Source organism: Pseudomonas sp. B14(2017), from assembly GCF_002113255.1.
GTDB classification, from domain to species: Bacteria; Pseudomonadota; Gammaproteobacteria; order Pseudomonadales; family Pseudomonadaceae; genus Aquipseudomonas; species Aquipseudomonas putida_Z.
Genome location: NZ_NEJY01000005.1, coordinates 224,038 through 279,355, shown reverse-complemented (window position 1 = coordinate 279,355; position 55,318 = coordinate 224,038). Strand labels below are relative to the sequence as shown.

Genomic DNA, 55,318 nt, shown 5'->3' with positions numbered 1-55,318 from the left:
CGCAGCAGCCCAAGGCGGCAACTGCCCACTGACTGTCGCCGACCAGGTGGTACAGGAGAACGGGGTGATCATCGTCGGCCCGACCAACCTGCCGGCCCAGGTGGGCGCCGATGCCTCGGCACTGTATGCACGCAACCTGCTGGACTTTATGAAGCTGCTGTTCGACAAGGACGGCGCGCTGGTCATCAACCTCGAAGACGACATCGTCGCGGCCTGCCTGATGTGCCGTGATGGTCAGGTCGTCCGCAAGAACGGCTAAGGAGCACGACAATGGAAGACATGCTGATTTCCCATGGCATCTACAACCTGATCATCTTCGTGCTGGCCATCTATGTGGGCTACCACGTGGTGTGGAACGTCACCCCGGCACTGCACACGCCGCTGATGGCCGTGACCAACGCCATCTCCGCGATCGTCATCGTCGGCGCCATGCTGGCCGCCGCCCTGACGGTGACCCCGGCCGGCAAGCTGATGGGCACCCTGGCGGTGGCCCTGGCCGCGGTCAACGTGTTCGGTGGCTTCCTGGTCACCCGTCGCATGCTTGAGATGTTCAAGAAGAAAACCAAGAACGAGGCGCAGAAGTAAGCATGAGCATGAATCTGGTAACGCTCCTCTACCTCGTCGCCTCGGTGTGCTTCATCCAGGCGCTCAAGGGCCTGTCGCACCCGACTACCTCGCGGCGCGGCAACCTGTTCGGCATGATCGGCATGGGTATCGCCATCGTCACTACGGTCGGCCTCATTTATAAGCTCGGGGCCGAGCTTGCTACCGCCGGCATCGGCTACGTCCTCGTTGGCCTGCTGGTCGGCGGCACCGCCGGTTCGATCATGGCCAAGCGCGTCGAGATGACCAAGATGCCGGAACTGGTCGCCTTCATGCACAGCATGATCGGCCTGGCTGCGGTGTTCATCGCCATCGCCGCGGTGCTGGAACCGCAATCGATGGGCATCGTTGCCGCCATGAGCGACCCGATCCCCACCGGCAACCGCCTGGAACTGTTCCTAGGCGCAGCCATCGGTGCCATTACCTTCTCCGGCTCGGTGATCGCCTTCGGCAAGCTGTCGGGCAAGTACAAGTTCCGCCTGTTCCAGGGCGCACCGGTACAGTTCGCCGGCCAGCACAAGCTGAACCTGATCCTCGGCCTGACCACCATTGCCCTGGGCCTGCTGTTCACCTTCACTGGCCACTACAGTGCCTTCACCCTGATGCTGGTCTTGGCCTTCATCATGGGCGTGCTGATCATTATTCCGATCGGGGGCGCCGACATGCCGGTGGTGGTGTCGATGCTCAACAGCTATTCGGGCTGGGCAGCGGCAGGTATCGGCTTCTCGCTGAACAACTCGATGCTGATCATCGCAGGCTCCCTGGTCGGCTCGTCCGGTGCCATCCTCTCGTACATCATGTGCAAGGCGATGAACCGTTCGTTCTTCAACGTCATCCTCGGTGGCTTCGGTGGTGATACCGATGCCGGCGCGGCGCAAGGCTCCAAAGAGCAGCGCCCGGTAAAGTCCGGCTCTGCCGACGATGCTACCTTCCTGCTCAGCAACGCCGACAGCGTGATCATCGTCCCAGGTTACGGCCTGGCTGTGGCTCGCGCCCAGCACGCGCTGAAGGAGCTGACCGAGAAGCTGAGCCACAACGGCGTGACCGTGAAGTACGCGATCCACCCGGTGGCAGGCCGTATGCCCGGGCACATGAACGTGCTGTTGGCCGAGGCCGAAGTGCCATACGACCAGGTGTTCGAGATGGAAGACATCAACGCCGAGTTCGGCCAGGCCGATGTGGTGCTGGTGCTGGGCGCCAACGACGTGGTCAACCCGGCGGCGAAGAACGATCCCAAGTCGCCGATCGCCGGCATGCCGATCCTCGAAGCCTTCAAGGCCAAGACCATCATCGTCAACAAGCGCTCCATGGCCAGCGGCTATGCCGGCCTGGACAACGAACTGTTCTATCTCGACAAGACCATGATGGTGTTCGGCGACGCCAAGAAGGTCATCGAAGACATGGTCAAGGCGGTGGAGTGACAACGGCCGCTGCAAACCAGCTGATATAAAGGAAGCCCCGGTCAGAATCTGCCGGGGCTTTTCTTTTATTGATCCGGATCAACGGCTCTATTCCAAGGCTTCTCATACGACCATGGTCGTGGGACGGCAAGGGGCGAAGTCTCTAGACTGCGCTGCAGTAGTTTCAGTAGCCCGAGATAACAATCCATGTACCGTGATCGTATCCGCTTGTCCTCCCTGCACAGCAAGGTAATGAGTGCGGCTGATGCCGCTGGTCTGATCGAGGACGGCATGACCGTCGGAATGAGCGGTTTCACCCGCGCCGGCGAAGCCAAGGCCGTACCACATGCACTGGCCGAACGTGCCAAGCAGTCGCCACTGAAAATCAGCCTGATGACCGGCGCCAGCCTGGGCAACGACCTGGACAAGCAACTGACCGAGGCCGGCGTGCTGGCTCGCCGCATGCCGTTCCAGGTCGACAGCACCCTGCGCAAGGCCATCAACGACGGCCAGGTGATGTTCATCGACCAGCACCTGTCGGAAACCGTCGAGCAGCTGCGCAACCAGCAGCTGAAGCTGCCGGACATCGCGGTCATCGAAGCCGTGGCCATCACCGAGCAGGGCCACATCGTGCCAACCACCTCGGTGGGCAACTCGGCCAGCTTCGCGATCTTCGCCAAGCAGGTAATTGTCGAGATCAACCTCTCGCACAACACCAACCTCGAAGGCCTGCACGACATCTATATCCCGACCTACCGCCCGACCCGCACGCCAATCCCGCTGGTCAAGGTCGACGACCGTATCGGCAGCACCGCCATCCCGATCGACCCGGCCAAGATCGTCGGCATCGTCATCAGCGACCAGCCGGACTCGCCGTCCACCGTATTGCCGCCGGATGACGAAACCCAGGGCATCGCCGACCACCTGATCAACTTCCTCAAGAAAGAAGTCGAAGCTGGCCGCATGACCAACAAGCTTGGCCCGCTGCAGGCCGGTATCGGCAGCATCGCCAACGCAGTGATGTGCGGCCTGATCGAGTCGCCGTTCGAAGACCTGACCATGTACTCCGAAGTACTGCAGGATTCGACCTTCGACCTGATCGACGCCGGCAAGCTGAGCTTCGCCTCGGGAAGCTCGATCACCTTGTCGACCCGCCGCAACGCCGACGTGTTCGGCAACCTGGAGCGTTACAAGGACAAGCTGGTTCTGCGCCCGCAAGAAATTTCCAACCACCCGGAAGTGGTCCGTCGCCTGGGCATCATCGGTATCAATACCGCGCTGGAGTTCGACATCTACGGCAACGTCAACTCCACCCATGTCTGCGGCACCAAGATGATGAACGGCATCGGCGGCTCGGGTGACTTCGCCCGTAACGCCCACCTGGCAGTGTTCGTCACCAAGTCGATTGCCAAGGGTGGCGCGATTTCCAGCGTGGTGCCGATGGTCAGCCATGTCGACCATACCGAGCACGACGTTGACATTCTGGTCACCGAGCAAGGCCTGGCCGACCTGCGTGGCCTGGCGCCACGTGAGCGCGCCCGGGCGATCATCGACAACTGTGTGCACCCGGACTACCGCGCAGCGCTGAACGACTACTTCGATCGCGCCTGCCAGCGTGGCGGTCACACCCCGCACATCCTGCGTGAAGCCCTGAGCTGGCATGAGAACCTGGAAGAAACCGGGCGCATGCTGGCTAGCTGATACAGATGTGGTACGGAACGGCGGCCCTGCTTCCGCTGTTCCGGCCTCTTCGCGGGCTTGCCCGCTCCCACAGGTCATGTGCAACCCTCAAGGGCAGCACTTTACCTTGTAGGAGCGGGCAAGCCCGCGAAGGGGCCATAACAGTCAAACCCTTTCATCGATACACTCCCGCCGCAATCTGCAACAGAATCTGTACTACTGTACTGGTGTTTTTGCGCTTTCCCGGCTGAAAAATCCTCTTCATCAAATCAAAGTGCACCAAATGAGGGCGGACCAGTACAGTTACGCCAGTTTCGAGTGCAACAGTAGGGTTACACAGTTAACTGGACCATCGTCTTTCAACCGAACTGTATCTACTGTTATGGACGACAGAGGAGGATCATTGGCATCAGTTAAATCACTACCTAATCCCGCCATAAGCGGAAGGATGAAACATCATGGAACGTACCCTCAGTTCCGGTCTGGTTTTTGAAAGCAACGCCCAACAATCCAACGCTTCGCTGCCGCTGCGCGCTCTGTCCACCTTGCTGCTGTGGCAGCGCCGCATGGCCAGCCGCCGTCAACTGGCTCGCCTGGACGCCCGCCTGCTGGCCGACGCCGGTATCAGCGAGTCGCAGCGTTACGAAGAGCTGAGCAAGCCTTTCTGGCGCTAAGCTCCGGCTTGCCGGCTTCGGCCGGCACCGCGAATTCCCGAAACCCGTTGCAGGTGACTGCGACGGGTTTTTTGTTTGCAGGCGGCATGGTAGAGCCTTTTGCAAGCGAACCTGTACAGTTTGAAAAAACCAAAAACAAACCATAACAGTTTATTGGCGCACCGTTCATTAACATCCAGAAACACCGGCGCGTGATACGCTTGGCGTAACAGTCTGGTAGAACGCACTGTTGAAAAAGTACCGCGACGAGCTGTGCGAGCGTCCGATAAAGCAGAACCACCCGACCCTAGTCCAGGAGTCCACGATCATGTCCCGTAAATACCTGATTGGCGCCGCCCTGATGCTGAGCCTGGCCGGCACCGCAAACGCCACCAGCTTCGTTGTCACCACCGACGCCGTCGTTGGCGCAGTGGCCGCGTCCACCGATGCCACTTCCGATATTTCCTCCTCGTTCCGTGACGACAAGATCGTCCAGGCCGCCCGTGACGACGCCGCCAGCTTCGTTGGCAGCCAGGGCGACATCCGCGGCGCCAAGCTGGAAAGCGCTTTCCTGCACATCCGCTCGCAGATGCCAGCCCTGCAGGCCAGCGACGCGCAACTGGCCCAGGCCATCCTGGCGCTCTGACCCCGGCTGAGCCGTTCAGCTGTGCTGGTCACCACCAGCACAGCCGTACTCACCATTGCCGCCCACGTTTCCAGCTGTTGTAGAGCCCATGCGTTATCTGTTGCCGTTGCTGTTCTCCGTTGTTGGCATGGCCAGCGCCCATGCCATGGATACCACTACGCAAAGCCTGGTCATCACCGGCTATGTCACCAGCCAGGTCACCACCGCACCGTTCGACCGCAAACTGGTCCGCCAGGCCCAGGACGATGCTGCGGCCTTCGTCGCCAGCGACGGCCAGATCCGCGGTGCGCGGCTGGAGGCAGCACTGGAATCACTACGCCACAATTGCGCACGGCATACCGTCGGCGATCTGGAACTGGCGCAGGCAATTCTCGTCCAATAATTACATCTGACTCCCTGTATTTTTCGGAGATGCTCCATGCGTAAACCGCTGATTGCCGCTACCCTCGGCATGCTGCTGCTGGCCGACCTGGCCCAGGCACAGACCCTGGTGGCCACCAGCAATATCATCGTGCGGGCCTTTGGCCGTTCGATCGATTTCACCTCTGACACCACCACCTCGATCCGCGATTCCAAAGTGGTGCGCGAAGCCCATGACGACGCCGCCAGCTTTGTAGCCAGCAACGGTGACATCCGCGGCGCCCAGCTCGAGGCCGCCTTCAACACCCTGCGCGAGCGCGTGCCGCAAGCGCGCGACGCCAGCGACCAGGTACTGGCTGAAGCCATCCTCGCGCTGTGAACCGCGTGCGCGCCTGGCTGCTCGGCTGCGCCCTGACGCTGCTCGGCACGCCCGCCCTGGCCGACCTGCAGCTCGAGCTGCAGGCGTCCGGCCTTGACTCGCAGCAGGCCCAAGCCACTCAGGCTCTGCTCGACGAAGCCATGGGCAAGCTGCCCCCTCGCTTCAAGCAACAGCTGAACCGCCGGGTGCGGGTCAGCTGGAGCGACAACATGCAGGCCGACGCCTATGGCCAGGCATCGCTGGTATCTACCCTCGAACTCAATCGCCGCCTGCTGCCCAGCCTCACCGATGGCAGTGCTGCCACCGAGCGCACCAACCGCCCGCATGGCACGGTGCGAGAAGAACTGCTGGCCACCGTGCTGCACGAACTCACCCATATCTACGACCGCGCCCGGCTGTGGCCCAGCGCCGAGAACGCGCTGATCGCCCGTTGCAAGCGCCAGCAAGGTACGTTGGGCAAGGTCGGCCTGCCCGAAGCATGCCGTGGCCAGGCCGAGCGCCGCTTCACCCTCAGCGACGACCCGCGCCTGCTCGACCTGGCCGGCTGGCAGCAGTACGTGGGCCGACGCGGCGAGCGCGAGCAGCACAACGGCCAGTTCGTGCGCAGCCCAGACAGCTATGAACTGAGCAGCCCCAAGGAGTACATCGCGGTCAACATGGAGTACTTCCTCCTCGACCCGAGCTACGGCTGCCGCCGTCCGGCGCTGAACCAGTACCTGCGCGAACACTTCGGCTGGGCACCGCAGCAGGACAGCTGCGCCAAGGGCCTGCCGTTCATCAATGCCGGCAGCGACTTCGCCCGCCAACCGCTGGGCGAAATCGACCCCGAGCGGGTCTATGAGGTGGACTACCTGCTGGCCGAAGCCAACCAGAACCTGGTCAGCCGCTGGGGCCACAGCATGCTGCGCCTGGTGATCTGCAAGCCGGGCCGCCCACGCGGGCCGGACTGCCGCCTGGACCTCGACCAGAGCCTGGTGCTGTCGTACCGCGCCTTCGTCAACGATGTGCAGCTTTCCAGCTGGGACGGCCTGGTCGGTGCCTACCCCTCGCGCCTGTTCGTGCTGCCGCTGGGCCAGGTGATCGACGAGTACACCAAGACCGAACTGCGCAGCCTGGCCTCGGTGCCCTTGCGGCTCGACCGCGACGAGATCGAGAACCTGGTGCGTCAGGCCGCCGAAATGCACTGGAGCTACGATGGCAACTACTGGTTCCTGTCCAACAACTGCGCAGTAGAGTCGTTGAAGCTGCTGCGCAGCGGCACCGCCAACCCACGCCTGAACGACCTCGACAGCATCATGCCCAATGGCTTGCTGGCTGTGCTCAAGGGCAGGGGGCTGGCCGACACCAGCGTGCTCGACGACCCCCGCGAGGCGCTGCGCCTGGGTTATCGCTTCGACTCCTACCGCGACCGTTACCAGGCCATGTTCGAGGTGTTGAAGAAGCAGTTGCCAATCAAGCAGGACAAGGTCGAGGACTGGCTGGCCCTTGACGCCGAGCAACGGCGGGGCTGGTTCGCCCAGGCCGACCTGCGCACCAGCGCCGCCTTGCTGCTGCTTGAACAGGCCAGCTTGCGCCGGCAACTGCTGCTGGCCCAGGACGAAGTCAAGCAGCGCTACCTGAACGCCGCCGCGCTGAACGATGGTAGCGTCAGCAAGGCCGATGCGACCCTCAGACAGATGCTTGCCAACAGTGGCTTCCTCAGCCGCCCGGCAGAATTGCTCGATAGCAAGGGCTACGGGCTGCCGCAGCCGCAGGAGCGCAAGCACCTGGAGCAAGTCAGCAGCGAGCGGCAAGCGCAATTGCTGCGCTTGAGCACGAGCCTGGACAAAGAGGTGAGGGCGCTGCTGGAGCCGTCGCGGGCCAGGGAGATTGCGGCGGTGGAAGCCAATGTGAAGCAGGTGGGCGAACATCTGCGGGCATTGCACAAGGCTGCAGGAGGCCTGCAGTTGTAAGTATGGCTGTACCGGCCCTATCGCCGGCAAGCCAGCTCCCACAAGACCACCATAGGTCTGAAGGTGGTGGGGTACCTGTGGGAGCTGGCTTGCCGGCGATAGGGCCAGCAGCACCAACACAATCTCTTACAGGTTCTCCTCCGCCTCCGAAGGCAAATCCTCATCCAGATGCAACCAAGGCAACCGGCTACCCACCCAGATATGCCGGTTGGCCCTGACGCGTTCCGGGTGGTCCAGCGTCGCCACCGTCACATCCACCGTCTCCGGGCTATGTGTAGTCACCAATGCCACATGCGCCCCGCAATGCCCACAGAAGTACCGGCTGCAACTGGCCGGTGCCACATAGCAGTTCGGCTCGCCCGCCAGCCACTGGAACCCCGAGCGGGGCACGGTGAGCCAGGTCACCACCAGCCCGCCGCTGACCCGCCGGCAGATAGAACAATGGCAATGGGCAATGTCCGTCAGGTCGCCCTCCAACCGATAACGCAAGGCGCCACAATGGCAGCCACCCTCGGTCACATCCTGCATCACCTACCTCTCGTCGCCTTTGCTTCGGCGAAAGCTGGCTGAAAGCTTGCCCTCATAGGATAGCCCCCACTACCGGCACAAGACCGGTCAGCCAGGGCACCCGGTAACCACCGCGCCCGGCCCAATCAACAACAACAATGGTGATTCTGATGTATTCCTGTGCCCGACTTTCCGTAGCCCCCCTCCGCATGCTCCCCGCACAGCGCCAAGCGCGCTGATCCGCCCGAATCGACGTTCCTTTCGCCGCGCCACGCCTGGAGTATTGCCATGCTGACCTTCCTCGGCTTTGCCATGGTCATCACCTTCATGTACCTGATCATGACCAAGCGCCTGTCGGCCTTGATCGCGCTGATCCTGGTACCGATCCTGTTCGCCCTGTTCGGCGGTTTTTCCGCCAAGATCGGCCCGATGATGCTTGAGGGCATCAGCAAGCTCGCACCTACCGGCGTGATGCTGATGTTCGCCATCCTCTATTTTGCCCTGATGATCGACTCCGGCCTGTTCGACCCGGCCGTGCGCAAGATCCTCAAGCTGGTCAAGGGTGACCCGCTGAAAGTCTCCGTCGGCACCGCAGTACTGGCCCTGGTGGTCTCGCTCGACGGTGACGGCGCCACCACCTACATGATCTGCTGCGCCGCCATGCTGCCGATGTACAGCCGGCTGGGCATGAGCCCGCGAATCATGGCCGGCCTGATCATTCTCGCCGGCGGGGTGATGAACATGACCCCCTGGGGTGGCCCGACCGCCCGCGCCGCCAGCGCCCTGCACGTGGACCCGTCGGACATCTTCGTGCCGATGATCCCGGCCATGCTGTTCGGCGTGCTGGCAATCCTGGCCATCGCCTACATGTACGGCAAGCGTGAACGTGCCCGCCTGGGCGAGTTGCACCTGCCCACCGACGACATCGACCACAGCGAAATCACCGTTTCGCAGTACCCGGACGCGCGTCGGCCAAAACTGCTGTACTTCAACGGCGCCCTGACCGCTGCCCTGATGGTCGCGCTGATTGCCGGCGTGCTGCCGCTGCCGGTGCTGTTCATGATCGCCTTCAGTATCGCCATGATCGTCAACTACCCGTGCCTGCAGCAGCAAAAAGACCGCATCGCCGCCCACGCTGGCAGCGTGCTGGCGGTCACCGGGCTGATCTTCGCCGCCGGCATCTTCACCGGCATCCTGTCGGGCACCGGCATGGTCGACGCCATGTCCAAGAGCCTGCTGTCGGTCATCCCCGAGGCGCTGGGCCCATACCTGGCGGTGATCACCGCGATCGTGAGCATGCCGTTCACCTTCTTCATGTCCAACGACGCGTTCTACTACGGCGTGCTCCCGGTGCTGGCCGAAGCTGCCAGCCACTACGGGATCAGCCCGGTGGAAATGGCCCGTGCGTCGATCGTCGGGCAACCGGTACACCTGCTCAGCCCCTTGGTACCCTCCACCTACCTGCTGGTGGCCCTGGCCGGCATCGAGTTCGGCGATCATCAGCGCTTCACCTTGAAGTGGGCAGTGCTGGTGTGCCTGTGCATAATGCTCGCCGCGCTGCTGATGGGCATTTTCCCGCTGTTCAGTAGTCTTTAATAAACGCGTATTTCCCTAACGCGACGCGCCCTGATCCTGGCGCGTCGCCTTTACCGTTCGAAGGAAAACACATGGAATGGCTGACCAGCCCGGAAATCTGGGTTGCCTTTTTCACCCTTACCGCGCTTGAGATCGTCCTCGGTATCGACAACATCATCATGATCTCGATTCTGGTCAGCCGCATGCCCAAGCACATGCAGCCGCGCACCCGGATCTTCGGCCTGGCCCTGGCCATGGTCACCCGTATCATGCTGCTGCTGTCGATCACCTGGGTCATGCGCCTTACCGCCGACCTGTTCGTGGTCCTGGGCCAGGGCATCTCCGGGCGTGACCTGATCCTGTTCTTTGGTGGCCTGTTCCTGCTGTGGAAAAGCTCGCAAGAGATCTATCACGGCCTGGAAGGCGAGGACGAGAACCCGGAAGAGCCGAAAGGCGCGGGTGGCAAGTTCTTCTACACCATCATCCAGATCGCCATCATCGACATCGTGTTCTCGCTGGACTCGGTGATCACTGCGGTGGGCATGGTGTCCCACGTACCGGTGATGATCGCCGCGATCATCGTCGCCGTGCTGGTGATGATGCTGTGCGCCGGCACCATCAGCGATTTCATCGACAAACACCCGTCGCTGAAGATGCTCGCACTGTCGTTCCTGATCGTGGTCGGTACCGTGCTGATCGCCGAAGCTTTCGACGTGCATGTACCAAAGGGCTACGTCTACTTCGCCATGGCGTTCTCGCTGGCGGTAGAAGCCATCAACATCCGCATGCGCACTGCCTTGGCCCGCAAGAACGGCAAAGAGCATGAGCCGGTGAAACTGCGCAAGGACATTCCGGGTCAATAAGATCAGGAAGTGCAGGACATAAAGGGCCCTTCGCTGGGCCCTTTTTCATGCCCGGATTACTGAATTCTGCCATTTGCTGTACTGGCCTCTTCGCGGGCACGCCCGCTCCCACAGGGATATCACTGGCCCTGAGGGTGGTGTGGTATCTGTGGGAGCGGGCGTGCCCGCGAAGAGGCCGGCACAGGCAATCATTCATTTCCGGTATGTTTCAAATAAACGGCAGCCATGCGAAGCTGGCGACAGCTACGCAAAACAACTAAAGCTTTGAGTGAGCACTGAAAATTCTTCAAACGCTCACGCTTCGTCTCTTGGCCCTCTGGGCCAATGCAACAGGGGGCCGTCGCCATGCTGACCCTGCTCAACCTGCTCTCGGCCGTTACGCTTCTGGTCTGGGGCACCCACATCGTGCGTACCGGCATCCTTCGGGTATTCGGCTCGAGCCTGCGGCGCATCATCAGCCAGAACATGAGCAAACGCCCGCTGGCGTTCGTTGCCGGCATTCTGGTCACAGCCATGGTGCAAAGCAGCAACGCCACCGCCATGCTCGTCACCTCGTTCGTCGGCCAGGGCCTGATGGCCATGACCCCGGCCTTGGCAATCATGCTCGGCGCCGACGTGGGTACCGCGCTGATGGCGCGGGTGCTGACCCTGGACCTGTCCTGGCTGTCGCCGCTGCTGATCTTCCTGGGTGTTATCTTCTTCCTCTCACGCAAACAGACGAGGGCCGGCCAGCTGGGCAGGGTAGGCATCGGGCTTGGCCTGATCATCCTGGCATTGGAGCTGATTGTGCAGGCAGCTACGCCGATTACCCACGCCCAAGGCGTGAAGGTGCTGTTCGCCTCGCTGACCGGTGACATCATGCTCGATGCCTTGGTCGGCGCTCTGTTCGCCATGATTTCCTATTCCAGCCTGGCGGCCGTGCTGCTCACCGCAACGCTGGCCGGTGCCGAAGTGATCAGCCTGCCGGTGGCCATCGGCCTGGTGGTGGGCGCCAACATCGGTAGCGGGCTGCTGGCCTTCCTCAGCACCAGCATGCAAAACGCCGCCGGGCGCCGAGTGGCTCTGGGCAGCCTGCTGTACAAGCTGATCGGCCTGCTGCTGATCATTCCTGTGCTGCACCCGCTGGTGAGCTGGATGGACTCACTGAGCTTCAGCCCACAGGAGCTGGCCATCGGCTTCCACCTGCTCTACAACACGCTGCGTTGCCTGATCATGCTGCCCACGGTCAAACCCATGGGCCGGCTGTGCAACACCCTGCTGCCCGAACGGGAAAACGGCAACGGCCAGATTCGCCCGCGCCATCTCGACACCTCGGCGCTGGAAACACCCAGCCTGGCCCTGGCCAACGCCTCCCGCGAAACCCTGCGCCTGGGCGATATCGTCGACAGCCTGCTCGAAGCCATGCTCGGTGCCCTGCGCGGTACCCAGGCCGCCTTGCCGCAGCAGGTCCGCGCCCTCGGCGAGGACGCCGAAGCCTTGTACAGCGCGATCAAGCTGTACCTGGCGCAGATGTCGCGTGAAGACCTCAGCGAACAGGACAACCGCCGCTGGGCGGAAATCATCGAACTGGCGATCAACCTCAAGCTGGCCTGCGACCTGATCGAGCGCATGCTGCGCAAGGTCCAACAGCAGAAAACCAGCCAGCGCCGGGAGTTTTCCCAGGTGGGCCTGGAAGAGCTGACCGGCTTGCAGGAACAGCTGCTGGCCAACCTGCGCCTGGGCTTGTCGGTGTTCCTCAGTGCCGACCCGGAAAGCGCCCGCTTGCTGCTGCGGGAAAAACGCCGTTTTCGCGCCCAGGAACGGCGCCTTGCCCACGCCCATGTCAGCCGCTTGCAGCGCAAGGTAGTGCAAAGTATCGAGACCAGTTCGCTACACTTGGAGCTGATCGCCGACATGAAACGGTTGAACTCTTTGTTCTGTAGCAGTGCCTATGTGGTACTGGGCGGCTCGGACACGGGCGGGCTGATGCTCGACAGCGTGCCGGACGAAGCCCGTCTGCCGTGATTTCGCCTACCTGAGGACCCAAGCTCGCCCATGCGTTGCCTGATGTTCGTTTGCCTGCTGATCTGCAGCCTGCCCTCATTCGCCCTCGACCGCTCGCGGGTTGAAGGTTACCTGTTGCCCAACGGCCTGCAGGTCATCCTGAAAAACGGTTATGAACGTGACCATGTGGCGATTCGCCTGGTGGTCGGCGTCGGCCTGGATGACTTCAGTTGTGAGCAGAAAGAGCTGCCGCACCTGCTCGAACACCTGCTGTTCAGCGGCATCGACGAAACTGGCGAGGGCGGCCTGGAAGAGCGCCTGCAATCGCTGGGAGGCGAGTGGAACGCCTACACCAGCAGCGCCGACACCACCTTCGTCATCGAAGCCCCGGCGCGCAACCAGCGCAAAATCCTCGACCTGCTGCTGGCGGTGATCCACGACACCCGCATCGATGCCAAGGCCCTGGCCACCGCCAAGCGCATCATCGAGCGCGAGGATGGCGGCCACTATGGCCACCTGCAGCGCTGGCTCGACCGCCAGGACATCGGCCACCCCGCCAGTGACCAGCTGGCCACCGAGCTGGGCCTGAAATGCCCGGAGCGCTCCAACCTCGACGACATGACCCTGGAGCAGGTGAACACCTTGCGTGACCGCTGGTACGCGGCCAACAACATGACCCTGATCGTGGTCGGCGGCCTCGACCGCCTGCTGCCGGCCTACCTGGAGCGCACCTTTGGCGAACTGCCCGCCACCGAGCCGGAGGAACGCCGCACCCTGGAAAGCATCGGCCAGCAAGCTGCACAGCGCCGCGACCTGACCCGCGGCTGGCTGGGCGACAGCGTCAAGCTGCACTGGCTGTTCGTCGAGCCGGTGCTGGACAACGACCACCAGGCCACCCTCGACCTGCTGTCGCACTACCTGGACTGGGCGCTGTACGACCAGCTGCGCCTGCGCAACGGGTTGTCCTACGGCCCTTCGGCAAAACGCGAAAGCTTTGGCGACACCGGCCTGCTAAGCCTCAATGCCGACCTGGAGCGCGAGGATATCGACGAGGCGGTCGAGGTGATGCAGAAATTGTTCGACCACCTGCGTAAGGAAGGCCTCGACCCGGACACCTTCGAGCGCATCAAGTACGCCAGCGTCGCCAAGGAAAGCTGGAGCACCCAGGGCAACAGTGCCTTGGCCGACTACTACTGGGGCGCGCTGAACGACTATAGCGACGGGCGCTTCGTCAACCCGGTTCGCAAGCTGCGCCAGGTCAGCCTGGCGCAGGCCAACGAGGCGCTGAAGGAACTGCTCAAGGAAGATGGCTATGTGCGTATCGAGAAACCATTGCTTGGCTATGATGAGCTCTACGGGCTGGTTGCCTTGCTGTTGGGGCTGATCCTGGCTGCGGGGCTGTTGCGCTGGCGTCGGCATGGTCCGGAAAAACCGAGCGGTGCTACACGCGAGCAGTGAAACGACGGTATCCTTTTGCCAGTACCGGTCTCTTCGCGGGCACGCCCGCTCCCACAAAGGTCAGTGACAACCCGGACCCTGTGGGAGCGGGCGCGCCCGCGAAGAGGCCAGCACAGTCACCTCACCCATTCTGTTGTAACCCCCAATGCCCCAAATCCCCCACATCGTCCAGCGCATCATCGAACTGCTCAAACGCTACCCCGGCATCATCGCGCTCGGTGGTTTCCTCTCCGGCATCGGCAGTTTCATCCTGGTCGACCGTCAGGCTGGCCTGGCCAGCTGGGTAGCTGTGCTCATGCTGGTCAGCTGGCTCTGGCTGATGCTGGAAAACACCCTCACCGGCCTGTTCGCGCGCACCTTCAACCGCGAAATACCGCAGCCATTGCTGCGCTACGCGACGCAGATGATCCACCAGGAATCACTGTTCTTCGTACTGCCGTTCTTCTTCATTACCACCACCTGGAACAGCGGCCAACTGGTGTTCACCGGCCTGCTCGGTGCCGCCGGGCTGATTTCGATCATCGACCCGCTGTACTACAAGTGGCTGGCACCGCGGCGCTGGCTGTTCCTGGCGCTGCATACCCTGACCCTGTTCGCCGCCCTGCTGACCGCGCTGCCGATCATCCTGCACCTGACCACAGCGCAAAGCTTCAAGCTGGCCCTGATTGCAGCCATGGCCCTGTCGTTCCCCAGCCTGGCCAGCAGCTTCCCGATCAACAACTGGCGCCGCGCCGTGGCCCTGGTGCTGGTCACCCTGTCGGTCGGCGGCGGGGGCTGGCTGCTGCGTTCCTGGGTGCCGCCAGCGACCCTGTGGATGACCGAAGTGGCAGTAAGCACCGAAGTGCTGAACCGCCAGCCGGGCGATTCGCTGGACGAAATTGCTGCCAGCCGCATCCGTAGCAGCGGCCTGTACGCCTATACCGCGATCAACGCGCCACGCGGCCTGAACGAGCGGATCTACCATGTGTGGCAAAAGGACGGCCAGGAAGTCGACCGTATTGCCTTGGACATCCACGGCGGGCGCAAGGAGGGTTACCGGGCCTGGACGCACAAGCAGAACTTCCCGCCGAACCCGGTGGGCAAGTGGCAGGTGAGGGTACTGACCGAAGATGGGCAGGTCATTGGCGTGCTGCGCTTCAAGGTGGTCGACGAAGCGCCCGCGGGGTGAGTGAAAGGGGCCGCTTTGCGGCCCATCGCCGGCCAGCCAGCTCCCACAGGGCCAGCGACAACCCGCTCCATGTGGGAGCTGGCTGGCCGGCGATGGGCTGCAAAGCAGCCCCCAAGGTCCGTGAAGACAGCACATAATCACCAAACAGCCCATGCCCGCTGCGCTATGATCAGGCCCTAAGCCTTAGCGCCGAGTCAGTAGCATGGAGCCGATGACCACCCCCAGCGCCACCCTGGACACCAGTAGCCAACCGGCCTGCCTGCGCATTACCGGTGACTGGACCCTGGCGCACTACGCCAGCCTCAAGCGTGAGAGCGAGCGCCTGCGCGCGCAATACGCTGCCGATACCGTCGCCGACCTCAGCCAACTGGGCCGCCTGGATACCGCCGGTGCCTCGCTGCTGGCCGAACTGCTCGGCTCCGAGCGCCTGTCGCGCTGCACCCACGGCCTGCCCGAAGCCAGCCGCGCTCTGCTCAAGAACGTCTACTGCTCGGTGCAGGACTACTGCATCCCGGTCAAGGAGCCCGAGCGTAACGTGCTGCTGTTGCTGCTGGAACGCATCGGCTGCGCCGTCGGTACCTTGTGGCAAGACACCATGCAAGTGCTCGGCTTCGTTGGCCTGATCCTCGAAACCCTGCTGCGCCGCGCCCTGCAACCTCATCGCTGGCGCTTCACCCCGGTCGTGGCGCACATCGAACAGACCGGCCTGGACGCCGCGCCCATCGTCGCTCTGCTGACCTTCCTGGTGGGCGCGGTGGTGGCCTTCCTCGGCGCCACGGTGCTGGCCGATTTCGGTGCGACCATCTCCACCGTCGACCTGGTGGCATTCTCGTTCCTGCGCGAGTTCGCCGTGCTGCTGACCGCTATCCTCATGGCCGGCCGCACCGCCAGCGCGTTCACCGCGCAGATCGGCTCGATGAAGGCCAACGAGGAAATCGATGCCATCCGCACCCTTGGCCTGAACCCCATGGAGATTCTGGTGGTACCGCGCGTACTGGCGCTGTTGATTTCGCTGCCCTTGCTGACCTTCATCGCGATGATTTGCGGCATCGTCGGCGGTGCGGTGGTGTGCGCGCTGTCACTGGACATCTCGCCAGCCATGTTCCTGTCGCTGCTGCAAAGCGACATCGGCGTGCAGCACTTCCTGGTCGGCCTGGCCAAGGCACCGTTCTTCGCCTTCCTGATCGCCGCCATCGGCTGCCTGGAAGGCTTCAAGGTCAGCGGTAGCGCCGAATCGGTGGGCGCACACACTACCTCGGCGGTGGTGCAGTCGATATTCGTGGTCATCGTGCTGGATGCGGTGGCCGCACTGTTCTTCATGGAGATGGGCTGGTGAGTGGCCAGGAACGCGTGATCGAGGCCCGCGGCATCTGCAACCGCTTCGGCCGCCAGAGCGTGCACGAAAACCTCGACCTCGACCTGTATCGCGGCGAGATCCTCGCCGTGGTCGGCGGCTCGGGCAGCGGCAAGTCGGTGCTGCTGCGCAGCATCGTCGGCCTGCGGAGGCCCGACGAAGGGCAGATCAAGGTGTTCGGCCAGGACCTGGCCGGACTGCGCGAAGAGCAGCGTTCACTGGTCGAGCGGCGCTTCGGCGTGCTGTTCCAGAAGGGCGCGCTGTTCTCTTCGCTGACCGTCACCGAAAACGTGGCGTTGCCGCTGATCGAGCACGCCGGGCTGTCCCGTGCCGATGCCGAGCACCTGGCCGGAGTGAAGCTGGCCCTGGCCGGGCTGCCGATCTCGGCCGCTGACAAGTACCCGGCCTCGCTGTCGGGGGGCATGATCAAGCGCGCCGCGCTGGCCCGTGCCCTGGCACTTGACCCGGACATCCTGTTCCTCGACGAACCCACCGCTGGCCTGGACCCGATCGGCGCCGCCGCCTTCGACCAGTTGATCCTGACCCTGCGTGACGCCCTGGGCCTGTCGGTGTTCCTCATCACCCACGACCTCGACACCCTGTACACCATTACCGACCGCATCGCCGTGCTGTCGCAGAAGAAGGTCCTGGTGGCCGGCCCGCTGGCCGAGGTCGAGCAGACCAACGACGCCTGGATTCAAGAATACTTTCATGGCCCACGCGGGCGCGCGGCCGAGCAGGCCGCCACCCGTGCCGGGCAGGAGCGCTGAGCAATGGAAACCCGAGCCCATCACGTTCTTATCGGCCTGGTCACCGTCCTGGTGGTGGCCGGCGCCATGCTGTTCGGCCTGTGGCTGGCCAAGTCCAGTGTCGACGACGCCTTCAAGGACTATGAAGTGGTGTTCAACGAAGCCGTCTCCGGCCTGTCCCGCGGCAGCCCAGTGCAGTACAACGGCATCAAGGTAGGCGACGTGTCCACCCTGCGCCTGGACCCGAAAGACCCGCGCCGGGTACTGGCACGGGTGCGCCTGAGCGCCGACACCCCGGTGAAGGAAGACACCCAGGCCAAGCTGACCCTGGCCGGCGTGACCGGCAACTCGTTCATCCAGCTCAGCGGGGGCACCCCACAAAGCCCCGAGCTGAAAGGCAAGGACGGCAAGCTGCCGGTGATCATCGCATCGCCCTCGCCAATCTCGCGCCTGCTCAATGACAGCAGCGACCTGGTGACCAACATCAACCTGCTGCTGCACAATGCCAACCAGATGTTTTCCGAGGACAACATCGGCCACCTCAGCAACACCCTGTCCAACCTCGACAAGACCACCGGCGCCTTCGCTGGCCAGCACGGCAGCATCACCCAGGCCATCGAGCAACTGGTGCAGGTGGGCAAGCAGGCCAGCGCCACCCTGGCCGAAACCCAGGCACTGATGCGCAATGCCAACGGCCTGCTGGGCAGCGAAGGCAAGCAGGCAATCGGCAGCGCCGAGCAGGCCATGCAGTCACTGGCCGAGAGCACCGCCACCATCAACCGCCTGCTCGAGGACAACCGCGAAGCCATCGGCGACGGTGCCCAGGGCCTGAACCAGCTGACCCCGGCGATTCGCGAGCTGCGCGAAACCCTCAACGCACTCAAAGGCATTTCCCGGCAACTGGAGGCCGACCCTAGCGGCTACCTGCTCGGCCGCGACAACAACAAGGAGTTCCAACCATGAAACCGTCGCTGCGCCTGCTGGCCCTGGCGGCCGCACTGAGCCTGGCCAGTGCCTGCTCGATCCTGCCGCAGAGCGAGCCCGTCGACCTGTACCGTCTGCCGGTGAACCAGCCCGGCCGGACGGCGCCGGCGCTGGACTGGTCATTGCGCCTGAACAAGCCGCTGGCCAGCGAAGTGCTGGCCGGGCCACGGATTGCCGTGATTCCCCAGGGCGATGTGATCAGCAGCTACAAGGGCGCGCGCTGGAGCGACGCAGTGCCGGTGCTGCTGCGCAACCGCCTGCTCGACGGTTTCCAGCGTGACGGCCAGGTACAGCGCCTTAGCGCCGACGACAGCAACCTGCAGGCCGACTACGAGCTGGCTGGCGAGCTGCAGGCGTTCCAGACCGAATACCGCGCGGGTGGGGCGGTGGAGGTGGTGATCCGCTATGACGCACGTCTGGTCCAGGGCCGCAGCCAACGCATTCTGGCCAGCAAACGCTTCGAAATCCGCCAGCCGCTGGCCGACAAGCAGGTGTCAGCGGTGGTTGCCGGCTTCGGGAAGGCCTGCGACCAGCTGACCGGGCAGGTGGTCAGTTGGACCATTGCGCAGGCGGGTAGTACACAACCACCATCAGTCCGTTGAGTCAGGCCCGGTTCTATCTCCTGTCAGGGCCTCATCGCCGGCAAGCCAGTTCCCACAGGTACTTCGCATGCCTTGAAGTCTGTGAGGTCAAGGTGGGAGCTGGCTTGCCGGCGATGGGCCGCAAAGCGGCCCCCAAAAAGGTCAGGCGAAGAACCAGTAGCAGACGAAGATCGCTGCGATCACACCGGACAACTCCGCCAGCAATGCGCAACCGACGGCATGGCGCACGCGCTGGATACCCACCGCACCAAAGTACACCGCCAGCACGTAGAAGGTGGTTTCGGTACTCCCCTGAATCGTCGCCGCCACCAGCGCCGGGAAGCTGTCCACACCGTGGGTCTGCATGGTCTCGATCAGCATCGCCCGCGCCGCACTGCCGGAGAACGGCTTGACCAGTGCCGTGGGCAGGCCTTCGACGAAGCGGGTGTCCAGGCCCAGCCAGGTCACCGCATGGCGAATACCGTCCAAGGCCAGCTCCAGGGCGCCTGAGGCCCGCAATACACCCACCGCCACCAGCATCGCCACCAAGTAAGGCAACAGGCCCTTGGCTACATCGAAACCTTCCTTGGCGCCTTCGACAAAGGCTTCATACACCTTCACCCGCCTCAAGGCGCCGATCACCAGGAACAGGATGATCACGCCAAACAACGTGAGGTTGCCCAGGATCGACGACAGGCTGGCCAGCGCGGCCGCCGAGAGGGTGCCGAGGAAGGCCATGAACCCGCCCAGCAGCAAGGCACCGGGAATCAGGTAGGTGAGCACCACCGGGTCCCACAGGCGCAGGCGCTGCATCACCGCCACCGACAGCAGGCCGACCAGGGTCGAGACGCTGGTGGCCAGCAGGATGGGCAGGAACACCATGGTCGGGTCCGCAGCGCCTTGCTGGGCCCGGTACATGAAGATGGTCACCGGCAGCAGGGTCAGCGACGAGGCGTTGAGCACCAGGAACAGGATCTGCGCGTTGCTCGCCGTGGTGCTGCTGGGGTTCAGTTCCTGCAGTGCGCGCATGGCCTTCAGGCCGATCGGCGTGGCGGCGTTGTCCAGGCCCAGGCCGTTGGCGGCGAAGTTCATGGTGATCAGGCCCAAGGCCGGGTGGCCGGGCGGGACTTCCGGCATCAGCCGGGCAAACAGCGGGCCGAGCACCTTGGCCAGCCACTCGACGATGCCAGCCTTCTCGGCGATCTTGAGAAAGCCCAGCCACAGGGTCAGCGTGCCGAACAGCAGCACCATCACCTCGACCGACAGCTTGGCCATGGCAAAGATGCTCTCGACCATCGCCGCGAAGATGCCGGCGTTGCCGCCTACCAGCCATTGGGCCAGGGCGGACACTGCCGCCACCAGGAAAAAGCCAAGCCAAAGGCCGTTGAGCATCCGTGTGTTCCCCCTGAAAAATGCCCGAATGATAGCGTATCGGGGCCTATGACTGGCGATCGCGATCCTTTGTAGGAGCGGCCTTGTGTCGCGAAAGGGGTGCGCAGCGCCCCCAAGATTCCAGCTCCGCTGCACAAATTGCCGGGGCCGCTCTGCGGCCCTTTCGCGACACAAGGCCGCTCCTACAAGTGTTCGCAATTGGCTCCCAAGATCCCGCAGGCAACAAAAAGCCCCGACAGGTCGGGGCTTCTTGTTCAGCTCATCAGGCTCAGCGCTTGGCAGCTTCGCCAACCATGGCCGCTTCCTGCTTACCGGCCATCAGCGAGGCGTAGTACTTCTCGCCCTTGGCGGCGTCGTACATACCCTCCCAGCGAGCGATGACCAGGGCTGCCAGGGCGTTACCCACAACGTTCAAGGCGGTACGGGCCATGTCCATGATGCGGTCGACACCGGCGATGAAGGCCAGGCCTTCCAGCGGGATACCCACGCTGCCCAGGGTGGCCAGCAGCACCACGAAGGAAACACCCGGTACGCCAGCGATACCCTTGGAAGTGACCATCAGGGTCAGCACCAGCAGCAGCTGCTGGCTCCAGGACAGGTCGATACCGTACAGCTGGGCAATGAAGATGGCCGCGATGCTCTGGTACAGGGTCGAGCCGTCGAGGTTGAACGAGTAGCCGGTCGGTACCACGAACGAGCAGATCGACTTCGGTGCACCGTACTTCTCCATCTTCTCGATCACGCGCGGCAGCACGGTCTCCGAGCTGGAGGTGGAGTAGGCGAGGATCAGTTCATCTTTCATGATGCGCATGATCTTGATCACCGAGAAACCGAACAGGCGGGCAACCAGGCCCAGCACCATGAAGGCGAAGAAGGCGATGGCGAAGTACACCAGCAGCACCAGCTTGGCCAGCGGTAGCAGCGAGCTGAAACCGAAGTTGGCGACGGTCACGGCGATCAGGGCGAACACGCCGATAGGGGCGTAGTTCATGATCATGTGGGTGACCTTGAACATGGTCTCGGAAACCGCCTGGAAGGTACGCACCAGCGGGTCGCGCAGCTCTGCCTGCAGGCTCGACAGGCCCAGGCCGAACATCACCGAGAAGAAGATGATCGGCAGCATTTCGCCACGCATCAGCGCTGCGAAGATGTTCGACGGGATCAGGTTCAGCAGGGTTTCGATGAACGCGTGCTCATGCTGCACTTCGGCCGCGGTAGCCTGGTACTTGGAGATGTCCACGGTACCCAGGGTGCTCATGTCGATGCCGGCGCCCGGGTGGAACAGGTTGGCCAACACCAGGCCCACGACGATGGCGATGGTGGTCACCACTTCGAAGTAGATGATGGTCTTCAGGCCGATGCTGCCCAGTTTCTTCGCGTCGCCAACCCCGGCGATACCCACGATCAGCGACGAAATCACGATCGGGACGACGATCATCTTGATCAGGCGAATGAAGATGTCACCAGCGGGCTGGAGGACGTTGCTGATCCACCATGCCTTTTCTGCACTGAAATGATTCAGTAGCGCGCCGATTGCAACACCCAGGACCAGACCGATGACGATCTGCCAGGCGAGGCTCAGTTTTGCCTTCTTCATGTCTTTACCCTTTGTTCTAGTGGTCATGGGCACCCAACGGAAACGCGCGTAACAGAGCCGTTGGCAAGGTCACGAGCAGCAGATGCTTCCGTCCGGCGACTTCATGTAAGGACACCGCAGGCGAGCGACAGGGCGCTCGGGCCGGCGAAAAAGGCGGCAACTATTGCGATGGCAAAGGGGGAAATCTAATGCCGGAAGCGCATACCCCATGCCGTTTGTGCATAACATTTCTGACCAAAACGGGAGGTTCGCAAGTGCTTGATTTACAACGTTCGGAATCCCGAACAAGACCAAACCGCCATATTTAGGCAGATTTGGCAGGGTAAAAAGGACAGGGGCGATGGCTTGTTCGACAATCCGAATGGCCGAAATGCCACTTGAATAAGCGCCAGGCTGATCGAAAAAAAATTGATGTACGGTCGAGACAAAATGTGTCTCGAAGAGAAAATCGCGCAGGGAAGAGACGTTTACTACATGGCTCCTCGGAAGTCAGGTCTGGTCAGATGCCCCTATGGCACCGCCGACCTGAAACTTCCGATTCCGCCTTTCCTGACCCGGCCCATTGCTGGAGGCACTCCCTGTACCCCTAGGCCACTCCGATCCTGCAACAATCAGAACAGCCCGGCCCCTTGGTCATGTGCAGCCCCTCCTCGGGGCGGCGCATCATAGAAGGCTGAAAATATAGAAAGGTTCAGCTTCTATTTCGTGACAGTGCATGACCTTTCCTCCGTACCGGGTGCAAATGCTCAGTACCAGTTCGGGTCACGCTTGAGCTGCTCCTGCAGCATCGCCTTCATGCCGTCGTCCGGCTTACCCAGCCAGCGGTACTGCGCGTGACGGGTGGGCGACTTGTCGCTCGGCAAACCTTCGGGTACCTCCACGAGCATCCCGTAGGCATCGTCCTTGTCCCAGCTGAACGCCACGATCAGGCGCTTGTAGGTGCAGTTGTCCTGGCGTTCGCACAATGGGCCGACCAGGTACTTGTCGCCGTCTTCGGTAACGGCAGACATCTGCTGCTGGGCACTGCCGGTCAGATTGACCACCCAATCAGGCAGACGTTCCTCGCCTTCAATCGTGTCCTGCCAGGTTTCCCGGTACTCCGGGTCCGAGCCGAGCAGCTGGTCGACCCGGACCTGGCCGTCATTGGCCGCCATCGCCGCCGCACTGCCGCCCAGTAACAGGGCGGCAGCCAGGGATGTCCAACGCTTCCTGCCCATCTTCAACCTCGTCCACGTCCAAAGAAGAAGGAGGCTACGAACAGCACCAGGAAGACAATGAACAGAATCTTCGCGATACCGGTGGCAGCGCCCGCGATACCACCGAAGCCCAGTACGGCGGCGACAATGGCGATGATGAGGAAAGTGATAGCCCAACTCAGCATGGTGGTTCTCCTTTCTTTTTTGAAATCGTTAAGGCCAGCGGTCAGAACACCCAGCGGTCCTGGGGTACGACCCTTTCCAGGGTGGCCGGTGACGCGGTGGCCTGGCCAGTTGGAAGCGGGTCGGCGGCCTTGACCAAGGTATTGGCACGGGTTGCCTGAATCTGCGTCAACAGGGCGGTCTGCGCCGCCACTTGCTCGGTCAGGCGCGCGGTCTGCCAGCTGTAATAGAAGAGGCCAGCGGCCAAGGTCAGCAACAGCGCCAGGCCGAGTGAAAGCACCTGGCTCAGGGGCAGTGCAGCGCTCTGCAAGCGGTTGACGGATTGGCGGGTCATGCCGGCTCCTCCTGCTGTAATTCTTGTTCAAACCTGAACAGGTAATTGCAGCCTGCATGCCAGCCTTACGAATCAAATAAAATTCTTTTAAATCATATAGTTATGTGAATCCTGCAAAACCGGCAAGGACGTATCCTGCACGATGCCGCCCGGGCCGTCGTGCGAATTGCACGATCAGCCCTCGACCTTGGTCGCCACCTTGAGCAGGTCGGCATCCACCCCGCGCACGCCGATGATCTGCCGGGCGATTTCCACGGCAATGGTTTTCTGCTCGCTGCTGACCACCTCGCCCGAAAGCCGCACCAAACCCTCCTCGCTGGCCACTTTCAGGTTCAGGCCATCGAGGTTACGGCTGAAGCGGTAGCTGTTCTGGATCTTGTCGATGATCCAGCTGTCGCTCGGTTGCGGCCCAGTCGGCGTCCCCACCGGGGTTTCCCGGGCCTTGGCCATGGCGGCGCTATCGAGGCTGACCAGGTTGTTGACCAGGTGCACACCCTCGGTGGTACGCGCCACCACGCCGGCCAGCTCCTTGGCCTCGGCACTGTCGACCTTGCCACGCAGGGTCACCACACCTTCGCTGCTCTGTACATCTATAGGCGCCTTCTCGGTGGTGCGGCTCCATAACAGCCGCGCACGGATCACCGCGGCCAGGGTGGCATCCTCCAGGCGCTGGGCATAGGCACGCAGCGCCAGCGGGCGCTCCACCAGCTGGGCATTGACCCGCAGCTGGTTGTCGACTTGCTCGATGCCACGGGTAGCCAGCGCCACATGCTCGGCCAGCTGGCGTTCGACGTCATTCTCCACCTCACCGGAAAGTCGCGCCTGCTTGCCGTCCACCTCGACCTGGATACGGAACGGGTCGAGCATGCGGTTCAGCGACAGGGCAGTTTGCAGGGCCCCCTCCAGGCGGGCGTCCTGCACCGGGCCGGCGAATGCCGGGGTGAACATCGGCAGCAGGGTGGTTGCCAACACGGCGGTGCGAATGGAAAAGGACATGGCAGTGCCTCCTTTTGTAGAGCAAAAGCTAAAAATCCTCGCAACCAATGTGCCACCGCGGACCTCTAAGGAAATCATTGGGATATCGAGGCCTTCCAGGCGTTGATTGGCCATTGGCTAGCATGCAAAGGACAGGTTCCTTCACAATGGACCATGCAACTTGCCCGATTTTTCCCACACTAAATGAAGATCTTTCCTAAAGGAGCGCAGCACATGGAGTCAGCCCAGGACAACCAAGGCCGCATTCTGCTGGTGGATGACGAGTCCGCGATCCTGCGCACCTTCCGCTACTGCCTGGAGGACGAGGGCTATAGCGTGGCGACGGCCAACAGCGCTGCTCAGGCCGAAGCCCTGCTGCAGCGCCAGGTATTCGACCTGTGCTTCCTCGATTTGCGCCTGGGCGAGGACAACGGCCTCGATGTGCTGGCGCAGATGCGTATCCAGGCCCCATGGATGCGGGTGGTGATCGTCACCGCACACTCGGCGATCGATACGGCGGTAGACGCGATCCAGGCAGGCGCCGCCGATTACCTGGTCAAACCGTGCAGCCCCGACCAGCTGCGCCTGGCCACCTCCAAGCAGTTGGAAGTGCGCCAGCTTTCCGCGCGCCTGGAGGCCCTGGAAGGTGAAGTGCGTAAACCCAAGGACGGCCTCGACTCGCACAGCCCGGCCATGATGGCGGTACTGGAAACCGCCCGCCAGGTCGCTACCACCGACGCCAACATCCTCATCCTTGGCGAGTCGGGCACAGGTAAAGGTGAGCTGGCCCGGGCCATCCACGGCTGGAGCAAGCGCGCGCGCAAATCCTGCGTGACCATCAACTGCCCGTCACTGAACGCCGAGTTGATGGAAAGCGAGTTGTTCGGCCACACCCGCGGCGCCTTCACCGGCGCCAGCGAAAGCACCCTGGGGCGAGTCAACCAGGCTGATGGGGGCACGCTGTTCCTCGACGAGATCGGCGATTTCCCACTGACCTTGCAGCCCAAACTGCTGCGCTTCATCCAGGACAAGGAATACGAGCGCGTCGGCGACCCGGTCACCCGTCGCGCCGATGTGCGGATTCTCGCCGCCACCAACCTCAACCTCGAAGAGATGGTGCGTGAAAGCCGCTTCCGCGAAGACCTGCTGTATCGCCTGAACGTCATCACCCTGCACCTGCCGCCCCTGCGCGAGCGCAGTGAAGACATCCTGACCTTGGCCGACCGCTTTCTCGCCCGCTTCGTCAAGGAATACTCCCGGCCTGCCCGCGGCTTCAGTGACGAAGCCCGTACGGCCCTGCTCAACTACCGCTGGCCCGGCAACATTCGCGAATTACGCAACGTGGTGGAGCGGGCCAGCATCATCTGCCCGCAGGAACGCGTGGAAATCAGCCACTTGGGCATGGGCGAGCAGCCCGCAGGCAATGCCCCGCGGGTTGGCGCCGCGCTGAGCCTGGATGAGCTGGAACGCGCCCACATCGGTGCGGTGCTGGCCGCAAGCGACACCCTGGACCAAGCCGCCAAGACCCTGGGGATCGATGCCTCCACCCTGTACCGCAAGCGCAAGCAGTACAACCTATGAGGTGGCCGCCCATGAAGCTGCGCACGCGGCTTTTCCTCAGCATTTCGGCGCTGGTCACCGTGGCCCTGCTCGGGCTGCTGCTGGGCTTGGTCAGCGTGCTGCAGATGGCCACGGTGCAACAGCGACTGGTGCGCGATACCACCCACGCCCTGGAAATCGGGCTGAAGTTGCGCCAGAACCTTGGCGAACAGTTGACCCTGATGCTCGATGACGAGACCGCCCCGGAAAACCTGCGGCTGCTGCAGGACAACTTCCAGACCCTACTCAACCAAGGGCTGGACCAAGGTGGCGAGCGCACCGGCTTCAGCAAGGCCAGCAGCAATTACCAGGCTTTCCTCCAGGCCTACCGCGACAGCCCGGCGCCTTCGCGCAGCATGGGGGTTGAACAACCACTGGGGGCCGCGTTCAACCAGGTCCGCACCGACCTGATCGATTCCCACAAGCAGGCCTTGGAGCACATCACCCGCAGCGAGGAGCACACCCGCGACCACGCCTTGCTGGTCAGCGGCGTACTTGGCCTGATGGGCTTGGTGGTGCTGGTGCTGGGCTTCATCACCGCGCACAACATTGCCCGGCGCTTCGGCCAGCCGATCGAAGCCTTGGCCATAGCGGCCGACCAACTCGGCAAGGGTAATTTCGACGTAACCCTGCCGGTCACCCAAGCCACCGAACTTAACCAGCTGACCCGCCGCTTCGGCCTGATGGCCGATGCCTTGCGCAAGCACCAGGCCACCAACGTCGATGAACTGCTGGCCGGCCAGCAACGCTTGCAGGCGGTACTGGACAGCATTGACGATGGCCTGCTGATCATCGACCGCCAAGGCCGGCTGGAGCACCTCAACCCGGTGGCGCAGCGCCAGCTGGGCTGGACCGATAGCCGCGTGGGCAGCAGCCTGGCCGAAGCCCTGCAACGCCCGGAGCTGGAACAGCAGCTACGCCAGGTACTGCGCGGCGGCAACCTCGACCGCCAGCCGGACGACCTGAACATGGAGGTCGATGACGAAACGCGCCTGCTCGCCTACAGCCTGACTCCGGTCAGCCACCCGCAAGGGCCTATCCTGGGCGCGGTGATGGTGCTGCACGATGTAACCGAGCAGCGAGCCTTCGAACGCGTGCGCAGCGAATTCGTGCTGCGTGCTTCCCACGAGCTGCGCACCCCGGTGACCGGCATGCACATGGCCTTCGGCCTGTTGCGCGAGCGGCTCAAGTTCCCGCCCGAGGCGCGCGAACATGACCTGCTGGAAACCATCGGCGAGGAAATGCAGCGCCTGACCCAGTTGATCAACGATCTGCTCAACTTCAGCCGCTACCAGAGCGGGATGCAGAAGCTCGAGCTGGCTCCCTGCGCCATCGACGAATTGCTGGAGCGTGCACAACAGCGCTTTGCCGAGCCGGCGGTGAACAAGCAGATCGAGCTGATCACGGAGCTGGAGCCGCCGCTGCCGCGTATCCAGGCCGACGTCTCCCAACTCGACCGGGTGCTGGACAACCTGTTGCACAACGCCATCCGCCATACCGCCAGCGGCGGGCGTATCCGCTTGCATGCACGACGGCATGCGGAGCGGGTGATCATCAGTGTCGAGGACAACGGAGAGGGCATTGCCTATGGGCAACAGGGGCGCATCTTCGAGCCCTTCGTGCAGGTAGGGCGCAAGAAAGGCGGCGCGGGGCTGGGGCTGGCGTTGTGCAAAGAAATCGTGCAGTTGCATGGCGGGCGCATGGGCGTGTTTTCCCGACCGGGGCAGGGGACCCAGTTCTACATGGCACTGCCGGTCTGAATGTTGCCTGTCCTGGCCCCATCGCCGGCAAGCCAGCTCCCACAGGGATCGCACCGCACCTGAGGTCATTGCAATACCTGTGGGAGCTGGCTTGCCGGCGATGAGGCCGGTGCAGGATCACTCAATGCTCAACCCGCCGCGGCAGCCGTCCGCGGGTCACCAGCTCAGCAAACTGCCGGGCATTCAGTGGCCGGGCAAACAGCCAGCCCTGGCCATAATTGACCCCTTCGCTGTTCAGCAGCACCGCCTGGTCTTCACACTCGATGCCTTCGGCAATCACCCGCAGGTGCAGGTCGTGGGCCATGCGGATGATATGCGGGGCAACACCGCTGCTGGCGGCGTCATGCCCAAGGGCATCGATAAAGGCCTTGTCGATCTTCAGGCAGTCCACCGGCAGGGTCTGCAGGTAGGCCAGGCTGCAATAACCCGTACCAAAATCGTCGATCAGCACCTGATGCCCTACTGCACGCAACGCCTGCAGATTGTCGCGCGCCACCACCACATCGATCAGGCCGCGCTCGGTCACTTCGAAGGCAATCTGGCTGGCCGCCACCCGGTGCATTGCCAGCAAGCGCGCAGCTACCCGGCCAATACGCGGCACCATCACATCGCAAGCTGCCAGGTTCACCGAAATGTACAAGTTGGGGTGCGAGCGCAGCAGTTGCCCTAACTGTTCCAGCACACGCTGCAGGACAAAGTCGGTGATCTGGCGAATCTGCCCGGTGTTTTCCGCCAGCGGGATGAACAGGTCCGGGCTGGTCAGGGTGCCGTCCGGGCGACGCCAGCGCACCAGGGCCTCGGCTCCGACACAGCGCCGGCTGTCGAGCTCGAAAATCGGCTGGTAGAGCACCTGCAGTTCGCCGCGGCGCAAGGCATTCTGCAATTCCGAGCTCATCGACCGCCGCTGCAGGATCAGTTGCAGCACCAGCCAGCCAATGCAGCAGGCCGCCAGCACACTGCCGGGGAACAGGAGCCAGAGCATGCCATTCATCCTCAACGGCAGGCTCGCCCGCGGGGCAATCAGCACCAGCTGGTAGTCCGGTGACTTGGTCGGCATACGGTAGATCAGGCGGTCGCTGAGCTCGAGCAGCGACTTGTGGCTGGTCGACCAGGCCGAGGGTGGCGGCCATACCTGTGGTGGGCCCAGCACAGGGATGGCCCGGGTACCGTTGTCCAGCACCACCACAAGGCTGCCGCCAGGGGGCAGGTCGACCACATCGGTCAGGTGGCCACGAGAGGTGGATACCACGAACTTGCCCCGCCCCAGCATCAACGCGGCCAGGTTTTCGTTCGGCTCGGTCGTTGTGTTCAGCCAGTAGCTGTAGGTCGGCCCCTGGATGTCGGGGACCCGCAAGGGTTCGAACGCCCGCTCATCACCGCGGTTCGAACAGGCGATATCCCCATCCACGTATGCCGCTTCATAAATGAAGCGTGAGCTCAGGCCTACCTGCTGCAATGCCGTCAGCATCGCCGGGCTGCAGCCGCGCAAGGGCTGCGCCTGCAGCAGGTCGACCCCTTCGCGCAACTGGCCGAACACCTGCTCGAGGCGCTCGAGAAAGCGCTCGCCCTGGGCATTCATCTGTGCGCTCTCGCTTTGCTTCATCTGTTGCAGGGCAATGCCGATGCTGGCAGAGAGCAACAGTGCCGCACTGGCCAGTGCTGCCAATGTGGCCAGCATCCAGGGACGGTAAAAAATTTGGCGCATCAAGGCGATGAAGGCTGACATCGAAGGCATCCAGTTGATAACTAAGGTATAGCAACTGAATCAGGAATCACCTCGCCGTTTGGCGTTTCGCTACAATCGCCGGGGCCTGCTGTAGGAGCGGCGTTGTGTCGCGATAGGGCCGCAAAGCGGCCCCGGCAGTTTGTGCTGGAACCAAGATCCTGGGGCTGCTGTGCAGCCCGTCGCGACACAAGGCCGCTCCTACACAAGAGCCCGTCCCACCTTGGCAGCTCAACGCATCCGGTTGAGCACCTGCAGCATCGCGGCCGTCTGCGCATCCGGCATGCCATCGAAGCGCTGCGGGCGGAAACGCATCTGGAACGCGGCGATCACATGGCGGGTGGCAACATCCAGTACCCCGGTCTGCTCGATCGCATAGCCAAACCGCGCCAGCTCCTGCTGATACCAGCCAACGCTCGGCGGGTTGACGCTGAAATAGGCTTGCTGCCGTGCCACGGCATTTGCATCCGGCCAGACACCCAATCCGGCGTCGGCCAGGCGCTTCCACGGGAACAGCGGCCCCGGGTCAAGCTTGCGCAGCGGCGCGATATCGCTGTGGCCAATGATGTGCCGTGGCTCGATGTTGTTGCGTTTGACGATGTCCTTGAGCAGCGCGATCAGCGCCTGGACCTGCGCTTCGCTGTAAGGGTGCCAGACCCGGCCATTCGGCGTGTCGGTGAAGCCCGGGTTGACGATTTCGATACCAATGGACGAGGAGTTCAGCCAGGTCCGACCCTGCCACTGGCTATCACCGGCATGCCAGGCGCGGCGGTTTTCATCCACCAGCTGATACACCGTCGCCGGGCCGTCACCAATCAGGTAGTGGCTGCTGACTTCGCCATGGGTCAGCAACGCCAGGGAACGCTCCAGCGAAGCATTGGTGTAATGCAAGACCACGAACTGGATGCGGTTGTCCTGGTTGACCGAAGGGTGGCTACGGTCGATGCGCAGGCCTGTCGAGCAACCGGCGACAGACAACAGCAGAAAGGAAATCAGGGTTTTTTTAAGCGTGGAAAGCACGTCAGTAGCCTCAGCGTATGAGCGCTACAGTATAACGTGCTCCCCAAGGGCCGTGCTTGCCGCGAGTCAGCGGCTGCCGGCTATGCCTGCTCGACGCGGTTGCGCCCCGACTCCTTGGCCCGGTACAGCGCCGCATCGGCGCGCTTGAGCACCTGGTCGCCGCGCTCGCCGGAACGGAATGCACCCAGGCCGATGGACGTGGTGATCACCACCCGTTCGCCCTTGAAGTGGAACGGGCACGCCTCGACCGTGGCCCGTAGCACCTCGGCTATCTGGGCAGCGGCGGCCGGCGAGGTCTGCGGCAGCAACAGCACAAACTCCTCGCCGCCGAAGCGGGCGATGAAGTCACCGCTGCGCAGGCGCTTGCGCAACTGGTCGGCGACAATCTTCAGTACCTTGTCCCCGGCCAGGTGCCCATAGCTGTCGTTGATACGCTTGAAATGGTCCAGGTCGAGGATCGCCATCGCCAGATGGCCGCCGTGTGCCTGCCATTCGAGCATTTCGCGCTCGACCCGCTCGCTCCAGGCCGCACGGTTGGGCAAGCCGGTGAGGGGGTCGAGCAAGGCCTTCTGGCGCTGCTCTTCAAGGTGCTCGCGGTAGCCGAGCGCCTCCTGCTCCATGTTCGCCACCCGCTCCGACAGCCCTTGCAGGCGCCCAGCCAACTCCTGCTCGCGGCGATCACGCTCATGCTTGTGCTCGTCCATGGTCACCAACAGGCCTTCCAGGCGGTTTTCCAGGATGTGCTTGAGGCTGTCGACGTCGGCGGCACCTTGCACACTGCTCTGCAGCCCGTCGACGTGCTCACGCAGCTGGGTATCCAGCTCGCGGGCAGCCGAGCTGTTGTCGGCGTGACCGGCGCTGGCCTCGTGCAGGTGGCTCTGGAAACCTTCCAGGCGTTCGTTGAGCTGCTGCAAGTAGGTTTCGAATTCGTGCTGACCGCTGTCGGTGATCGCCAGCATGAGCACAGCCAGGTCATCCAGCACCGGGATCAGCTCATACCAGTTCAAGCCGCGGGCGACCCGCTCACGCATCTCGAGCGCCTGGGCCTTGTGTCGCTCCGGCAGGCTGAGGTCATCGAGCAGGCCGATCAGGGTGTGCTCGATGTGCTCGGCAACCTGGCTGTAGGGCGGCTCCACCGCGTAGGGCAGGGCATAGGGGCCGTCTTCGCCGAAGGTTTCTTCGAGTGTTTGCGCCGGTCCTGCTTCAGCCGGAGGCTCGCTGGCGACAGCTTCCGGTGCCGGCACATCGTCCGGTAGCGGCTGCGGCAGCGGGGCTGGTGACAGTTCGGCCGTTTCGATCAGCGCCGGGCCAGGTGTCTCCAGCGCGGGCTCTGGCACTACGGGCGCCTCGACAACAGATGCTGATGAGGCTGGCAGCGGCTGCAGCGCGTCCACGTCGTCGGGCTGCGGAGCACCGACACTGGCCGGCGCTGCCAAGGGCTGCGCCTCGGCAACCGGCAGCGTCAGCGGCACAAGCGCTGGCTCGCCTTGCGCGTCATCCTCGCGGCTGCCGAACAAGCGCTGCAAGAAGCCGGGTCGGGCGTCCTCCCCCGACTTGCCCAGGGCTGACAGCGCGCGGCCCTGCAAGCCGCTCAACTCGCCCAGCAACGGTGGCAGGTCGCGTGACTGGGCCACGCCACCGTCGAGCTTCTTCGCCAGCTTTTTCAATGGCCGCGACACATCGTTCGGCAATGGCAGGCCTTGCAGTTGGTCGACCAGCGCGGTCAGCGCATCGCTGACCTGATTCATGCGAGCTTCCCGGCGCTGTTCGGAGTCCAGCACCGCCTTCTCAAGACGCGGAATCAGCCCGGCAAGGCCAGCGTCCATGTTGTCGCTGCGGATAACCTCGCGCATTTCCTTCATGCACTGGTCCACCACCTTGTCACTGCCTTCGGCAGCCAGGGTGCTTCGTACCAGGCCGCGACGCAGCAGGTCGAGACGGGCGTCCCAACGGCGCTCGAGCTTTTCCTGCTGCTCGATGCTTTTCAGGTATTTTTCTTTCCAGCGCTCAGCGTCTTCAGTCATGCCCGGGTCCGCAAACGGTGATGGCAATTAGCTCAGGACCGGCAGCGTATCCACAGTCAATGCATCAGGCAATCGAATCTCGACAGCAACGGGAAGGTGGTCGGAAATTGGCTGCGCCAGCACCTCGACACGCTCCAGCGTGAGGCTTGGGCTGAGCAGAATGTGGTCCAGGCAACGCTGTGGACGCCAGCTGGGGAAGGTGGCCTCGACTTGTGGGGCAATCAGGCCCAGGTCGCGCAACGGCGAGTGCTCCAGCAGGTCGGTGGCATGGGTATTCATGTCGCCCATCAGCACTTGGTGGCGGTAACCGCCAATCAGCTCGCGGATGTAACCCAGTTGCAGGGCGCGGGTCTTGGCACCGAGGGCCAGGTGCATCATCACCACGATCAGCGCATCTTCGCCCTCGCCAAAGCGCACCAGAATCGCACCACGCCCAGCCGGGCCGGGCAATGGGTGATCCTCGAGCAGTTGTGGCTTCAGGCGGCTGAGCACGCCATTGCTGTGCTGGGCAAAACGCCCAAGGTTGCGGTTGAGTTGCTGGTACCAATAGGGGAAGGCACCCAGGTGGGCAAGGTGCTCGACCTGGTTGACATAGCCCGAGCGCAGGCTGCCGCCATCGGCCTCCTGCAAGGCCACCAGGTCGAAGTCACCCAGCAGTTGGCCAATCTTCTGCAGGTTGCCGGCACGCCCGTTGTGCGGCAGCAAGTGCTGCCAGCTGCGGGTCACGTAATGCCGGTAGCGCTCGGTGCTGATGCCCACCTGGATGTTGAAACTGAGCAGCCGCAAACGACCATCCTCGGGCAGGCCAGGGGCCTGCAGGTGATGCTCGTTGACCTGCGGCTGGTGCAGGCCAATGCCACGCGCGGTTCTGAAGCGGCGCATGGGTTACGCCGCTTACTTAGCGGCGCGCTCCTTGGCGATCAGCTGGTCGGCAACGTTCAGTACGCCTTCCGGCCCGCCGGCAGTACCCAGGTCGAAGCGGTACTTGCCGTTGACCACCATGCTCGGTACGCCGGTGATCTCGTATTTCTTCGCCAGTTCCTTGGCCTGGTTGACCTGGCCCTTGATGGCGAACGAATTGAAGGTGGCGAGGAACTTGTCCTTGTCCACGCCCTGGGTGGCGAGGAAGTCGGCCATGTCCTGCGGGTCGGTCAGGCGCTTTTTCTGGTTCTGGATGGCATCGAACACCGCGGCGTGTACCTTCTGCTCGACGCCCATGGCTTCGAGGGTCAGGAACATCTGGCCGTGGGCGTCCCATGGGCCACCGAACATGGCTGGTACGCGCTTGAAGTTGACGTCCTTGGGCAGTTTTTCGACCCACGGGTTGATGGTCGGCTCGAAGTGGTAGCAGTGTGGGCAGCCGTACCAGAACAGCTCGACCACTTCGATCTTGCCAGGCACGGAAACCGGAACAGGGTTGCTCAGCTCGAGGTATTCTTTGCCGGCGACAGGCTCGGCGGCCTGGACGGCAGTCATACCGAATACGCTGGCAGCGACCAGCGCGGCGCTGAGAATCAGTTTACGCATGCTTTACTCCTGGGCAGTCATTGGTCGCCACGACGCGACCTGCACTGAGACAGGCCGGGAAGGGGCCGAGTTCTGTAGTGTAACGGCTGCGGACGGAAAAAAGGGCGGTCCGCCCGCCCTTTCATCATTGGCCTACAACATTAACTGAAGGTTAATGCGCCGCCTGTGATGGCCCTATCGCCGGCAAGCCGGCTCCCACCTCGAGCGCATCGACCTCAAGCCATTGCAGCATCTGTGGGAGCTGGCTTGCCGGCGATAGGGCCATCACAAGCGGCCGAAGGGCCTCAGTGCAGGCCCTGGATGTAGCTGGCCAGCGCCTCGATGTCGTGGTTGCTCAGCTTGCCGGCGATGGTGCGCATGGTCATGGCATCGCCATCGTTGGTGCGGTTGCCTTCGCGGAAGTCGGTGAGCTGCTTGGTCACGTACTGTGCATGTTGCCCGCCCAGGTGCGGGAAGCCGGCCAGGGCGATACCCGCGCCGTTCGGCGAGTGGCAGCCGGTGCAGGCAGGCATGCCTTTTTCCAGGTCGCCGCCGTTGAACAGCGCCCGGCCACGTTCGACCAGCTTGGGATCGGCCGCGCCCACGCTGCCTTTCTGGCTGGAGAAGTAGGCGGCGATATCGGCCAGGTCCTGGTCGCTGAATGCGGCCAGCATGCCGGTCATCTCCAGCACGGTACGCTTGCCCGACTTGATATCGTGCAATTGTTTTTCGAGATAGCGCTGGCCTTGGCCGGCCAGTTTCGGGAAGTTCGGTGCCAGGCTGTTGCCGTCGGGGTTGTGGCAGGCGCCACAGACGGCCGTCTTGGCCTGGCCGGCGGCGGCATCGCCTTTGACGGGTTGCGCAGCAGTGGCCGCACCTGCGACACCCAGGGTCAACAGCAGACTCACGACTAGTTTGTTCATCAGCTAATCCAACACGGCTAAGGGTGAAATGTTATGTATCGGGACTGCCACTCATCCAAAGGATGACCAAACGGTAGTCCTCGGCACTGCAGTCCATGCACAATCCACGCGGCGGCATAGCCTTGAAACCCTGGGTCACGTGCTTCACCAGTACATCCATGCCTTGCGCCAGCCTTGGCTCCCATGCTGCCCGGTCACCCTGCCTGGGTGCCTGTGGCAACTGCCCGGTGTGACAGGCCGCACACGTGCGGTTGTACAACACCTCGGGATCCTGTGTAGCCTGTGCGCTGAAAAACGGCAGGAACATACCGACAGCAAGCAGCCATTTCGCCATGCGGAACGACCTTCAGGGTTGGGGGCCGCGCTGCGTTCTGTTGCGCGAGCTATTGTTCGACACCCCATGCCCGTTCTCCTTCGCCGGGAGAATGAGCACACAAAAACTGGGGCATTATATACTTCCGCCATCCAAACGGAAACGACACCGCTTGCCAGGCTCGGGCCTATAGAGTCAGGCAACACCCACATCGGATATCCCATGCAAGTCAAGAACCCCATCCTCGGCCTCTGCCAGAAAGCCAAATTCGCCCTCAGCGCTGCCAAGGTCGAACAATGCCCGGACGACCAGGGTTACGAGGTGGCTTTCGCCGGCCGCTCCAACGCCGGCAAATCCAGCGCCCTCAACACCCTGACTCATGCCAGCCTGGCGCGCACCTCGAAAACCCCCGGGCGCACCCAGCTGTTGAATTTCTTCAGTCTGGACGATGAACGGCGTTTGGTCGACCTGCCAGGCTACGGTTATGCAAAAGTCCCGATTCCGCTCAAGCAGCACTGGCAGAAACACCTGGAAGCCTACCTGGGCAGCCGGGAGTGCCTGCGTGGCGTGATCCTGATGATGGACGTGCGCCACCCGATGACCGACTTCGACAAGATGATGCTCGACTGGGCCAAGGCCAGCAGCATGCCGATGCACATCCTGCTGACCAAGGCCGACAAGCTGACCCACGGCGCGGGCAAGAACACTCTGCTCAAGGTGCAGTCGGAAATCCGCAAGGGTTGGGGCGACGGCGTGACCATCCAGCTGTTCTCGGCGCCCAAGCGCCTGGGCGTGGAAGAGGCCTACCGGGTGCTGGCGGACTGGATGGAGCTGGAAGACAAGCCAGCTGCTTGAGGGCCCTATCGCCGGCAAGCCAGCTCCCACAGGTACAGCACATGCCTTGAGGGCAGTGATACCCCTGTGGGAGCTGGCTTGCCGGCGATGAGGCCAGCACGGCCGAGGCAAATTCCGGGCAAAAAAAACCCCGGACTTCGTATGGGGAGGGGGAAGTTCGGGGTCCAAGTCCGGACCGCTAGGGCGGGGTCCAGATATCTGCCAACACTTAACACAACATAGGAGCATCGAAAGGCTTCACCAGCCATTCAGTTACTCTGAGTTCCGCTTCACCGGTTTAGTTCCAAAGCCCTGAAAACTATTTGCGATAGTTTCATGAAGCCTCAGCACCACTGGCACTGAGCGGTGCCAGGATCCGCATCCCTACATCACGGATCCTACACAGCTTTCCCCGCCCGATCAGTGAGCTTCGTCCCAATTCGCACCAATTCCTGCCTCGACCAGCAGCGGTACATCCAGCTGCGCGGCCTTGCTCATGTGCTGGCGAATTTCATCTTTCACCTGCTCCACCAGGTCCTCGCGCACTTCCAGCACTAGTTCGTCGTGTACCTGCAGGATCACCCGGGCGTCCAGCCCGCTCTCGCTCAGCCAGTTATCCACATTGACCATGGCCCGCTTGATGATATCGGCCGCAGTGCCCTGCATCGGGGCGTTGATCGCCGTGCGCTCGGCGCCTTTGCGCAGGGCCGGGTTCTTGGCATTGATATCCGGCAGGTACAGGCGGCGACCGAACAGGGTTTCGACAAAGCCTTGCTCCGCCGCCTGGGCGCGGGTGCGCTCCATGTAGGCCAGCACGCCCGGGTAGCGGGCGAAGTAGCGGTCGATGTAATCCTGCGACTGCTTGCGGTCTACGCCGATCTGCTTGGCCAGGCCAAAGGCGCTCATGCCGTAGATCAGGCCGAAGTTGATGGCCTTGGCACTGCGACGCTGGTCGGTGGTGACGTCTTCCAGGGCTACGCCGAATACTTCCGCCGCCGTGGCGCGGTGCACGTCCAGGTCGTTGCGGAAGGCATGCAGCAAGCCTTCGTCCTTGGCCAGGTGGGCCATGATGCGCAACTCGATCTGCGAGTAGTCCGCCGCCAGCAGCTTGTAGCCCGGGCTGGCGACGAAGGCCTGGCGGATGCGCCGGCCTTCGGCCGTACGGATCGGGATGTTCTGCAGGTTCGGGTCGCTGGACGACAGCCGGCCGGTGGCCGCTACCGCCTGCTGGTAGGAGGTGTGGATACGCCCGGTGCGCGGGTTGATCTGCCCCGGCAGCTTGTCGGTGTAGGTGCTCTTGAGCTTGCTCAGGCTGCGGTACTGCATCAGTACCTCCGGCAGCGGGTAGCCTTGCTCGGCCAGTTCGTCGAGCACCGCTTCTGCCGTGGATGGCTGGCCCTTGGTGGTCTTGCTCAGCACCGGCATGCCCAGCTTGTCGTAGAGGATCGCGCCCAGCTGCTTGGGCGAGCCGAGGTTGAACTCCTCACCGGCCAGCTCATAGGCCCGCTGCTCCAGCTCGGCCATCTTCACCCCCAGCTCACCGCTCTGCACCTGCAGCAGCGCGGCATCGACCAGCGCCCCCTGGCGCTCGATCTTGGCCAGCACCGGCACCAGCGGCATCTCGATGTCCATCAGCACCGGCTGCACGCTCGGCGTCTGCGCCAGGCGCGCCTGCAGCGCCTGGTGCAGGCGCAGGGTGATGTCGGCGTCTTCGGCAGCGTAGGGGCCGGCCTTGTCCAGGTGGATCTGGTTGAAGGTCAGCTGCTTGGCGCCCTTGCCGGCGATGTCCTCGAAGGCGATGGTGGTGTGGTCGAGGTACTTCAGCGCCAGGCTGTCCATGTCGTGACGGGTGGCAGTGGAGTTCAGCACGTACGACTCGAGCATGGTGTCGTAGGCAACGCCGCGCATTTCGATGGCGGGCGAGCCATTGGCGAGGATGTTGATGTCGTACTTGGCGTTCTGCCCGACCTTGGCCTTGGCCGGGTCTTCCAGCAGCGGCTTCAGCGCCAGCAGCACGGCGGCGCGGTCCAGCTGGACCGGCGCGCCTTCATAGTCGTGGGCCAGCGGCACATAGGCCGCTTCATGCGGCTCGACGGCGAACGACAGGCCGACAAGCTGCGCCTGCTGTGCGTCCAGGCCAGTGGTCTCGGTGTCGAAGGCGAACAGTGGCGCCTGACGCAGCTTCTCCAGCCAGAAGTCGAAACGTTCCTGGTCGAGAATGGTTTCGTACCTGGGCTCGGTCTTGGCCACCGGCTCCGCGATCGGCGCGATGTCGTCACCGGCCTTGGCAGCGTCACGCTGCACCTCGGCGACCCAGCTCTTGAATTCCATCTCGGTGTACAGCGCCAGCAACGCGTCGCGATCAGGCTCGCCGCACACCAGGGCATCTACTTCGATATCAAGGGGCACGTCGACCTTGATGGTAGCCAGCTCATAAGACAGGAACGCCGCGTCGCGGTGCTCTTCCAGCTTGGCCGGCAGGGTCTTGGCGCCGCGAATGGCCAGCGTCGGGACCTTGTCCAGGTTGGCGTACAGGTCGCTGAGGCCGCCGCCGATACCGGTCAGCAGGCCCACCGCAGTTTTTTCGCCCACGCCCGGCACACCGGGAATGTTGTCGACCTTGTCGCCCATCAGCGCCAGGAAGTCGATGATATGTTCCGGGCCGACGCCAAATTTCTCGTGCACGCCAGCCACGTCCAGCACGCTTCCGGTCATGGTGTTGACCAAGGTAATGTGCCCGTCCACCAGCTGCGCCATGTCCTTGTCACCGGTCGAGATGATCACCGGGCGGCCCAGCGCGGCGCTGCTGCGCGCCAGGGTGCCGATCACGTCGTCGGCCTCGACCCCCTCGACGCACAGCAGCGGGTAGCCCAGCGCCTTGACGCTGGCGTGCAGCGGCTCGATCTGCACCCGCAGGTCGTCCGGCATGCTTGGGCGGTTGGCCTTGTATTCGGCGAACATGGCATCGCGGAAGGTGCCACCCTTGGCGTCGAACACCACCGCAAACAGGCTGTCGGGGTATTGCTTGCGCAGGCTCTTGAGCATGTTCAGCACCCCCTTCACCGCGCCGGTCGGCATGCCTTTGGAGGTAGTCAACGGCGGCAGCGCGTGGAAGGCGCGGTACAGGTAGGAGGAACCGTCCACCAGGACGAGGGGCGCTTGGCTCATGAGCAGAATCAACCTTTTCGACGGGTCCGGCGCTAGAATAGCCAGAATCATTGACGACAAAGGGACAAGGTTATCATGCGTACACTCAATCGCCTGTTACTGCTCGGTCTGTTGGCCACCATGCCTGTCGTCACCCTGGCGGCGGACGACGCCCCCTCGGCCGATCCCGAGGTGACCATTCGCACGGAAGGCGACAAAACCATCCAGGAGTACCGGCAGAACGGGTTCCTGTATGCGATCAAGATCACGCCGAAAAACGGCAAGCCTTATTTCCTGGTACGCGCCGATGGCTCTGATGGCAATTTCATTCGATCCGACCAGCCGGACATGCTGATTCCGTCCTGGAAGATCTTCGAGTGGTAATCTGACGCGCACCGTTCACATCAACCCGGCACTTCCCGGCGGAAGTGCCCGTATGGGCAAATTTTCATCATGTCAGTCTTCACCCCCGTGACCCGGCCTGAGCTGGAAACCTTTCTGGCGCCGTACGCGCTGGGTCGTCTGCTCGATTTCCAGGGCATCGCCGCCGGCACCGAGAACAGCAATTTCTTCGTCAGCCTCGAACAGGGGGAGTTCGTCCTGACGCTGATCGAGCGCGGGCCCAGCGAGGACATGCCGTTCTTCATCGAGCTGCTGGACACTTTGCACGCAGCCGACATGCCGGTGCCCTATGCGATACGCGACCGCGACGGCAATGGCCTGCGCGAGCTGTGCGGCAAGCCGGCGCTGCTGCAGCCACGGCTGTCGGGCAAGCACATCAAGGCACCGAACGCCCAGCACTGCGCCCAGGTCGGCGAGCTGCTGGCGCACATTCACCTGGCTACCCGCGAACACATCATCGAGCGCCGCACCGACCGCGGCCTGGACTGGATGCTGGCCTCGGGTGCCGAGCTGCTGCCGCGCCTTACCGCCGAGCAAGCCGCGCTGCTGCAGCCGGCGCTGGATGAAATCAGCGCGCACAAGACACAGATCCTGGCCCTGCCACGGGCCAACCTGCATGCCGACCTGTTCCGCGACAACGTGATGTTCGAAGGCACCCACCTGACCGGTGTGATCGACTTCTACAATGCCTGTTCCGGGCCGATGCTGTATGACATCGCCATCACCGTGAACGACTGGTGCCTGGATGAACACGGCGCGATCGATGTGCCACGCGCCCAGGCATTGCTGGCGGCCTATGCGGCGCTGCGGCCGTTCACCGCCGCCGAAGCCGAGCTGTGGCCGGAGATGTTGCGGGTAGGCTGCGTGCGCTTCTGGCTGTCGCGCCTGATTGCAGCGGAATCGTTTGCCGGGATGGATGTGATGATCCACGACCCGAGCGAGTTCGAAGTGCGTTTGGCGCAGCGTCAGCAGGTGGCGTTGCACCTGCCGTTTGCCCTCTAGTCCAGCTTCTGCTTCTTCGCGGGCATGCCCGCTCCCACGGGGATAACACAAACCTCAAGGTTGTCGTTGTACCTGTGGGAGCGGGCGTGCCCGCGAAGAGGCCGGTACAGGCTTACAACTGCTCCAGGCACCCAACCAGGTCGCCACTCAGCTTCTCCAGCAAGCGCTCATAGCCCTTGCCATCCACCGGGTCGGTACCGCCCAGGGCATCCAGCTCGGCCAGGCGAACCGGCAGCCCGGCGGTCAAGGTCTCGGCCAGCCTCGGCCGCAGCGGCGGTTCGCTGAACACACAGGTCTTGCCCACTTCCTGCAGGCGCTTGCGCATGGCTGCCACGTGCTGCGCACCCGGCTGCACCTCGGACGCCACGCTGAACACCCCGGTGTGCTTCAGGCCATACTCGGCCTCGAAATAGTCGAACGCTTCGTGGAACACGAAGTAAGGCTTACCGGCAATCCCGGCCACCCGCGCCTTGATCCGCCCATCCAGTGCGTTCAGGCGTTCGTCGAAGGCCTTGAGGTTGCTCTGGTAGCGCGCCGCATTGGCCGGATCGATCTGCGCCAGGTCAGCCGCCATTTTCGCTGCAATCACCCGCGCGTTGACCGACGATAGCCACAGGTGCGCGTCCAGGCTGCCCGGGCGGTGGTCGTGGTCGTGGTCGTCGTGGTCTTCTTCCTCGTGGGAATGGCTGTCCTCGCCAAAATGCCGCAGCTTCATGCCCGGTAGCGCCTGCACGGCCACCGTGGCCTTGCTGCGATTGCCCAGTACCCGCGGCAGGAAGCCCTCCATGTCCGGGCCGATCCAGTACAGCAGGTCGGCATCGCCCACCCGCCGTACGTCGGACGGGCGCAGCGCGTAGTGGTGCGGCGAAGCACCCGGCGGCAGTAATACCTCGGGGTTGCCAACACCATCCTGCACGGCGGCGGCAATCTGCTGCAGGGGTTTGATACTGGTCAGCACGCGCACGTCGGCCTGGGCGGAAAATGCGATGAAAGCGACAAAAAGGACTAGGAATCGGGACACGGTGAATACTCGAGTCGTCAGAAACAGGTAACATAATAACGTCTCCATCCAGAACCGTCGCTGCCCATGTCCATCACGCCGCTGGCCAACCGTCCTCACGATCATTCCCATTGCGTACACAGCGCACTGGCTGAAGCCGACGCCTTGTGCACCCGCCAGGGCCTGCGCCTGACCGCGCTGCGCCGTCGAGTGCTGGAACTGGTGTGGCAAAGCCACAAGCCGCTGGGCGCCTACGATATCCTCGCCGTGCTCAGTGAGCAGGACGGCCGCCGCGCCGCGCCCCCCACGGTGTACCGTGCGCTGGACTTCCTGCTGGAAAACGGCCTGGTGCACCGCATCGCCTCGCTCAACGCCTTCATCGGCTGCAGCCACCCGGAACACCTGCACCAGGGGCAGTTCCTGATCTGCCGAGCCTGCCATGTGGCCATCGAGCTGGAACAGGACAGTATCAGCGACGCCATCATCAGCAGCGCCAAGGGCGTGGGCTTCACGGTCGAGACCCAGACGGTGGAAGTAGTCGGCCTGTGCAGCAATTGCCGGAGCGCGGCATGAGCGATGCACTGATCCGCCTGGAGCAGGTCGGCGTCACCTTCGGTGGCGAGGCGGTGCTCGACAGCATCGACCTGTCGGTCGCACCTGGCCAGATCGTCACCCTGATCGGTCCGAACGGCGCGGGCAAGACCACCCTGGTGCGCGCCGTGCTCGGCCTGCTCAAGGCGCACCGCGGCAAGGTATGGCGCAAGCCGAAACTGCGCATTGGCTACATGCCGCAAAAGATCCAGGTCGATGCCACGCTGCCGCTGTCGGTGTTGCGCTTCTTGCGCCTGGTGCCCGGTGTAGACCGCGCGGCAGCCTTGTCGGCGTTGCAGGAAGTGGGTGCCGAGCAGGTCATCGACAGCCCGATCCAGACCATTTCCGGCGGCGAGATGCAGCGCGTGCTGCTGGCCCGCGCCCTGCTGCGCGAACCCCAGCTGCTGGTGCTTGACGAGCCGGTGCAGGGCGTAGACGTGGTCGGCCAGACCGAGCTGTACAACCTCATTACCCGCCTGCGCGACCGCCACGGCTGCGGCGTGCTGATGGTTTCCCACGACCTGCACCTGGTGATGAGCGCCACCGACCAGGTGGTGTGCCTGAACCGCCACGTGTGCTGCTCGGGCCACCCCGAGCAGGTCAGCGGCGACCCGGCATTCGTCGAGCTGTTCGGCCAGACCGCCGCACCCAGCCTGGCCATCTACCACCACCATCACGACCACAGCCACGACCTGCACGGCTCGGTGGTCGCCCCTGGCACCCATGTTCACGGAGCGCACTGCAAGCATGGCTGATTTTCTTCTCTACGCCCTGCTTGCCGGTTTGTCCCTGGCGCTGGTGGCCGGCCCACTGGGCTCCTTCGTGGTGTGGCGGCGCATGGCCTATTTTGGCGACACCCTGTCCCACGCCGCCCTGCTCGGCGTGGCCCTGGGCTTTGCCCTGGACGTCAGCCCGGCGCTGGCGGTAACCGTGGGCTGCCTGTTGCTGGCAATCTTGCTGGTGACCTTGCAGCAACGCCAACCGCTGGCCTCCGATACCCTGCTCGGCATACTCGCCCCCAGCACATTGTCGCTGGGCCTGGTGGTGCTGAGCTTCATGCATGATGTACGCATCGACCTGATGGCCTACCTGTTCGGCGACCTGCTGGCCATCAGCACCACCGACCTGGCCTGGATCCTCGGCGGCAGCGCGCTGGTGTTGCTGCTGCTCACTGCGCTGTGGCGGCCGTTGCTGGCAGTCACCGTGCACGAAGAGCTGGCCATGGTCGAAGGCCTGCCGGTGGCCGGGCTGCGCATGGCGCTGATGCTGCTGATCGCGGTGGTGATTGCCGTGGCCATGAAGATCGTCGGCGTGCTGCTGATCACCTCGCTGCTGATCATTCCTGCCGCTGCGGCGCAACGTCACGCCCGTTCTCCCGAGCAGATGGCCCTGGGCGCCAGCCTGCTGGGCGTGACCGCAGTATGCGGCGGCCTGGCCATGTCCTGGTTCAAGGACACCCCCGCCGGCCCGTCGATCGTGGTCTGCGCGGCGGTGCTATTCTTGCTGAGCCTGGCCCTGCCAAAACGCTGAAAAACAGGGCGCGTGAAGGCGCGCCCTGCAACCTTTTCGCACGTAAAGGGTCTGTAAGACTTGTTTTCGAGCGTGCGCACCTGGGTGTAGACTTGCTCGCTTTTTGCGCAAATAGAGAGTCGCAGGAATGAAGCCGTTCGCCTCCCGTTATCTGCTTGTTGCCGCGTTTTCCCTGTTCCTGGCTGCGTGTTCCAGCGCGCCGGTCGAACAGGCCACCGCACCTGCCCAAGCCGATGCCTGGCAGCAGTTGCAACAGAACATCGCCAGCAACGAGCTGGCCACCGCCGAAGACCAGCTGGCAGCCCTGCAGGCCCAGGCGCCGGATGACGCGCGCCTGGAGCAATATCAGCGCCAGCTTGCCGAAGCCTACCTGCAACGCAGCCAGATCTTCCTGCAGAAGGGTGATGTGAACGCTGCCGCCACCGCCCTGGCCCGTGCCCGCGCGCTGATGCCGCAAGCCCCGGCGGTGACTGGTGGCGACGCCGTGACCCAGGCGCGCAAGGCCGAACTGGAGAAGGCTGAAGCGGCGCTGAAAGCGGCCGAGGCCAAGCCCAAGGCGCGCATCATCGACCCGGCTGCACCGAGCACCGTCGTGGCCTTGAAGACCACCGACAGCCGCGCCATGCGTCGCCAGCTGGATGACATTGCCGCCGATGTGGTGAGCTACCAGTGCGATGTGGTGTTCCAGGTGCCGCGCACCGAGGATGCGCCTTGGCTGAAGACCTTGCTGGAGAAGCGCGTGCGCAAGATCGACAGCGGGTTCGAGCTGAAGCAGAAGCACGAGATTCAGCGGTCGCTGCCGGCGCAGGTAGTTCTGGTTCCGCATCAGCAATAAGCCTCCCGGGCCCTATCGCCGGCAAGCCAGCTCCCACCTCGACCGCACCAATTTCAAGCCTGGTGCAGTACCTGTGGGAGCTGGCTTGCCGGCGATGGGCTGCAAAGCAGCCCCTTAGGCAGGCACAGCCTCCGCAGCCGCCTCCCGCTCCCACACCCGATGCCCCTCTACCGCTTTGACGAAGGCATCCACGGTCTTCTGCTCATCCCCCAGCAGCAACCCCTTGTCTTCTTTCAGCCCCAAGCTGCCCAAAAGCTCTTTGGTCAACACCATCGCCTTCAGGTGCTTGTAGCCCTCCAGCAGGAAATGCTTGGCCAACCCGCTGGTCGCCAGCGCATCGGTCGAAGCCTTGCCACCCGGCACGACAATTCCGTCGAACATGATCGATGGCATCCCCTCCATGGAAGCATCCACCGGCAGTTGCTTGCCGTCCGCAGCCTTCACCGGTGCTGAGGTCGGCCCCAGGAGCAATGGCCGGGCACTGTGTGCTTCGAGGGCCTTGACCAACTTGTCCACGCTGGCAGCGTCTACGCCATCTGCTACCAGCACGGCAATCTTGCGCCCCTTGATGCCAACCGAACCCGGGTGGTTCATCTGGCTCAGGGCAGGCGACTGCGCAAGCTGGCTTCCCTTCACTTGAACAGTGCCCGCGCTCGGAGCAGGCAAACCGAGGTTGGCAGCAACCGCAGCCGCCAGCTTCAGGTCGATGTTGGCGAGAATCTCATTCACTTCCCGAGCACGGATCGTCTCCCGCTCCACCTTGCCCAGTTCAAAGCTGTAAGCCTTGATGATGTGCTGCTGCTCGGTCGGGCTCATGCTCTGGAAGAACAACCGCGCCTGCGAGAAATGGTCGCCGAACGAATCGCTGCGCTGGCGGATCTTGTGTGCATCGATACGCTCCTGGTAGCTCTCGAAGCCGCCATCCTGCGCGGCTGGTGGCGTTTCCTTCGGCCAGCCACCGTCGATGGAATTGGGCTCGTAGGATGCGCGACCTTTGTGAACCACATGCTGATGCAAGGCGTCACGCTGGTTGTTGTGGTTAGGAGCGACGGGGCGGTTGACGGGGATCTGGTGGAAGTTGGGCCCGCCCAGGCGGCTAAGCTGCGTGTCGGTGTAGGAGAACAGCCGCCCCTGCAGCAAGGGGTCGTTGGTAAAGTCGATACCAGGCACGATATGACCTGGGCAGAACGCCACCTGTTCCACTTCAGCAAAGAAGTTGTCCGGGTTGCGATTCAGGATCATCTTGCCCAAAGGTGTGACCGGCACCAGTTCTTCCGGGATTATCTTGGTCGGGTCCAGCAGGTCGAAATCAAATTTGTGCTCGTCAGCTTCCGGCACAATCTGCACACCCAATTCCCATTCAGGGTAATCGCCCGTCTCGATAGCCTCCCACAAGTCGCGACGCTGGAAATCAGCGTCCTTGCCTGCCAGCTTCTGCGCTTCGTCCCATAGCAAGGAGTGCACACCCTGGCGCGGCTTCCAGTGGAATTTGACGAAACTGGCTACGCCCTGGGCGTTGATCAGGCGGAAGGTATGCACCCCGAAACCTTCCATCATCCGCAAGCTGCGCGGGATAGCTCGGTCCGACATCGCCCACATGACCATATGGGCCGACTCCGGTACCAGCGAGACGAAATCCCAAAAGGTGTCATGGGCCGAAGCGCCGGTCGGGATCTCGTTGTGCGGCTCTGGCTTTACGGCGTGGACGAAATCCGGGAATTTGATCGCATCCTGGATGAAAAACACCGGCATGTTGTTGCCCACCAGGTCGAAGTTGCCTTCATCGGTGTAGAACTTGACCGCAAAGCCCCTCACGTCACGCACGGTGTCGGCTGAGCCACGCGGGCCCTGTACCGTGGAAAATCGCACGAACACGGGCGTGATTTTCTCCGGGTCCTGCAGGAAGCCCGCCTTGGTCAGCTCTGCGTGGTTGCCATAGCTCTGGAAATAGCCATGCGCCCCCGTCCCTCGCGCATGCACGATGCGCTCAGGGATGCGTTCGTGGTCAAAGTGCGTGATCTTCTCGCGCATGATGAAATCTTCGAGAAGCGAGGGGCCTCGATCTCCGGCCTTCAGCGTGTTCTGGTTGTCAGCGATGCGCACCCCCTGGTTGGTGCGCAGCGCATGACCCGTCGCATCGCTACGGTCAGCCTCCAGGCTCTGTAACTTGGCGTTGGTGTTGGCCCGGTCCGGGGTCTGGGTGCCAGCGGCCTCGCTGTGCTTCGGCGCGTCCGTGTTCTTGCTGGGCATGGTCGGCTCTCCTCGTCAGTCTTCAGGCGTACCCGTTTCGGGCTTGTGCAAGTAGTGACCGGGAGGCTTTGCCGAGCGTTCAATCAGGATTACCGGTTGTCGCGATATGCCCGAAGGATTGGTGCATTACGAAATAAATGCTAAGAACAGCTATGGGAAAAGGCTAAAATGCGCGACCCCAGCCAACCGCTGACCCAAATTCCATGCGCCCCACAAGGTTCGCTACGTGATCGAGTTCCAACAGGTACACAAGACCTACCGCGTCGCCGGTAGGGAAATCCCCGCACTGAATCCGACCAGCCTGACCATCGAAGATGGCCAGGTGTTCGGCCTGATCGGCCATTCCGGCGCCGGCAAGAGCACCATGCTGCGCCTGATCAACCGCCTGGAAGAGCCTTCCGGCGGCAAGATCATCGTCGACGGCGAAGACGTTACCGCGTTCAACGCCAGCCAGCTGCGCGGTTTCCGCCAGCAGGTCGGGATGATTTTCCAGCACTTCAACCTGCTGGCCTCCAAGACCGTCGCCGACAACGTTGCCCTGCCACTGACCCTGGCCGGCGAGCTGTCGCGCAGCGAAATCGACAAGCGCGTGACCGAGCTGCTGGCCCGCGTCGGCCTTTCCGACCACGCCAGAAAGTACCCGGCGCAGCTGTCCGGTGGCCAGAAGCAGCGCGTGGGCATCGCCCGCGCCCTGTCCACCAACCCGAAGATCCTGCTGTGCGACGAGGCCACCAGCGCCCTCGACCCGCAAACCACCGCCTCGGTCCTGCAATTGCTGGCCGAAATCAACCGTGAGCTGAAGCTGACCATCGTGCTGATCACTCACGAAATGGACGTGATCCGCCGGGTCTGCGACCGCGTGGCAGTGATGGACGCCGGCCAGATCGTCGAGCAGGGCTCGGTGGCCGAGGTGTTCCTGCACCCGCAGCACCCCACCACCAAGCGCTTCGTCCAGGAAGACGAGCAGGTCGACGAAGGCGAGCAGCGGGACGACTTCGCTCATGTGCCGGGCCGTATCGTGCGCCTGACCTTCCAGGGCGACGCCACCTATGCGCCGCTGCTGGGCACCGTGGCCCGCGAAACCGGTGTGGACTACAGCATCCTCGCCGGGCGTATCGACCGCATCAAGGATGTCCCCTATGGCCAGCTCACCCTCGCCCTGATCGGCGGTGACATGGAAGCGGCGTTCGCCCGCTTCAAGGCAGCTGACGTACATATGGAGGTACTGCGTTGATGGACGCCCTGAATTTCTTTGCCAACGTCGACTGGGCCGAAATCTGGCTGGCCAGCGTCGACACCATGATCATGCTGTTCGGCTCGCTGTTCTTCACCGTGCTGCTCGGCCTGCCGCTGGGCGTGCTGCTGTTCCTGTGCGGGCCGAAACAGATGTTCGAGCAGAAGGGTGTGTATGCGCTGCTGTCGCTGATCGTCAACATCCTGCGCTCGCTGCCGTTCATCATCCTGCTGATCGTGATGATCCCGATCACCGTGCTGATCACCGGCACTTCGCTGGGCGTCGCCGGCGCCATTCCGCCGCTGGTGGTAGGTGCCACGCCGTTCTTCGCGCGCCTGGTGGAAACCGCCCTGCGTGAAGTGGACCGCGGCATCATCGAAGCCACCCAGTCGATGGGCGCCACCACCCGCCAGATCATCACCAGCGCACTGCTGCCGGAGGCCCGCCCGGGCATCTTCGCCGCCATTACCGTGACCGCCATCACCCTGGTGTCGTACACCGCCATGGCCGGTGTGGTCGGTGCCGGCGGCCTGGGCGACCTGGCCATCCGCTTCGGCTACCAGCGTTTCCAGACCGACGTGATGGTCGTCACCGTGGTGCTGTTGCTGGTACTGGTTCAAGTCCTGCAGAGCGTGGGCGACAAACTGGTCGTGCATTTTTCCCGTAAGTAACCCCAATGGGGTCGGCCCGGCCGACCCGTTCGGGGGCCGTCGCGGCCCTCACAAGGAGTGATCAATGAAGAAGCTGCTTGCTGTTGTCGCCGCTGTCGCGGCCTTCTCGGCCCACGCCGAGTCCCTGACCGTTGCCGCTACCCCGGTACCGCACGCCGAGATCCTCAACTTCGTCAAACCTGCACTGGCGAAAGAGGGCGTGGAGCTGAAGGTCAAGGAATTCACCGACTACATCCAGCCGAACGTGCAGGTGGCCGAAAAGCGCCTGGACGCCAACTTCTTCCAGCACCAGCCGTACCTGGATGAGTTCAACAAGGCCAAGGGCACCAACCTGGTGAGCGTTGCCGGCGTGCACATCGAACCGCTGGGCGTGTACTCGGCCAAGATCAAGAAGCTGGACGAGCTGTCCTCCGGCGCCACCGTGGTCATCCCCAACGACGCCACCAACGGCGGCCGCGCGCTGCTGCTGCTGGACAAGGCCGGTGTGATCAAGCTGAAGGACAACAAGAACATCCTGTCCACCGTGAAGGATGTTGCCGAGAACCCGAAAAGCCTGAAGTTCCGTGAGCTGGAAGCAGCCACCATCCCGCGCGTGCTGACCCAGGTCGATGCTGCCCTGATCAACACCAACTACGCGCTGGAAGCCAAGCTGAACCCGGAGAAAGACGCTCTGGTCATCGAAGGCAGCGACTCGCCTTACGTGAACATCCTGGTTGCCCGCCCGGACAACAAGGACTCGGACGCCATGAAAAAGCTGGCTGCTGCGCTGCACTCGCCTGAGGTGAAGCAGTTCATCAACGAGAAGTACAAAGGCGCTGTGGTTCCGGCGTTCTGATCCGAAATCCCCGGGGCCGCTTTGCGGCCCATTCGCCGGCAAGCCAGCTCCCACAGGTACAGCGCCAGCCTCAGGCCCTGTGAGGTCCCTGTGGGAGCCGGCTTGCCGGCGATTTGCCCTGGCAGGCAAACCATGAGGACCGAGACGTACGCCGGACTTTGTGGGAGCGGCCTTGTGTCGCGATAGGCCTGCGCAGCAGGCCCAAAAATCTCAATCCCGCTTCACAAGCCCGGGCAACTGCGCCACCAGCTTCTGGTTGTTGAACGGCGCCCGAATGAACCCGCGCTGACGCCCATCCGGCCCCACAACCGCAAGGTTGCCGCTGTGATCCACGGTATACCCCGGCTTGCTGGTATCGGCCGGAATGAACGGAATGCTCAAGGCATTGGCCAGCTTCTGGGTATCCTCGATCGACCCCGCCACCCCGACGAAATCCTTGTCGAAATAACCCAGGTACTGCTTCAGCTGGTTCGGCGTGTCGCGGTTCGGGTCAACGCTCACCAGCACCACCTGCAGCCGGTCGACGGCCTCCTTGGGCAGCTCGCTCTTCACCTGGCGCAGCTGGGCCAGGGTGGTCGGGCAGATGTCCGGGCAGTAGGTGTAGCCGAAGAACAGCAGCGACCATTTGCCCTTCAGGTCATCCAGTTGCACCGGCTGGCCGTCCTGGTTGGTCATGGTCACGTCGGCCACGGTACGGCTCTGCGGCAGCAGGATGATGCCGGCATCGATCAGCTCGGTGGGGTTGAGCTGGTCGCGGCCATTGAGCACCTTGTTGACGGTCAGGCCCAGGATCAACGCGACCAGGGCAACGAGGATGAAGACGGTTTTCTGGGTTCGGGTCATAGGTTCAGCAACAGGTAGTGGTCGAGGAGCAACGCGATGAACAGCGCGAACAGGTAGCCGATAGAGTACTTGAAGGTGCCGATCGATGCGTGCGGCCGGCTGCCACGGTACAACACCCAGGCCCATTGCAGGAAGCGCAGGCCCAGCACCAGGGCGCAGGCCAGGTACAGCGGGCCGCTCATGTGGATGGCGTACGGCAGCAGGCTCACCGCCAGCAATACCAGGGTGTACAGCAGGATATGCAGCTTGGTGTAGCGCTCGCCGTGGGTCACCGGCAGCATCGGGATATCGGCCTTGGCGTATTCCTCCTTGCGGTGGATGGCCAAGGCCCAGAAGTGTGGTGGGGTCCAGGCGAAGATGATCAGCACCAGCAACAGGGGCTCGGCGCTGACATGGCCGCTGACCGCCACCCAGCCCAGCAACGGCGGGGCGGCGCCAGCCAAGCCACCGATGACGATGTTCTGCGGCGTGGCGCGCTTGAGAAAGCCGGTGTAGAGCACCGCATAGCCGAGCAGGGAAGCCAGTGTCAGCCAGGCGGTGATGGCGTTGGTGAACACCAGCAGCAAGGCCATGCCCAGTAGCGCCAGCGCCAGGGCAAACAGCAGCGCCGGCAGCGGCTCGACCCGGCCCTGGGCCAGCGGCCGCTTGTGGGTACGCGCCATCAGCGCGTCGATGCGCCGGTCCACCACATGGTTGACCACCGCCGCGCCGCCTGCACAAAAGCCGATGCCTAGGTTGCCGAACAGCAGCACGCTCCAGCTGACACCCGCACGGGTGGCAAGGAACATGCCCGCCAGCGAGGTGATCAGCATCAGCACCACCACCTTGGGCTTGGTCAGCTCCAGGTAGTCACGCCAACTGGCCCTCCGTGCGCTCAGAAGCGTCGCCACGAATCATTCCTCATGTGGTGGGAGATGCCCACGCCAGCCACGGGCCGCAGGCGCCAGCCATGGCCGACACCCACGCGAACCTTGTCGACCACACGGATGCGGTAGTTCACCAGCACCATGCTCAGCAGCAACAGCGCCCCACCAGCGTTGTGCGCCACGGCCACGGCCAGCGGCAGGTGCAGCAGCACATTGCTGATGCCCAGGCCGACTTGCACCACCAGCGCCAGCAGCACCAGCCGCGCTAGGCCGGGGAGGCCGCAGCGGTGCAGCTTCCAGCTGAGCATCAGCAGCACGCAGCTCACCAGCAATGCGCCCAGGCGGTGGCTGATGTGGATGGCCGTGCGCGCATCACTGTCCAGTTGCCCGCCCAGGTAATTGGGCCCGACGTGCTGGGTCAGGTGGAACCCGTTGCTGAAGTCCGCGGCCGGCCACCACTGGCCGTGGCAGGTGGGCAGGTCGATGCAGGCGACGGCCGCGTAGTTGGCACTGACCCAGCCGCCCAGGGCGATCTGGCCGATCACCACCAGCAAGGCCAGCGCAGCGATCCGACGAAGGCTCAATGGCAGCTTTGGCAAGGGCGCAAAGGCCCGGGACAGACGCAGGGACAACAGGAACAACAAACTCAGGGTAGTGAAGCCGCCGAGTAGATGCGCGGTGACCACCTGCGGCCACAGCTTGAGGGTGACCGTCCACATGCCGAAGGCTGCCTGGGCCAGCACCACGCCCAGCAGCAGCAAGGGCAGGCGGTAAGGCTGGCCATCGCGGGCATGCCGGCGCAGCGCCTGCAAGGCGAGCAGGGCGATCACCATCGCCAGGGTGCCGGCGAAATAGCGGTGGACCATCTCGGCCCAGCCCTTGGCGGCTTCCACCGGGTGTTCGGGGAAATGCAGCTCGGCATGAGCCAGTTGCGCCTCGCTCTTGGGCACGCTGATGAAGCCGTAGCAACCCGGCCAGTCCGGGCAGCCGAGGCCGGCGTGGGTCAGGCGGGTATAGGCACCGAGCAGGACGACCAGCAGTGCCAGCAAGGTGGCGAACACAGCAAGGCGGAATCCGGGTCTGGCCATGGCAGGCTCCTAGCCGATGTTGGACAGCTTGAGCAGGTGGCGCAGGTCGTCCAGCACATGCTTGCCGTTGACCTTGGCGTCGTAGCGCAGCACCAGGTTGCCGTGTGGGTCGACGATCCACAGCTGCGGGCCGGCCTCGCCGACCTTTTGCAGGTAGCGTTGCGCATCCAGCGGGTAACGCTGCAACTGTGGGTATTCGCGGCCGAGCAACGCCTGGTAGTCGGCACTTGCCGGCTGGGCGGCCGCCAGGGCATGGCTGGCACGGCTGGCATCACGGCCCAGGCCGACCTGGATCTGCCGGGCCAGGTACACCAGCCGCTGGCAATCCTCGGCACAGGCTGTGGGTGTGCTCACCAGCAGCTGCCAGCGCTCGTCCTGGCCCGCCACGCCGATATCGGAAAGGCTCTCACCGTTGCCGATCATCACGCCGTGGTAGCTGCGGCCGTCCGGCACCCAGAACTTGAGCTTGTACATGCTGGTGGCCAGAACCATCGGCCCGAGCACCACCAGCAGAATCAACAGCAGCTGCAAACGCCCGCGGGCTCTGGGTTTGCTACGTTCAGGCACTTCCAGTGGAGTGGCGGTGGCCATGGCGTTTCTCCTTGTTGTGGTGCCAGCCGAAGTAGAGGTAGAGCAGTACCAAAGTGGTTGCCAGGGCAAACCATTGCACGGCGTAACCCAGGTGTTTTTCCGGGCCCATGGCAACGACCGGCCAGTCCAGGCGATAGGTCGCCGGGCCGGGTTCCAGGCGCAGCTCATGGGCGAAGCCTTCGCGATCGAGCTGTTGCCATAGCTGCGCGGCATCCACGGCAGTCAGCAGGTGCGGCCATTGGCCGCCTGCAGGGTCGGGGTGCAGCTGGAACGTGCTGCCAGGCGCGACATACACCGAAGCGTCCAGCGCCAACGCCTGGGCAGGGGTATCGAAATGCACCGGCACGCGGCGGTCCGGCCAGGGCAGCCAGCCGCGGTTGACCAGCAGCCACACGCCGCTGGCCTGATCATGGAAGGGTTGCAGCAGCTCGACACCGGCCTGGCCATCACGCATGCGGTTGTCCAGCAGCAGGCTGTGCTCGGCGTCGAAGCGGCCATAGAGATGCACGCGGCGGAAGGCATTGTCCTGGTTCGCTGTCAGCTGGCCCGTGGCCACGGGCGCTTCGACCCGCCGCTCGGCATAGGCGGCCAGCAGCACGCGCTTTTCCTCGGCACGGCCGAGTTGCCAGCAGCCAAGCGCGATCAGCCCCGGCAGCAGCGCAAGCACCACCAGGGTTGGTACCCAGCCCGGACGAAACGGCCTCATCGGAGCCTCGTCGGGCCGATCGCTATACTTATCCACATCACCGCATCCCCCCGGAGTATCGCCATGCTCAAGGCCGCGATTGTCCTGATGCTGTTGGCCACGATTGCCAGCCTGTTCAGCGGCCTGGTGTTTCTGGTCAAGGACGATGAAAACTCGACCCGTTTACTGAAAGCGCTGACCGTGCGGGTGACCCTGGCGGCGCTGACCATCGGCCTTGTCGCCTGGGGCTTCATCAGCGGTCAGCTCGTATCTCACGCCCCTTTCTGAAGTTTCCACCTGACCCTGTGGGAGCGGGCATGCCCGCGAATGCGATGTTGAATGTACCGACGCATTCGCGGGCGCGCCCGCTCCCACAGGGTTCTCTATTCACAGCACATAGACAAAGATGAACAACCCCACCCACACCACATCGACGAAGTGCCAGTACCAACTGGCCGCCTCGAAACCAAAGTGTTTCTCCGGGTTGAAATGCCCGCGCAAGATGCGCACGAACATCACGATCAGGATGATCGTGCCCAAGGTCACGTGGGCGCCGTGGAAGCCGGTGAGCATGAAGAACGTCGCGCCGTAGATACCCGACCCCAGCGTCAGCCCCAGCTTGGTATAGGCCTCGTGGTACTCGTAGGCCTGCAACGCGATGAAGCTGGCGCCCAGGACGATGGTCAGCGCCATCCAGAATTTCAGCGGGCCACGGTGGCCGCGACGCAGGGCATGGTGGGCGATGGTGATGGTCACGCTGGAGCTGACCAGCAAGATGGTGTTGATCAGCGGCAGGTGCCACGGGTCGATCACTTCCTTGGGCGGCGGGAACAGTTTCGGGTCGGGCGTGTGCAGCAGCGGCCAGGTGAATTCGAAGGTCGGCCACAACATGTGCGCAACACCCTTGGCCCCTTCACCGCCCAGCCACGGCCCGGCCAGCACGCGCACGTAGAACAGCGCACCGAAGAAGGCCAGGAAGAACATCACCTCGGAGAAAATGAACCAGCTCATGCCCCAGCGGAACGAGCGGTCCAGTTGCGGGCTGTACAGCCCCGCGCGGCTCTCCCGCACCACCGAACCGAACCAGCCGAACAGCATGTAGGCCAGGAACAACGCGCCGATGAAGAAGATCAGCGGCCCGTGCGACTCGGGGTGGCCGGCCTTCATGTCGTTGAACCAGGTACCCAGGCCGAACACCGTGATGAACATGCCGATGGTGGCGATGATCGGCCACTTGCTCTGAGCCGGAACGTAGTAGTGCTCATGACTTGCCATTGCTGTTCTCCTTCCCTTAGCGGGCGCCCTGGACGTCCTGGGCCGCGACATGCGCGACCGGCGGGTGGCGAGCGGTGATGTCGAACAAGGTGTAGGCCAGTGTCAGGTGCTTCACGCTGGCCGGCAGGTCGCGGTCGACGATGAAGCGCACCGGCATCTCGATGCGTTCGCCGGGCTGCAGCACCTGCTGGGTGAAGCA

General features: G+C 63.3%; 54 protein-coding genes and 1 pseudogene (2 of these 55 running past the window's edge). 31 read left to right on the top strand and 24 right to left on the bottom strand.

Going from position 1 to position 55,318, the window contains the following annotated elements; genetic code table 11:
- From CAG34_RS07280 to CAG34_RS07240, 9 genes are all read left to right on the top strand, one after another.
- Positions 1 to 259 carry the end of a Re/Si-specific NAD(P)(+) transhydrogenase subunit alpha gene (locus tag CAG34_RS07280; RefSeq protein ID WP_015268506.1) on the top strand. The gene continues 863 nt to the left of window position 1, outside the view, so 259 of the gene's 1,122 nt are visible here — the last part of the coding sequence; its start codon lies off the left edge, out of view; it ends in the stop codon at positions 257 to 259.
- An 11-nt stretch (positions 260 to 270) separates the two neighbouring features.
- Entirely contained in the window at positions 271 to 585 is a 315-nt protein-coding gene (locus tag CAG34_RS07275) for an NAD(P) transhydrogenase subunit alpha (RefSeq protein WP_003256966.1), read from the top strand.
- A gap of 2 nt (positions 586 to 587) precedes the next feature.
- Positions 588 to 2,024, top strand: a complete 1,437-nt coding sequence (locus tag CAG34_RS07270) for an NAD(P)(+) transhydrogenase (Re/Si-specific) subunit beta (protein WP_015268505.1) — start codon at positions 588 to 590, stop codon at positions 2,022 to 2,024.
- 186 nt (positions 2,025 to 2,210) lie between these two features.
- Positions 2,211 to 3,704: an acetyl-CoA hydrolase/transferase family protein gene (locus tag CAG34_RS07265; RefSeq protein WP_013970344.1), complete on the top strand. Its 1,494-nt coding sequence runs from the start codon at positions 2,211 to 2,213 to the stop codon at positions 3,702 to 3,704.
- 437 nt (positions 3,705 to 4,141) lie between these two features.
- Positions 4,142 to 4,357: a DUF1127 domain-containing protein gene (locus CAG34_RS07260; protein WP_003256968.1), complete on the top strand. Its 216-nt coding sequence runs from the start codon at positions 4,142 to 4,144 to the stop codon at positions 4,355 to 4,357.
- A 307-nt stretch (positions 4,358 to 4,664) separates the two neighbouring features.
- On the top strand, positions 4,665 to 4,982 hold the full coding sequence (locus CAG34_RS07255) for a DUF2388 domain-containing protein (protein ID WP_025337247.1): 318 nt from the start codon (positions 4,665 to 4,667) through the stop codon (positions 4,980 to 4,982).
- Positions 4,983 to 5,070: 88 nt separating this feature from the next.
- Entirely contained in the window at positions 5,071 to 5,364 is a 294-nt protein-coding gene (locus CAG34_RS07250; RefSeq protein WP_025337246.1) for a DUF2388 domain-containing protein, read from the top strand.
- Positions 5,365 to 5,400: 36 nt separating this feature from the next.
- A complete protein-coding gene (locus CAG34_RS07245) occupies positions 5,401 to 5,721 on the top strand; it encodes a DUF2388 domain-containing protein (protein WP_003256970.1) in 321 nt (106 codons plus the stop codon).
- Complete coding sequence (locus CAG34_RS07240) at positions 5,718 to 7,673, top strand: DUF4105 domain-containing protein (RefSeq protein WP_025337245.1); 1,956 nt, start codon at positions 5,718 to 5,720, stop codon at positions 7,671 to 7,673. The genes CAG34_RS07245 and CAG34_RS07240 overlap by 4 nt, the downstream gene beginning before the upstream one ends.
- Before the next feature lie 126 nt (positions 7,674 to 7,799).
- Here CAG34_RS07240 and CAG34_RS07235 read toward each other — a convergent pair whose 3' ends face one another.
- The gene (locus CAG34_RS07235; RefSeq protein ID WP_025337244.1) at positions 7,800 to 8,201 is read right to left on the bottom strand and encodes a GFA family protein; all 402 of its coding nucleotides are present in this window, start codon (positions 8,199 to 8,201) and stop codon (positions 7,800 to 7,802) included.
- A 267-nt stretch (positions 8,202 to 8,468) separates the two neighbouring features.
- Between CAG34_RS07235 and CAG34_RS07230 the strand changes: the two genes are divergently transcribed.
- From CAG34_RS07230 to CAG34_RS07190, 9 genes are all read left to right on the top strand, one after another.
- Positions 8,469 to 9,776, top strand: coding sequence for a CitMHS family transporter (locus tag CAG34_RS07230; RefSeq protein ID WP_015268498.1), 1,308 nt, complete (start codon positions 8,469 to 8,471; stop codon positions 9,774 to 9,776).
- A gap of 71 nt (positions 9,777 to 9,847) precedes the next feature.
- Positions 9,848 to 10,618: a TerC family protein gene (locus tag CAG34_RS07225; protein ID WP_025337243.1), complete on the top strand. Its 771-nt coding sequence runs from the start codon at positions 9,848 to 9,850 to the stop codon at positions 10,616 to 10,618.
- A gap of 345 nt (positions 10,619 to 10,963) precedes the next feature.
- Complete coding sequence (locus CAG34_RS07220) at positions 10,964 to 12,622, top strand: Na/Pi cotransporter family protein (protein WP_085588960.1); 1,659 nt, start codon at positions 10,964 to 10,966, stop codon at positions 12,620 to 12,622.
- Between the two features lie 30 nt (positions 12,623 to 12,652).
- Positions 12,653 to 14,059 (top strand): pitrilysin family protein, encoded by a 1,407-nt coding sequence (locus CAG34_RS07215; RefSeq protein WP_085588958.1) that lies wholly within the window; start codon positions 12,653 to 12,655, stop codon positions 14,057 to 14,059.
- A 145-nt stretch (positions 14,060 to 14,204) separates the two neighbouring features.
- On the top strand, positions 14,205 to 15,227 hold the full coding sequence (locus CAG34_RS07210) for a DUF5924 family protein (protein WP_025337240.1): 1,023 nt from the start codon (positions 14,205 to 14,207) through the stop codon (positions 15,225 to 15,227).
- Between the two features lie 202 nt (positions 15,228 to 15,429).
- A complete protein-coding gene (locus tag CAG34_RS07205) occupies positions 15,430 to 16,563 on the top strand; it encodes an ABC transporter permease (protein WP_085588956.1) in 1,134 nt (377 codons plus the stop codon).
- On the top strand, positions 16,560 to 17,351 hold the full coding sequence (locus tag CAG34_RS07200) for an ABC transporter ATP-binding protein (protein ID WP_015268492.1): 792 nt from the start codon (positions 16,560 to 16,562) through the stop codon (positions 17,349 to 17,351). Before CAG34_RS07205 ends, CAG34_RS07200 begins: the two co-directional genes overlap by 4 nt.
- A 3-nt stretch (positions 17,352 to 17,354) precedes the next feature.
- Complete coding sequence (locus CAG34_RS07195) at positions 17,355 to 18,293, top strand: MlaD family protein (RefSeq protein ID WP_046616914.1); 939 nt, start codon at positions 17,355 to 17,357, stop codon at positions 18,291 to 18,293.
- A complete protein-coding gene (locus tag CAG34_RS07190; RefSeq protein WP_085588954.1) occupies positions 18,290 to 18,916 on the top strand; it encodes an ABC-type transport auxiliary lipoprotein family protein in 627 nt (208 codons plus the stop codon). The genes CAG34_RS07195 and CAG34_RS07190 overlap by 4 nt, the downstream gene beginning before the upstream one ends.
- A gap of 141 nt (positions 18,917 to 19,057) precedes the next feature.
- Here CAG34_RS07190 and CAG34_RS07185 read toward each other — a convergent pair whose 3' ends face one another.
- The 6 genes from CAG34_RS07185 to CAG34_RS07155 form a co-directional block, all read right to left on the bottom strand.
- Positions 19,058 to 20,287: a nucleoside recognition domain-containing protein gene (locus tag CAG34_RS07185; RefSeq protein ID WP_085588951.1), complete on the bottom strand. Its 1,230-nt coding sequence runs from the start codon at positions 20,285 to 20,287 to the stop codon at positions 19,058 to 19,060.
- 268 nt (positions 20,288 to 20,555) lie between these two features.
- Positions 20,556 to 21,884, bottom strand: coding sequence for a glutamate/aspartate:proton symporter GltP (gltP, locus tag CAG34_RS07175; protein ID WP_025337235.1), 1,329 nt, complete (start codon positions 21,882 to 21,884; stop codon positions 20,556 to 20,558).
- 746 nt (positions 21,885 to 22,630) lie between these two features.
- Positions 22,631 to 23,101 (bottom strand): inhibitor of vertebrate lysozyme family protein, encoded by a 471-nt coding sequence (locus CAG34_RS07170; RefSeq protein WP_025337234.1) that lies wholly within the window; start codon positions 23,099 to 23,101, stop codon positions 22,631 to 22,633.
- Positions 23,102 to 23,103: 2 nt separating this feature from the next.
- Positions 23,104 to 23,265, bottom strand: a complete 162-nt coding sequence (locus CAG34_RS07165) for a DUF1328 domain-containing protein (RefSeq protein ID WP_003252966.1) — start codon at positions 23,263 to 23,265, stop codon at positions 23,104 to 23,106.
- A 41-nt stretch (positions 23,266 to 23,306) separates the two neighbouring features.
- Complete coding sequence (locus tag CAG34_RS07160; RefSeq protein WP_025337233.1) at positions 23,307 to 23,597, bottom strand: hypothetical protein; 291 nt, start codon at positions 23,595 to 23,597, stop codon at positions 23,307 to 23,309.
- A gap of 174 nt (positions 23,598 to 23,771) precedes the next feature.
- Entirely contained in the window at positions 23,772 to 24,593 is an 822-nt protein-coding gene (locus CAG34_RS07155) for a BON domain-containing protein (protein WP_025337232.1), read from the bottom strand.
- A gap of 213 nt (positions 24,594 to 24,806) precedes the next feature.
- Between CAG34_RS07155 and algB the strand changes: the two genes are divergently transcribed.
- Entirely contained in the window at positions 24,807 to 26,153 is a 1,347-nt protein-coding gene (gene algB / locus CAG34_RS07150) for a sigma-54-dependent response regulator transcription factor AlgB (protein WP_025337231.1), read from the top strand.
- On the top strand, positions 26,150 to 27,931 hold the full coding sequence (locus CAG34_RS07145; RefSeq protein WP_085588947.1) for a KinB sensor domain-containing domain: 1,782 nt from the start codon (positions 26,150 to 26,152) through the stop codon (positions 27,929 to 27,931). Before algB ends, CAG34_RS07145 begins: the two co-directional genes overlap by 4 nt.
- Positions 27,932 to 28,052: 121 nt before the next feature.
- Here CAG34_RS07145 and CAG34_RS07140 read toward each other — a convergent pair whose 3' ends face one another.
- The 7 genes and pseudogenes from CAG34_RS07140 to CAG34_RS07110 all read right to left on the bottom strand — a co-directional run bounded on the left by CAG34_RS07140 (position 28,053) and on the right by CAG34_RS07110 (position 35,461).
- Positions 28,053 to 29,657 carry an EAL domain-containing protein gene (locus CAG34_RS07140; protein WP_025337229.1) on the bottom strand — a complete coding sequence of 535 codons (1,605 nt, stop codon included), beginning with the start codon at positions 29,655 to 29,657 and terminating at the stop codon, positions 28,053 to 28,055.
- Positions 29,658 to 29,885: 228 nt separating this feature from the next.
- The gene (locus CAG34_RS07135) at positions 29,886 to 30,674 is read right to left on the bottom strand and encodes an N-acetylmuramoyl-L-alanine amidase (protein WP_085588945.1); all 789 of its coding nucleotides are present in this window, start codon (positions 30,672 to 30,674) and stop codon (positions 29,886 to 29,888) included.
- Positions 30,675 to 30,754: 80 nt separating this feature from the next.
- Positions 30,755 to 32,698 carry a diguanylate cyclase gene (locus tag CAG34_RS07130; RefSeq protein WP_085588943.1) on the bottom strand — a complete coding sequence of 648 codons (1,944 nt, stop codon included), beginning with the start codon at positions 32,696 to 32,698 and terminating at the stop codon, positions 30,755 to 30,757.
- A gap of 27 nt (positions 32,699 to 32,725) precedes the next feature.
- A pseudogene (locus tag CAG34_RS07125) lies at positions 32,726 to 33,558 on the bottom strand (endonuclease/exonuclease/phosphatase family protein).
- A 34-nt stretch (positions 33,559 to 33,592) separates the two neighbouring features.
- Positions 33,593 to 34,225: a thiol:disulfide interchange protein DsbA gene (dsbA, locus tag CAG34_RS07120; protein WP_025337225.1), complete on the bottom strand. Its 633-nt coding sequence runs from the start codon at positions 34,223 to 34,225 to the stop codon at positions 33,593 to 33,595.
- A gap of 284 nt (positions 34,226 to 34,509) precedes the next feature.
- Positions 34,510 to 35,127 carry a cytochrome c gene (locus tag CAG34_RS07115; RefSeq protein ID WP_003256951.1) on the bottom strand — a complete coding sequence of 206 codons (618 nt, stop codon included), beginning with the start codon at positions 35,125 to 35,127 and terminating at the stop codon, positions 34,510 to 34,512.
- Positions 35,128 to 35,158: 31 nt separating this feature from the next.
- The gene (locus tag CAG34_RS07110; RefSeq protein ID WP_015268479.1) at positions 35,159 to 35,461 is read right to left on the bottom strand and encodes a cytochrome c5 family protein; all 303 of its coding nucleotides are present in this window, start codon (positions 35,459 to 35,461) and stop codon (positions 35,159 to 35,161) included.
- Positions 35,462 to 35,662: 201 nt separating this feature from the next.
- Here CAG34_RS07110 and yihA point away from each other — a divergent pair, with 201 nt between their 5' ends.
- Positions 35,663 to 36,295, top strand: coding sequence for a ribosome biogenesis GTP-binding protein YihA/YsxC (yihA, locus tag CAG34_RS07105; RefSeq protein ID WP_085588940.1), 633 nt, complete (start codon positions 35,663 to 35,665; stop codon positions 36,293 to 36,295).
- A gap of 399 nt (positions 36,296 to 36,694) precedes the next feature.
- Here yihA and polA read toward each other — a convergent pair whose 3' ends face one another.
- Positions 36,695 to 39,442 (bottom strand): DNA polymerase I, encoded by a 2,748-nt coding sequence (gene polA, locus CAG34_RS07100; protein ID WP_085588937.1) that lies wholly within the window; start codon positions 39,440 to 39,442, stop codon positions 36,695 to 36,697.
- A gap of 75 nt (positions 39,443 to 39,517) precedes the next feature.
- Here polA and CAG34_RS07095 point away from each other — a divergent pair, with 75 nt between their 5' ends.
- Together CAG34_RS07095 and CAG34_RS07090 are read left to right on the top strand one after the other, a co-directional pair.
- The gene (locus CAG34_RS07095) at positions 39,518 to 39,805 is read left to right on the top strand and encodes a DUF2782 domain-containing protein (protein ID WP_013970316.1); all 288 of its coding nucleotides are present in this window, start codon (positions 39,518 to 39,520) and stop codon (positions 39,803 to 39,805) included.
- 69 nt (positions 39,806 to 39,874) lie between these two features.
- Positions 39,875 to 40,825: a homoserine kinase gene (locus CAG34_RS07090; RefSeq protein ID WP_025337222.1), complete on the top strand. Its 951-nt coding sequence runs from the start codon at positions 39,875 to 39,877 to the stop codon at positions 40,823 to 40,825.
- Between the two features lie 112 nt (positions 40,826 to 40,937).
- Here CAG34_RS07090 and CAG34_RS07085 read toward each other — a convergent pair whose 3' ends face one another.
- Positions 40,938 to 41,894 carry a zinc ABC transporter substrate-binding protein ZnuA gene (locus CAG34_RS07085; RefSeq protein ID WP_085588935.1) on the bottom strand — a complete coding sequence of 319 codons (957 nt, stop codon included), beginning with the start codon at positions 41,892 to 41,894 and terminating at the stop codon, positions 40,938 to 40,940.
- 18 nt (positions 41,895 to 41,912) lie between these two features.
- Between CAG34_RS07085 and zur the strand changes: the two genes are divergently transcribed.
- The 4 genes from zur (at position 41,913) to CAG34_RS07065 (ending at position 44,781) form a co-directional block, all read left to right on the top strand.
- Positions 41,913 to 42,398 (top strand): zinc uptake transcriptional repressor Zur, encoded by a 486-nt coding sequence (gene zur / locus CAG34_RS07080; RefSeq protein WP_025337220.1) that lies wholly within the window; start codon positions 41,913 to 41,915, stop codon positions 42,396 to 42,398.
- Positions 42,395 to 43,171, top strand: a complete 777-nt coding sequence (gene znuC / locus CAG34_RS07075; RefSeq protein WP_085588933.1) for a zinc ABC transporter ATP-binding protein ZnuC — start codon at positions 42,395 to 42,397, stop codon at positions 43,169 to 43,171. The genes zur and znuC overlap by 4 nt, the downstream gene beginning before the upstream one ends.
- On the top strand, positions 43,164 to 43,946 hold the full coding sequence (znuB, locus tag CAG34_RS07070; RefSeq protein WP_085588931.1) for a zinc ABC transporter permease subunit ZnuB: 783 nt from the start codon (positions 43,164 to 43,166) through the stop codon (positions 43,944 to 43,946). The genes znuC and znuB overlap by 8 nt, the downstream gene beginning before the upstream one ends.
- A 127-nt stretch (positions 43,947 to 44,073) precedes the next feature.
- On the top strand, positions 44,074 to 44,781 hold the full coding sequence (locus CAG34_RS07065; RefSeq protein ID WP_046615275.1) for a PA5502 family lipoprotein: 708 nt from the start codon (positions 44,074 to 44,076) through the stop codon (positions 44,779 to 44,781).
- Positions 44,782 to 44,895: 114 nt separating this feature from the next.
- Here the strand turns inward: CAG34_RS07065 and katE are convergent, their stop codons facing one another.
- Entirely contained in the window at positions 44,896 to 47,031 is a 2,136-nt protein-coding gene (katE, locus tag CAG34_RS07060; RefSeq protein ID WP_085588929.1) for a catalase HPII, read from the bottom strand.
- A gap of 226 nt (positions 47,032 to 47,257) precedes the next feature.
- On the opposite strand from katE, the gene CAG34_RS07055 reads away from it, so the two are divergent.
- The 3 genes from CAG34_RS07055 (at position 47,258) to CAG34_RS07045 (ending at position 49,771) form a co-directional block, all read left to right on the top strand.
- Complete coding sequence (locus CAG34_RS07055; RefSeq protein WP_003256960.1) at positions 47,258 to 48,265, top strand: methionine ABC transporter ATP-binding protein; 1,008 nt, start codon at positions 47,258 to 47,260, stop codon at positions 48,263 to 48,265.
- Entirely contained in the window at positions 48,265 to 48,936 is a 672-nt protein-coding gene (locus CAG34_RS07050) for a methionine ABC transporter permease (protein ID WP_013970307.1), read from the top strand. The genes CAG34_RS07055 and CAG34_RS07050 overlap by 1 nt, the downstream gene beginning before the upstream one ends.
- Positions 48,937 to 49,000: 64 nt before the next feature.
- Positions 49,001 to 49,771 carry a MetQ/NlpA family ABC transporter substrate-binding protein gene (locus CAG34_RS07045; protein WP_085588927.1) on the top strand — a complete coding sequence of 257 codons (771 nt, stop codon included), beginning with the start codon at positions 49,001 to 49,003 and terminating at the stop codon, positions 49,769 to 49,771.
- 210 nt (positions 49,772 to 49,981) lie between these two features.
- Here CAG34_RS07045 and CAG34_RS07040 read toward each other — a convergent pair whose 3' ends face one another.
- Genes CAG34_RS07040 through CAG34_RS07020 form a run of 5 tightly spaced genes read right to left on the bottom strand, consistent with a single transcriptional unit; the run spans position 49,982 to position 53,865 of the window.
- Positions 49,982 to 50,614, bottom strand: coding sequence for an SCO family protein (locus tag CAG34_RS07040; RefSeq protein ID WP_085588925.1), 633 nt, complete (start codon positions 50,612 to 50,614; stop codon positions 49,982 to 49,984).
- A complete protein-coding gene (gene cyoE / locus CAG34_RS07035) occupies positions 50,611 to 51,504 on the bottom strand; it encodes a heme o synthase (RefSeq protein WP_085588923.1) in 894 nt (297 codons plus the stop codon). The genes CAG34_RS07040 and cyoE overlap by 4 nt, the downstream gene beginning before the upstream one ends.
- Positions 51,489 to 52,568, bottom strand: coding sequence for a heme A synthase (locus CAG34_RS07030; protein ID WP_085588921.1), 1,080 nt, complete (start codon positions 52,566 to 52,568; stop codon positions 51,489 to 51,491). Before CAG34_RS07030 ends, cyoE begins: the two co-directional genes overlap by 16 nt.
- 9 nt (positions 52,569 to 52,577) lie before the next feature.
- Positions 52,578 to 53,159 (bottom strand): hypothetical protein, encoded by a 582-nt coding sequence (locus CAG34_RS07025; protein WP_025337212.1) that lies wholly within the window; start codon positions 53,157 to 53,159, stop codon positions 52,578 to 52,580.
- Entirely contained in the window at positions 53,128 to 53,865 is a 738-nt protein-coding gene (locus CAG34_RS07020) for an SURF1 family protein (protein ID WP_085588919.1), read from the bottom strand. Before CAG34_RS07020 ends, CAG34_RS07025 begins: the two co-directional genes overlap by 32 nt.
- Positions 53,866 to 53,928: 63 nt before the next feature.
- On the opposite strand from CAG34_RS07020, the gene CAG34_RS07015 reads away from it, so the two are divergent.
- Complete coding sequence (locus CAG34_RS07015; protein ID WP_003258925.1) at positions 53,929 to 54,132, top strand: twin transmembrane helix small protein; 204 nt, start codon at positions 53,929 to 53,931, stop codon at positions 54,130 to 54,132.
- 99 nt (positions 54,133 to 54,231) lie between these two features.
- Here CAG34_RS07015 and CAG34_RS07010 read toward each other — a convergent pair whose 3' ends face one another.
- Both CAG34_RS07010 and CAG34_RS07005 read right to left on the bottom strand, forming a co-directional pair.
- Complete coding sequence (locus CAG34_RS07010; RefSeq protein WP_003258926.1) at positions 54,232 to 55,119, bottom strand: cytochrome c oxidase subunit 3; 888 nt, start codon at positions 55,117 to 55,119, stop codon at positions 54,232 to 54,234.
- Positions 55,120 to 55,135: 16 nt separating this feature from the next.
- Positions 55,136 to 55,318: the 3' end of a cytochrome c oxidase assembly protein gene (locus tag CAG34_RS07005; protein ID WP_015268464.1), read on the bottom strand. Its footprint extends 384 nt past the window's final position; only the last 183 of its 567 coding nucleotides appear in the window; its start codon lies off the right edge, out of view; its stop codon occupies positions 55,136 to 55,138.

What these genes read in the sequence shown, in the direction of transcription:
- CAG34_RS07275 (WP_003256966.1), top strand. Translation starts at nt 271, where the DNA reads ATGGAAGACATGCTGATTTCCCATGGCATCTACAACCTGATCATCTTC.
- CAG34_RS07270 (WP_015268505.1), top strand. Translation starts at nt 588, where the DNA reads ATGAGCATGAATCTGGTAACGCTCCTCTACCTCGTCGCCTCGGTGTGC.
- CAG34_RS07265 (WP_013970344.1), top strand. Translation starts at nt 2,211, where the DNA reads ATGTACCGTGATCGTATCCGCTTGTCCTCCCTGCACAGCAAGGTAATG.
- CAG34_RS07260 (WP_003256968.1), top strand. Translation starts at nt 4,142, where the DNA reads ATGGAACGTACCCTCAGTTCCGGTCTGGTTTTTGAAAGCAACGCCCAA.
- CAG34_RS07255 (WP_025337247.1), top strand. Translation starts at nt 4,665, where the DNA reads ATGTCCCGTAAATACCTGATTGGCGCCGCCCTGATGCTGAGCCTGGCC.
- CAG34_RS07250 (WP_025337246.1), top strand. Translation starts at nt 5,071, where the DNA reads ATGCGTTATCTGTTGCCGTTGCTGTTCTCCGTTGTTGGCATGGCCAGC.
- CAG34_RS07245 (WP_003256970.1), top strand. Translation starts at nt 5,401, where the DNA reads ATGCGTAAACCGCTGATTGCCGCTACCCTCGGCATGCTGCTGCTGGCC.
- CAG34_RS07235 (WP_025337244.1), bottom strand. Translation starts at nt 8,201, where the DNA reads ATGCAGGATGTGACCGAGGGTGGCTGCCATTGTGGCGCCTTGCGTTAT.
- CAG34_RS07230 (WP_015268498.1), top strand. Translation starts at nt 8,469, where the DNA reads ATGCTGACCTTCCTCGGCTTTGCCATGGTCATCACCTTCATGTACCTG.
- CAG34_RS07225 (WP_025337243.1), top strand. Translation starts at nt 9,848, where the DNA reads ATGGAATGGCTGACCAGCCCGGAAATCTGGGTTGCCTTTTTCACCCTT.
- CAG34_RS07220 (WP_085588960.1), top strand. Translation starts at nt 10,964, where the DNA reads ATGCTGACCCTGCTCAACCTGCTCTCGGCCGTTACGCTTCTGGTCTGG.
- CAG34_RS07215 (WP_085588958.1), top strand. Translation starts at nt 12,653, where the DNA reads ATGCGTTGCCTGATGTTCGTTTGCCTGCTGATCTGCAGCCTGCCCTCA.
- CAG34_RS07210 (WP_025337240.1), top strand. Translation starts at nt 14,205, where the DNA reads ATGCCCCAAATCCCCCACATCGTCCAGCGCATCATCGAACTGCTCAAA.
- CAG34_RS07205 (WP_085588956.1), top strand. Translation starts at nt 15,430, where the DNA reads ATGGAGCCGATGACCACCCCCAGCGCCACCCTGGACACCAGTAGCCAA.
- CAG34_RS07195 (WP_046616914.1), top strand. Translation starts at nt 17,355, where the DNA reads ATGGAAACCCGAGCCCATCACGTTCTTATCGGCCTGGTCACCGTCCTG.
- CAG34_RS07190 (WP_085588954.1), top strand. Translation starts at nt 18,290, where the DNA reads ATGAAACCGTCGCTGCGCCTGCTGGCCCTGGCGGCCGCACTGAGCCTG.
- CAG34_RS07185 (WP_085588951.1), bottom strand. Translation starts at nt 20,287, where the DNA reads ATGCTCAACGGCCTTTGGCTTGGCTTTTTCCTGGTGGCGGCAGTGTCC.
- gltP (WP_025337235.1), bottom strand. Translation starts at nt 21,884, where the DNA reads ATGAAGAAGGCAAAACTGAGCCTCGCCTGGCAGATCGTCATCGGTCTG.
- CAG34_RS07170 (WP_025337234.1), bottom strand. Translation starts at nt 23,101, where the DNA reads ATGGGCAGGAAGCGTTGGACATCCCTGGCTGCCGCCCTGTTACTGGGC.
- CAG34_RS07165 (WP_003252966.1), bottom strand. Translation starts at nt 23,265, where the DNA reads ATGCTGAGTTGGGCTATCACTTTCCTCATCATCGCCATTGTCGCCGCC.
- CAG34_RS07160 (WP_025337233.1), bottom strand. Translation starts at nt 23,597, where the DNA reads ATGACCCGCCAATCCGTCAACCGCTTGCAGAGCGCTGCACTGCCCCTG.
- CAG34_RS07155 (WP_025337232.1), bottom strand. Translation starts at nt 24,593, where the DNA reads ATGTCCTTTTCCATTCGCACCGCCGTGTTGGCAACCACCCTGCTGCCG.
- algB (WP_025337231.1), top strand. Translation starts at nt 24,807, where the DNA reads ATGGAGTCAGCCCAGGACAACCAAGGCCGCATTCTGCTGGTGGATGAC.
- CAG34_RS07145 (WP_085588947.1), top strand. Translation starts at nt 26,150, where the DNA reads ATGAGGTGGCCGCCCATGAAGCTGCGCACGCGGCTTTTCCTCAGCATT.
- CAG34_RS07140 (WP_025337229.1), bottom strand. Translation starts at nt 29,657, where the DNA reads ATGTCAGCCTTCATCGCCTTGATGCGCCAAATTTTTTACCGTCCCTGG.
- CAG34_RS07130 (WP_085588943.1), bottom strand. Translation starts at nt 32,698, where the DNA reads ATGACTGAAGACGCTGAGCGCTGGAAAGAAAAATACCTGAAAAGCATC.
- dsbA (WP_025337225.1), bottom strand. Translation starts at nt 34,225, where the DNA reads ATGCGTAAACTGATTCTCAGCGCCGCGCTGGTCGCTGCCAGCGTATTC.
- CAG34_RS07115 (WP_003256951.1), bottom strand. Translation starts at nt 35,127, where the DNA reads ATGAACAAACTAGTCGTGAGTCTGCTGTTGACCCTGGGTGTCGCAGGT.
- CAG34_RS07110 (WP_015268479.1), bottom strand. Translation starts at nt 35,461, where the DNA reads ATGGCGAAATGGCTGCTTGCTGTCGGTATGTTCCTGCCGTTTTTCAGC.
- yihA (WP_085588940.1), top strand. Translation starts at nt 35,663, where the DNA reads ATGCAAGTCAAGAACCCCATCCTCGGCCTCTGCCAGAAAGCCAAATTC.
- polA (WP_085588937.1), bottom strand. Translation starts at nt 39,442, where the DNA reads ATGAGCCAAGCGCCCCTCGTCCTGGTGGACGGTTCCTCCTACCTGTAC.
- CAG34_RS07095 (WP_013970316.1), top strand. Translation starts at nt 39,518, where the DNA reads ATGCGTACACTCAATCGCCTGTTACTGCTCGGTCTGTTGGCCACCATG.
- CAG34_RS07090 (WP_025337222.1), top strand. Translation starts at nt 39,875, where the DNA reads ATGTCAGTCTTCACCCCCGTGACCCGGCCTGAGCTGGAAACCTTTCTG.
- CAG34_RS07085 (WP_085588935.1), bottom strand. Translation starts at nt 41,894, where the DNA reads ATGGAGACGTTATTATGTTACCTGTTTCTGACGACTCGAGTATTCACC.
- zur (WP_025337220.1), top strand. Translation starts at nt 41,913, where the DNA reads ATGTCCATCACGCCGCTGGCCAACCGTCCTCACGATCATTCCCATTGC.
- znuC (WP_085588933.1), top strand. Translation starts at nt 42,395, where the DNA reads ATGAGCGATGCACTGATCCGCCTGGAGCAGGTCGGCGTCACCTTCGGT.
- znuB (WP_085588931.1), top strand. Translation starts at nt 43,164, where the DNA reads ATGGCTGATTTTCTTCTCTACGCCCTGCTTGCCGGTTTGTCCCTGGCG.
- CAG34_RS07065 (WP_046615275.1), top strand. Translation starts at nt 44,074, where the DNA reads ATGAAGCCGTTCGCCTCCCGTTATCTGCTTGTTGCCGCGTTTTCCCTG.
- katE (WP_085588929.1), bottom strand. Translation starts at nt 47,031, where the DNA reads ATGCCCAGCAAGAACACGGACGCGCCGAAGCACAGCGAGGCCGCTGGC.
- CAG34_RS07050 (WP_013970307.1), top strand. Translation starts at nt 48,265, where the DNA reads ATGGACGCCCTGAATTTCTTTGCCAACGTCGACTGGGCCGAAATCTGG.
- CAG34_RS07045 (WP_085588927.1), top strand. Translation starts at nt 49,001, where the DNA reads ATGAAGAAGCTGCTTGCTGTTGTCGCCGCTGTCGCGGCCTTCTCGGCC.
- CAG34_RS07040 (WP_085588925.1), bottom strand. Translation starts at nt 50,614, where the DNA reads ATGACCCGAACCCAGAAAACCGTCTTCATCCTCGTTGCCCTGGTCGCG.
- CAG34_RS07030 (WP_085588921.1), bottom strand. Translation starts at nt 52,568, where the DNA reads ATGGCCAGACCCGGATTCCGCCTTGCTGTGTTCGCCACCTTGCTGGCA.
- CAG34_RS07025 (WP_025337212.1), bottom strand. Translation starts at nt 53,159, where the DNA reads ATGGCCACCGCCACTCCACTGGAAGTGCCTGAACGTAGCAAACCCAGA.
- CAG34_RS07020 (WP_085588919.1), bottom strand. Translation starts at nt 53,865, where the DNA reads ATGAGGCCGTTTCGTCCGGGCTGGGTACCAACCCTGGTGGTGCTTGCG.
- CAG34_RS07015 (WP_003258925.1), top strand. Translation starts at nt 53,929, where the DNA reads ATGCTCAAGGCCGCGATTGTCCTGATGCTGTTGGCCACGATTGCCAGC.
- CAG34_RS07010 (WP_003258926.1), bottom strand. Translation starts at nt 55,119, where the DNA reads ATGGCAAGTCATGAGCACTACTACGTTCCGGCTCAGAGCAAGTGGCCG.